Origin of the sequence: Streptomyces monomycini (assembly GCF_022271435.1) — a bacterium.
Classification (GTDB): Bacteria; Actinomycetota; Actinomycetes; order Streptomycetales; family Streptomycetaceae; genus Streptomyces; species Streptomyces monomycini.
The window spans coordinates 56191-113861 of sequence record NZ_JAFIQY010000008.1 but is presented as its reverse complement, the minus strand read 5'-3'; the positions used below and the strand labels follow the sequence as shown (position 1 = coordinate 113861).

Here is a 57671-nt window from a genome sequence, read left to right as displayed (position 1 = left end):
GACCCACAGATAGCGCGCGTACCAGCCGCTTCGTGCGCGCGCGGCTCTCTCCATCGCGGCGGCGCGGTCCAAGGCCCCCATGCTGTCACTGACTCCGTGCACGCTTCCCCCATCTCCGTCACGCACTACGAGCCCGGACTCGCCGCCCGCGCCCGCCCGCTCACTTACCGCACGACCAAGTACTTTCCATTACGGCAAGTGCAAGAACGACACTTCCCTCCGCCCGCCCGGAAGAACAGACGTATTTCAGTCGTCCTCGGGCGACGGCAGCGGCAGTTCGGTCCATACGGTCTTGCCGTCGCGGGTGTGCCGGGCACCCCAGCGGTCCGTGAGCTGGGCGACCAGGAGGAGGCCGCGTCCGCCCTCGTCCGTGCTGTGCGCGCGCCGGAGGTGCGGGGCGGTGCTGCTGGGGTCGGAGACCTCGCAGATCAGCGAACGGTCGCGGATGAGCCGCAGGGTGATCGGCGTACCGCCGTACCGGTAGGCGTTGGTGACCAGTTCGCTCACCACCAGCTCGGCGGTGAACGCCAGTTCCTCCAGGCCCCACTCGGTCAGCTTGGCGGCCGTCAGTTCACGCGCCTCCGCCGCGGCGGTCGGCTCGGCGGGCAGATCCCACGAGGCGACGCTCTCCGGAGGCAGCGCACGCGTACGGGCGATGAGCAGCGCGACGTCGTCCCGGGGATGTTCGGGCAGCAGCGCGTCGACCGCCGCCTTGCAGCAGTCCTCCAAGCCGCGCGCAGGCCGCTCCAGCGCTTCGCGGAGCAGTGTCAGTCCCTCGTCGAGGTCCCGCCCGCGTACCTCCAGCAGCCCGTCGGTGTAGAGGGCCAGCAGGCTGCCCTCGGCGAGTTCGAGTTCGACGGACTCGAACGGCAGGCCGCCCAGTCCGAGTGGCGGTCCCGCGGGCAGGTCGGGCAGGCTCATCTGGCCGTCGGGGCCGACCACGGCGGGCGGTACGTGACCCGCGCGGGCGATGTTGCAGCGGCGGGAGACCGGGTCGTACACCGCGTACAGGCAGGTCGCGCCGATGACCTGTGGGCTCTGTGGGCCGCCGTCGGCCGACTCCTGCTCCTCGGCCAGCCGGTTGACGAGATCGTCCAGGTGGGAGAGCACTTCGTCGGGCGCGAGGTCGAGGTTGGCCAGGGTGTGCACCGCCGTACGGAGCCGGCCCATCGTCGCCGCGGCGTGCAGCCCGTGCCCGACGACGTCGCCGACGACCAGGGCGACCCGGGCGCTGGAGACCGGGATGACGTCGAACCAGTCGCCGCCGACACCCGCCGCGGGGTCGGCGGGCAGGTAGCGGTGGGCGACCTCGACGGCCAGCTGTTCGGGCAGTTCACGCGGCAGCAGGCTGCGCTGGAGGGTCAGCGCCCCGTAGTGCTCCTGGGTGTAGCGGCGGGCGTTGTCGATGCAGATGGCGGCGCGGGAGACGAATTCCTGGGCCAGGACGAGGTCGTCCTGCTCGAACGCCTGCGGCCGTTCCGCCCGCCACAGGCTCACCAGGCCCAGCACCAGGCCGCGGGCGGCCAGCGGCACCACGATCAGCGAGTGGGCGCCCAGGCTCAGGGCCCGCTCCGAGCGTTCGGGGTCCTGGATGTACCAGCCGGGGCCGGCGGCCAGTTCCGGTTCGAGGATCGGCTGCCGCGCGGCCAGGCACCGGGCCTGCGGCGTCCCCGGGGCGAAGCGGAACACCTCGCCCACCGGGTACATCACGTCCAGCCCTTCCGGCACCACGGACCGTACGGCCGTACGGTGCACCGGCACGTACGTCCCCCGGGTGGGGTCCTGGCCGCGGGTGACCGGCTCCAGCAGGTCCACGGAGACCGCGTCGGCGAGGTCGGGGACCGCGACCTCGGCGAGTTCCCGGGCGGTCTGGGAGATGTCCAGGGTGGTCCCGATGCGGGCGCTCGCCCGGTTGAGCACCGCGAGCCGGTGCTGGGCCCGGTGCCGGTCGGTGACGTCTTCCACCATTTGGGTGACGCCGAGCACCGCGCCGGACGCGTCGCGCATCCGGAACGCGGACACGGACACCACCCGTTCGTGTCCGGGGTCGGCCCGCAGGCGGCACGACTGCTCGGTGAAGATCAGCGGCTCGCCCGTCTCCAGCACCCTGCGCAGCCGCTCCTCGATGGTGGCCACGTCCGGGCCGATCAGGAAGTCCTCCATGCGCAGGCCCCGGTGCGCCACGGCCGGGCGCCGGCTGATGCCCGCGATGGCCCGGTTGATGCGGATGATGCTCAGGTCGGGGGCGTGCACGGCCAGACCGATCGGTGAGCGCCGGAACAGGCCGTCCAGGACCGAGCGGTCGATCTCCCACTGGGCGACCTCAGCGGCGGGCGCGGCGACGACGAACCATTCGTGTCCGCGGTCCCGGACGACGGGGCGGACCCGCAGGCCCAGCTCGACGCGCTGCCCGCCGCGGTGCAGCACCGGCAGGATGCCGGACCAGCCCGCCTCGCGCCGGGCCGTCGCGACGGCTTCCGCGGCGGCCGCCCGGCCGTCCGCGGGGAGCAGGAACGTGTCCGCCCGCTGCCCGAGCGCCTCGCGCGCCGGATGGCCGAGCAGGGCCTCGGCGCGCGCGCTCCAGCCCACGACGGTGCCCTCGTCGTCGACCACCGCCGAAGCAGCCCGGCTCAGCGCGAACGGGTCCTCCGGCCGCTCGGTGAACTCCGGCACCGGTGCGTCCATCGCTTCGCCCCTTCGACTCGCCGACCGGGCCCTGTGCCGTCGTCCCTGCGGCGACTCCCCAGGGTGACCCCGAGATCATGGATTGAGCAGCTGAGCCCAGTATCGTTTCGGGCCGCCCACGCCGCGCCCCGGGCGGAGGGCGGGACGCCGGACGGCTCGGCCGAGTGGGTGGGGCGGCGGGGCAGCCGCACGGCACCCGACACGTACTCCGGCGGGGTGCACGCAGCCGACGACACACCGGGGCCCCGCCGTTCGACGGCGGGGCCCCGGTGTGTCGGGTGCCGGTGGCGCGCACGGCGGGCGTTCCGGCCCGGCGGCCGGTCCCGCGCTGCGCGCCCGTAGGCCGGTCACGCGGCGGGGAGCACTGCCCCGCCGCCGGTGGCGAGGGGAGCCACCGCGCCTCCCGGGACCGGTGCTTCGGAGAGCACGGAGTCGTCCTCCACCCGGGCTCCCGGCAGCCGGTGCCGGGCCGCGATCAGGGCCGTGTCGACGTCGCGGGTCCCGGTGGAGACGCACAGGGTGTAGGCGACGTCGTCCATCCGCTGCCGGACCTCCGGGCTCCCGTCCGCCGCGTTCAGTACGCGCAGCGTCTCGTACTGCTCGACCAGGTCACGCAGTACAGCAGGGTGAGCCAGCAACATCAGGGGCCTCCTCGTTCGCCACCGTCCAGGATCAACTGCGGTCCGTGTACCCGGCCGCTCCGCCCGTACGCCCCTCACTTTTCTCCGCAGGCGCAGACGCCTCCGGGACCCCCGCCTCACCCCGCGAACTCGGGCTGTGCCGTCCCCTGTCCGGCGTCCGGCACCACCAGCAGCGAGCCGCCGAGCGGTGACCGGCCCGGCCCGCCGCGCGCCGTGGTGACGTACAGGTCGGTGCACGCCGCGCCGCCGAACGCGCAGGCCGTGGGGCGGCCGACCGGCATCGGTACGACCCGCTCCAGTACGCCGTCGGCGCTGTAGTGCCGCACCTGCGCGCCCTTGAACATCGCCACCCACACACCGCCGTCGGCGTCCACCGTCAGCCCGTCCGGGTAACCCGCCGGGTCCGCCGGGTCCTCGATCTCCACGAACGGACGACGGCCGATCACGTGCCCGTCGTCCGTGACGTCGAAGACGTCGACGCGCCGGGTCGGGGTGTCGATGTAGTACATCAGGCGGCCGTCCGGGCTCCAGCCGGTGCCGTTGCTCACCGTGACGTCCGACAGGACCCGGGTGGCGTGGCCGTCCGGCGCGATCCGGGTCAGCGTGCCGCGGCCCGGCGCCTCGTCGTACGCCATGGTGCCCGCCCACAGCGCGCCGTCGGGCGCCACGGCCGCGTCGTTGCCCCGGCACCCCGGTACGGGGTCGCGGTACAGCCAGGTGAAAGCGCCCGCCGCGTCGTACGCGCCCACGCCGTCCCGCAGGTTGACCACCAGTCCGCCCCCGGTGCGGGGTTTGGCCGCGCCGACGTGCTGCTCGGTGGCCAGCACGGTGCGGCGCCCGGTGGCCGGGTCGAAGGTGTGGACGCGGGCGGAGAGGATGTCCACCCAGATCAGCCGCCCGGCGCGGGTGTCCCACGTGGGCCCTTCGCCGAGCCGGGCCGGCGCGGCGACGGCCACCTCCCAGGCCCTGGTCACGGCTGCTCCATGCGCTCATGCCCTTCGTTCGTCCGGACCGCCCGGCCCCACCGGCGGTTCGGCACACCGGTCACTTACCGAATATCACGGACGGGGCCCGGGCAACAGCCGCAGTTCCGGCAACAGGGCAACGCAACGGCATCGGCATCGGCATCGGCATCGGCATCGGCATCGGCATCGGCATCAGGACAACACCACCCGCGACGCGTCTGCCGACGCCCGCCGTTCCCGCGCCCGCATCTCCCCCACCCCAGAAAGGGTCCAGACAACATGTAGACCCCTTGCAGAACGGCTCCTGCAAACTGGCTGCGCGTTCCGGCCGGACACGACAGCTTCATATTCCGGCGGGGACGCGACCACAAAGCCACTAGGGAGGTCCAGAATGCCGTCCGCTCTTTTCGGGGTCCCTGACGAGTACGACGTGATCGTCATCGGTGGGGGGCCGGCCGGGGCGACCACCGCCGGACTTCTCGCCCAGCGTGGCCGGCGGGTGCTCGTGCTGGACCGGGAGCGCTTTCCCCGATATCACGTCGGGGAATCCCTCATCCCGGCTTTCATGCGGCCCATGCAGGAAATGGGCATCACCGAGCGCATGGACGCACGGGGATTCGAGCGGAAGTACGGCGGCACGCTGGTCTGGGGAAACAAACAGGTGCCGTGGAATTTCTCGTTCATCGAGGGCGGCGGGCACGAGTACGCCTTCCACACCCGCCGCGCCGACCTGGACTCGCTGATCCTGGACCGGGCCAGGGAGCTGGGGGCGGTCGTGATCGAGGACGCCACCGTCAAGGAGCCCGTCCTGGTGGACGGCCGGGTCAGCGGGGTGCGTTTCTCGCTGCGCGGCCTGGACGGGCTGCACGAGGTGCGGGCGCAGCTGGTCGTCGACGCCTCGGGGCAGGCGCGGGTGCTCGGGCGCCGGCTCACCGAGGTGGAGTGGCACGACGAGCTGCGCAACGTCGCGGTGTGGACGTACTTCGACAACTGCGAGCGGCTGCCCGGCGACGAGTACACCAACATCCTCATCGAGGGCCTGGACGGCGGCTGGTTCTGGGCCATCCCCATCGACAAGGGCACGATCAGCGTCGGCTACGTGACGCGCTCGGCCACCGCCGGTGAGAACGGCCAGTCGCTGGAGGACCTGTTCCACGCCGAGCGGCAGCGCACCACGAAGCTGGCGAAGATGCTGGCCGGCGCCCAGCAGTCGGCCGGATTCCGTACGGCGCGCGACTGGTCGTACCACAGCAACCGCTTCTACGGCGACGGCTGGGTGCTGGTCGGGGACTCGGCGGCCTTCGTGGACCCGCTGTTCTCCACCGGGGTCGCGCTCGCCACGCTCGCCGGCAGCACCCTGGCCAAGATCGTGGACCGGATCGTGGAGCACCCTGGGATCGAGGAGAAGGCGCTGGACCGGTACGCCACCGCGTACTCCGGGTTCTTCGACGAGATCCGGACCTTCGTGGAGCGCTTCTACGACCAGTCGAAGTACAAGGAGTTCTACTACAGCCTCGCCCAGGAGATGGTCGACCCCGAGCGCAAGAACGAACCGTCGGCGGACTTCGTGACCCTGATCTCCGGGCTCAGCGGCCGGCACCCGCTGTTCCGGATCAGCCTCGACGACCTGATAGCCGACGCCACGGCGCCCGGCGCCACCGGCGTCTGAGCAGCGGCCGCGGGCGACGGTGAGTGGGGGAGACCGAAGGTGACCAGCCATCAGGTGCAACTGCTGTTCGTGGGCCTCGCGCTGATCCTGCTGCTGGCCCGCGGCCTCGGCTGGCTCCTTGCCCGGGTGGGCCAGCCGCCGGTGGTCGGCGAGATCCTCGCGGGCATCCTGCTCGGCCCCACGCTGTTCGACGGCGCGGTCTCCGGAACCCTGTTCCCCGCCGACGTCCGCGCTCCGCTGACCGGTCTGGCGGACGTGGGTGTCGCCCTCTTCATGTTCATCGTGGGGCTGGAGATCGACACCTCGTCCCTGCGGGGACGGGGGCGGGTCACGGCGGTGTCGGCCTTCGGGTCCACGGCCGTGCCCTTTCTCCTGGGCACCGCGCTGGCCGTGTGGCTGCTGCACGAGCATCCGAGCGAAGCACCGATGGCGTTCATCGTGTTCATCGGGCTGTCGCTGTCGGTGACCGCGTTCCCCGTGCTCGCCCGCATCCTGGCCGACCGGGGGCTGACCACCACGGAACTGGGCGGGATAGCGCTGGCCACGGCCGCCGTCGTGGACGTGGTGGCCTGGGCCGCGCTGGCCGCGGTGCAGGCGACCGTCGGCGGTGGTGGCAGCCACTGGCTGGTGGCGCTGGTCCTGCCGTACGCGGTGCTGATGTTCACGGTGGTGCGGCCCGTGCTGAGCCGGGTGCTGCTGCGCGGCGGGACGGCCGTCCGGCTGACCACTCCGGCTGCCGCGGTGGTGCTGGTCGGGGCGCTGCTGTCGGCGACGGCGACCGAGGCGATGGGGATGCACTTCATCTTCGGTGCCTTCCTGTTCGGCCTGCTGATCCCCCGGCACGGCGCCGCCGAGCTGCGTGCCGACCTGCTCGACCACACGGGGCGGATCACGTCCCTGCTGCTGCCCGTCTATTTCGTGGTGGCCGGGTTGCAGGTGGACCTGGGCCGGCTGCGCGGAGCGGAGCTGTTGCAGCTCGGCGCGATCCTGCTGGTGGCCGTGGCGGGGAAGCTCGGCGGCACCTTCGTCGCCGCCCGCACGCAGGGTCTGCCGGCGCGGCCCGCCACGGCGCTCGGCGCGCTGATGAACACCCGTGGCCTGACGGAGCTGGTGATCCTCGGCATCGGGCTGGAGCTGGGGCTGCTGGACGGCACGCTGTACTCCCTCATGGTCGTGATGGCCGTCCTCACCACCGCCATGACGGGCCCGCTGCTGTCCCGTGTGTACGCCAGACCCGTGGACGTGGGGCGGCCGGCGCGCAGCCGCGAGCCGGACCCCGTACGGGCGAGCTCCGTCTGAGGGACCGCCATCGGGCCGGCCGCGGCGCGCGCCGTCGTCCGTGTCCGGCCCCGGTTCCCGTCCCGGTCCCAGTCCCCCGGCCACCGTCGGCGGGAGAAGCGCAGGACGCGCGCATCGCGCAGGAAGTGAGCCGAGAGGGACATGCGGTTGGTGGAGCGGGCGGCGGAGCTCGCTCAGATGCTGGAGCTGCTCGGGGAGTGCGCGCCGGACCGCGGCGGGGCCGCCGTGATCAGTGGGGGCATCGGCTGCGGCAAGACCGAGCTGCTGTCGGCCGTACGGGACGTGGCGGCGCGGGAAGGCTTCCTGGTCCTGAGCGCGATCGGCTCGTGGGCCGAGCGCGAGTCGCCCGGCAGCGTCATGTTCCAGCTGCTGCGCGGCGCCGAGGGACCGCTGGGCGCCTGCGCGGAACTGGCGGTGCTGCTGGACCGCGTCACCCGCAGGCACGAGCCGCCCGACGCCGTGGACGGCCACGGGGGGTTCGCCCAGCAGACCCTGGACGCGGACACCACGGGCGCCCTGCACCGGCTGTGTCTGGCGGTCATCGGCGCGGCCGCGCGCACGCCGGTGCTGCTGTGCATCGACGACGTGCAGTTCACCGACTCCCTGTCGCTGTACTGGTTGCTGCAACTGCTGCGCCGCGCGCCGTCCGCGCCGATCGTCGTCGTGGTGGCGGAGGGCACGCTGTCCAAGCCCGCCCATCCGCAGTTGCACGCCGCGCTGCTCTCCCGGCCCGGATACCGCCGCGTCCCCCTGGCGCGGCTCACGGTGGCGGGCGTGGCCGAACTGATCACCGACCACCTGGGGGGCCATGCGGGCCGGATGCCGGCCACCGCCTGCCATGCGGTCAGCGGCGGCAACCCGCTGCTCGTGCGGGCCTTGGTGGAGGACTGCCGGCAGGCAGGCGAGCCGACCGCGGGCGCCGTACCGCAGCTCGTGGTCGGCGACGCGTACGCCGAGACCGTGCTGAGCTGCATCCACCGCGGCCGCCCCGTACTGATGCGACTGGCCCAGGCGCTGGCCGTGCTCGACATGGACTCCGAACCCTCCCGGCTGGCCCGCTTGCTGGAGGAGGACGAAGCCACCATGAGCCGGGGTGCCTGTGCCCTCGAAGCCGCCGGGCTGCTGGATTCCGGACGGCTGCACCCGGTCGCGCGTACGGCCGTACTGGAGAGCCTGGCGCCGCAGCAGCGGTCCGCGCTGCACGCGCGCGCGGCCGTACTGCTGTATCAGGACGGCGCGCCGGCGACGACGGTGGCCCGGCTGCTGATCGCTTCGGAGGACCGGGGGCAGCCATGGGCGATGGACGTACTGTGCGAGGCGGCCGAACGGCATCTGGCAGGCAACCGTGTATCGGACGCGCACCCCTGTCTGGAGGCGGCACTGCGGGTGTGCCAGGACGACGGGGCCAGGGTGGGCATCAAGGCGTTGTTCGCCGGTACGGCGTGGATGCTCAACCCGTCCATCAGCGCCCGCCACTTAGGCGAACTGGCCACCGCGCTGCACGATGGGCGGCTGCCGGACCGGCATGCGCTCACGCTGGCCAAGTTCCTGCTGTGGCACGGCCGCTTCGACGAGGCGCTGGAGGCGGTGGACCGCATCGGCGAGGGGCAGCCGGGGTGCGACCCGGCGGCCGCCGCGGAGATCCGGGCGACGCGGGAGCTGCTGGCGACCACCTATCCGGGCTCGGTGCGCCGGCCGCCCGGCCCGCCGGGTGGCCGGCGGTGGGCGGCCGGGCGGGCGCAGGACGACCCGCGGGTACTGGGTGCGGCAGCCCTGGCGCACGTCCTGGCGCACGGGCCGGACGACGAGGCGGTCGCCGACGCGGAGGCTGCGATGCGGGCGATGCGGCTGAGCAAGAGCACCCAGGAATGGATCGTGTGCGCCACCTCGGTGCTGGAGTTCGCCGACCGGCTGGAGGCGGTCGCCAACTGGTGCGACCACTGGCTGGAGCAGGCCCGTACCCGGCGGGTGCCGCTGTGGGAGGCGGAGTTCGCGTCCCTGCGGGCGCGGGTCGCGCTGCGGCAAGGTGACCCGTTACAGGCACGCCGGCTGGCGCAGGCCGCACTGGCACAGGTGCCGGCCGAGAGCTGGGGCGTGTGCATCGGCGGGCCGCTGTCCAACCTGGTGCAGGCGGCCACCCGTACCGGGGACTACGACGCCGCGTCCGAGTACCTGGAGGTCCCGGTGCCCGCGGGGCTGTTCCGCAGTCGCTTCGGCCTGTACTTCCTGCACGCGCGGGGCCGCTACCACCTGGAGACCGGGCGCCCGTACGCGGCGCTCGACGACTTCGCCACCTGCGGAGCGCTGATGCAGGCCTGGCGGTTCGACCAGCCGACGCTGGTTCCCTGGCGCTCGGAGGCGGCCCGCGCGCACCTGGCCGTGGGCGACCGGCAGCGGGCGTACGACTTGGCCCGGCAGGAGCTGGACCTGGCGGGGGAACGGCCGTCGCGGGCGCGCGGGATCGCGCTGCGTACGGTGGCCGCCTGCGGGCCGGACGACGGGCGCCTGGAGCCGCTCACCGAGGCGGTGGAGCTGCTGCGCGGCTGCGGTGACCGGCTCGAACTGGCCGGCGCCCTGGGCGAACTGGCGCACGCACTCACCGCGGCCGGGCTCACCGGGCAGGCCCGGCACGAGCTGCGCACCGCGCTGCGGCTGGCCGAGGCGGCCGGGGCGCTGCCCCTGGCGCGGGCGCTGACCGCCCAGGCCGAGGGGGTGCCGCGCGGCGGCTCCGCGGCCCGCGCGCACCCGGCGGACCTGTACCTGCTCAGCGGGGCCGAGCGCCGGGTCGCGGTGCTCGCAGCCCTGGGGCAGACCAACCGGGAGATCGCCCGCCGGCTGGCCGTGACCCCGAGCACGGTCGAGCAGCACCTGACCCGGGTGTTCCGCAAGCTCGGGGTGCGTACCCGGCAGGAGCTGCCGACCCACGGCATTCCGGTGGAGGGGGCGGACTGACCGGCCGCCCCCACTCATCGGTTCATCGACCGGCCCCTTCTCATCGGTTCATCGATCGGTTCATCGATCGGCTCATTCATCGGCACGGACTCATCGGCACAGCAGAAAGGCGAGGGCCATGCAGAACAGTCACGGCGCGCGGGGACGCGCGGACACCTACGACGTGGCGATACTCGGCGCCGGCATGGCCGGCGGCATGTTGGGCGCGGTGCTGGCCCGCAACGGTGTCCGCGTGCTGCTGCTGGACGCCGGCACCCATCCGCGGTTCGCGGTGGGCGAGTCGACCATCCCGTACACCTCGGGGATGACCCGGCTCATCGCGGACCGCTACCGGGTCCCCGAACTCAAGCCGCTCTCCAGCCACAAGGGCATCAGCCGGCAGGTGTCGCGCTACTGCGGCCAGAAGCAGAACTTCGGCTTCGTGTACCACCGCGAGGGCAGCGCGCAGCACCCGCAGGAGATCAACCAGCTGGTGGTCCCCCAGGCCATCCGCACCGAGACCCATCTCTTCCGGCAGGACGTCGACGCGTACCTGTTCCACACGGCGGTCAAGTACGGTGCCGAGCCGCTGCTGACCACCCGGGTCACGGACGTGGACATCGACCCGGAGTCGGGGGCGGTGCTGCGCACCGAGCACGGCCGGGAGTTCCGGGCGAGCTACATCGTGGACGGCAGCGGGTTCCGGTCGCCGCTGGCGGAGAAGTTCGCGCTGCGCGAGACACCGACCCGGGCCCGTACGCACTCCCGGTCCCTGTTCACCCACATGATCGGGGTACGGCCCTTCGACCGGGCGCCGGCCGCGGCCCGCCACGACCAGCCCAACCCCTGGCACCACGGCACCCTGCACCACGTCTTCGACGGCGGCTGGCTGTGGGTCATCCCGTTCGACAACCACGCCGATTCCCTCAACCCGCTGTGCAGTGTGGGGCTCACCCTGGACCCGCGGGTCTTCCCCAAGGACGACACGCCCCCGCAGGCCGAGTTCGACGCGTTCCTGCGCCGGTTCCCGGAGATCGCCTGGCAGTTCCAGGACGCCCGCACGGTACGGCCCTGGGTGTCCACCGGGCGGTTGCAGTACTCGGCCAAGCAGGTGGTCGGCGACCGGTTCTGCCTCACCTCGCACGCGGCCGGGTTCATCGACGCGCTGTACTCCCGCGGCCTGACCAACACCATGGAGATCGTCAACGCGCTGGCCTGGCGTCTGATCGCGGCCTCCCGTGACGGCGACTGGTCGACCGAGCGCTTCGCCTATCTGGAGACCCTGCAACAGGGCCTGTTCGACTTCCACGACGATCTCGTCTTCAGCTCGTTCGTCGGCTTCCGCGACTACGAGCTGTGGAACGCGGTGAACCGCACCTGGATGCTCGGCACGATGCTGGGCAACGTCATGCTGGAGGACGCCTATTACCGCTTCACGCGCAGCGGTGACCGGGGCGTCTTCCGCGACCTGGAGGACTCGGCGCACCCCGGGTCCCCGCTCCCGGTGAGCCCGGGTTTCAACGCGATGAGCGCGCTCACCCGTGATCTGTGCGTCCAGGTCGACGAGGGCTCGCTCGCCCCCAGGGAAGCGGCCCGGCGCATTCTGGAGTGCGTCCGGGAGGCGGACTTCATCGCCCCGTCGTTCCGGCTCGGACTGCGCGACACCCGGTGTTTCAACATGTCCCCCGGGAAAATGGCGAAGAACGCGGTGTGGTGCCGCAGGGACGCCCCCGAGGAAATCGGCGGGCGAATGATCAATGCGAGCAAGGGGCTGGTCCGGATGCGGCTCATGGGTGGGTAGAAATAGCCGCGGGGGGTGCCCGCAGCACCTTGGCCGCATTTTCGCCGCGCCCTGGCTGCATTGTGGCCGGCACCCCCCTACTGTCCCCCTAGGGGTTTGCGGTGCGGCTCGGAGAAGAAAAAAGGGGGCTGTGTCGGGTGGTCGAGGTCGCCTAGGTTTCCGACGGTGCGGCAGGAAGTTCCGGACTTCAGGAAGTGACTCGGACCATGACTGCGAACATCTCTCGGAATCCCTCCGGCTCCCGGGATTTCTCCGGCTCCCGAAATCCCTCCGGCTCCCGGAACCCTTCCGACTCCCGGGACCCCTCCGACCTCATCGCCGTCGTCGGAATGGCAGGGCGCTTCCCCGGCGCCGCCGACACGGCGGGTCTGTGGCGGCTGCTCCGGTCCGGCGGCCAGGCGATCGGCCCCGTCCCGGCGGACCGCTGGGACGCCGGCGAGCAGCTCGACCCGGAGCGGCGGATCCAGGGGGTCGGCGGGTTCCTGGACGGGGTGGACCGGTTCGACGCCGCCTTCTTCGGCATCTCGCCGCGCGAGGCGGCCGCCATCGACCCGCAGCAGCGCCTGCTGCTGGAGGTCGGTTGGCGGGCCCTGGAGGACGCGGGGCAGCGCGCCTCGCTCCTGGTCGGCTCCCGTACGGGCGTGTACGTCGGGGCTTCCTGGCACGACTACGAGCTGCTGCGCGCGGACCGGGGTGCCCGCCCCACCCCGCACAGCCTGGTGGGCAACGCCCTCGACGTCATCGCCGCCCGCTTCTCCTACGTCTTCGGCCTGCGCGGGCCCAGCATGGCGGTGGAGACCGGCTGCTCGTCCTCGCTCGTCGCGCTGCACCTGGCCGCGCAGGCCCTGCGGCAGGGCGAGATCGACGCCGCCGTGGTCGGGGCGGCCAACCTGATGCTGGACCCGCACGTGACGGTGGGGCTGACCCACTTCGGGGCCCTGTCCCCGGACGGCCGCTGCAAGGCCTTCTCCGCTTCGGCCGACGGCTTCGTACGCGGGGAGACGGTCGCCGCGCTGTACGTGAAGACGCTGCGGCGGGCGCTGGCCGACGGCGACCGCGTGCACGGCGTCGTGCTCCGTACGGTCGTCAACAACGACGGGGGCGGCGACAGCCTGGTGACGCCGAGCCCCGAGGGGCAGGAGGACCTGCTGCGCCAGGCGTACGGCGACGGACTGCTCCCGCCGGGGGCGCCGACGTACGTCGAGGCGCACGGGACCGGCACCGGCCGCGGCGACCCCGTCGAGGTGGGCGCGCTCGGCCGGGTCCTGGGCCGCGACCGGGGCGACCGGCCGCTGCTGGTGGGGTCCGTCAAGACCAACATCGGTCACCTGGAGGCGGGGGCCGGCATGGCCGGGCTGGTGAAGCTGCTGCTGGCCATGCGCCACCGCACTCTGCCGCCGAGCCTGCACGCCGAGCAGCTCAATCCGGAGATCCCCTTCGAGGAGCTGGGGGTGCGGGTGGTGCGTGAGCCGGTCGCGCTCCCGGCCTCGGGACCGCTCTACATGGGCGTCAACTCCTTCGGCTGGGGCGGCACCAACGCCCACGTCGTGGTGGCGAGCCCGCCCGAGGAGCGGCCCGCCGGCGCGGTGGCCGTGCCCCGGGGGCGCCCTGCCTCGCGAGACGAACCTGCCGCAATCGACACGCAGTTGGTGGGCGCGGCGTCGGAGAGCGCGGAACTCCCGGTGTTCGTCCCGCTGTCGGCCAAGGACCGCACGGCACTGGCCGAGCGGTCCCGGCAGCTGACCGACTGCGTCCCGGAGACCTCCGGCGACGTCGGTGACCTGGCCGGGACGCTCGCCTGGCGCCGCGACCACTTCCCGCTGCGTGCCGCGCTGACGGCCACCGAGCCGGAGCGGCTGCGCACCGCCCTGGACGCCGTCGCCGCGGCGGCCGACGGCGGCGACCTCACCGACAAGCCTGCCGGGATACCGGACGCCGTCCTGGGGCGGGCCCGCCCGCACGGCCGTACCGCCTTCGTCTTCCCCGGGCAGGGCTCGCAGTGGAAAGGCATGGGCCGCGAACTCTTCCTGGACGTCCCGCTGTTCGCCGACGTGATCCGGCGCTGCGGCAAGGCCCTGGCACCGCACGTCGACTGGGACCTCACCGCCGTCTTCGAGGACGGCACCGACGACACCTGGACCACCCGCATCGACATGCTCCAGCCCACGCTGTGGGCGATGTCCCTGGGGCTGGCCGAGCTGTGGCGGGCCGCCGGCGTCGAGCCCGACGTCGTCCTCGGCCACAGCCAGGGCGAGATCACCGCCGCCACGCTGGCCGGAATCCTGTCGTACGAGGACGCCGCGCTCGTGATGGCCCGCCGCAGCGCGATCGCGCGGCGCACCTCCGGCCGGGGCCGGATGCTCGCGGTCGACCTGGACCGGGAGGCCGCGCTGGCGGCGCTGGAGGGCTTCGAGGACAGTGTGGCCCTCGCCGTGCACAACGGTCCCCGGGCCTGTGTGCTCTCCGGGGACGAGGACTCGGTGCTCATGCTCAAGGAGCTGCTGGAGGCCGAGGACACGTACTGCCGCCTCGTCAACGTCGACTACGCCTCGCACAGTCCGCAGATGGACGAGCTGCGCGCCGACCTGCTGGCGGCCCTCGAACCCGCCCGGCCGCGCACCGGCACCGTCGCCCTGATGTCGACGGTGCGCGGCCGTCTGCTGGACGGTCCTGAGCTGGACGCCGCCTACTGGGTGGAGAACCTGCGCCGTCCGGTCCTGTTCGCCGACGCCATGGGTGCCCTGCTCGACGACGGCGTCACCCACGTCGTGGAGATCAGCCCGCACCCGGTGCTGGCCCCGGCCGTCGAACAGCTCGCCGCCCTGCGCCCCGAGCCCGCGGCGGTGCTGACCACGATCCGCCGCCACCAGGGCGACCGGGCGGCCGTCGCGTCGGCCCTCGCCCACGGTTACGTCGCCGGACTGGAGCCGTTCGGCGCGCTGCCCCGGCACGCGGACGTGCCCGTACCGGGCTACCCGCTGCGGCCGGAGAGCCACTGGGTGCCGCGCCGCCCCCGCGGATCCGGCGCCACCCGCGGCTTCGCCGCGCGTCTGTCCCCGGCGCCGGGCGCGGCGGGCACCTGGCACGGTCCGCTGGAGCTGTCGGTGACGGACCAGGCCTGGCTGGGCGACCACCGGGTGTACGGCACGGCGGTGCTGCCGGGCACGGCGATGCTGGCCATCGCCGTCAACACGGCGCGCGCCCGCTGCGGTACGGGACCGCTGCGGCTGACGGACGTCGCCTTCGTGAAGGAGGTCGCGCTGTCCGAGCAGCCCGCCCGGCTCACCGCCGAGTGGCACGCGGACCTCGCCGACGGCGGACGCTTCCGGCTGCTGGCGCTGCCCGAGGGCGGCGGCCCGTGGCAGGTCACCGCCGAGGCACGGGCGTACGGGTGGGACGACGAGGCCGGTGCGCCCCTGTTCCCCGAGTGGGGGCCGGAGACGGCGGAAGGGCCGGAGGGCGGATTCCCGGAGGCCGAGGAGTTCTACCGCCGGTGGAGCGCCCGCGGCCTCGATTACGGCCCCGCCTTCCAGGGCGTACGACAGCTGTTGCCCGGCCCCGAGGGGCAGGTTCTGGGCGAGGTCGTGCTGGCCGACGCGCTGCGGGAGACCAGCCGGCCGGGCGAACTGCACCCGGCCCTGTGGGACGGCGCGCTCCAGGTGGCCCTCACCCTGTGCGAGGGCATCGGCGGGAAGGGCGCGCTGGTGCCCACGGCGGTGCGTCGCGTGCGCCTGCTACGGGAGCCGGACGCGCCGGTGGCGGCGCTGTGGTCGCACGCGGTGCGCCGCGCGGACGGCAGGGTGGACGTGCGTCTCTTCGACGCCGCCCGGGTGCCCCTGATGGTGCTCGACGGACTGCGTCTCGAACCGCTGCCGGGCGCCGACGACACGGACGATGCCGCCGGCCGGCTGCACCACCTCGCGTGGCTGGAACTGGCCGGTGCCACCGAAGGCTCGGCCGACTCCGGAGAGCCCGGCGACCGTGGACCGGTGGCGGCACGGTGGCTGGTGTGCGGTGCCGTCGCGGAGGCGCGGGAACTGGCCGGCGCGCTCTCGGCGGCGGGGACCGAGGCCACCGTCGGCGACGGTGCCGGGGCGCTCGACGGGGCGCAGGCTCCCGGCGGGGTCGTCTTCCTGGCCCCGCGCGCCACGGCCGGACCGCAGGAGCAGGAGCGCGCGCTGCACCGGCTCGCCGCCCTCGTGCGGGCCTGCGCCGAGCTGGGCGTACCGCCCCGGCTGGCCGTCGTGACCGCGGGCGCCCAGGCGGTGTCCGACGGCGACCTGCCCGACCCCGGCGCCGCCCTGTTCTGGGGCTGGTCCCGGGTCCTGCGGCGCGAACACGGCGAACTGACGCCCCGGGTGATCGACATCGCCGCCGACGACACCGGCTGGGCGAAGCAGTGCGCCGAGGAGCTGCTCACCGACGACGGCGAGGACCAGGTGGCCCTGCGCCACGGGCAGCGCTTCGGCGCGCGGCTGGCGCGCGGTGCCGCGCCGGAGGAACACCTCGCCGCCCTGCCCGCGCAGCGCACCGGGAAGCAGCCGTTCCGCCTCGGCGGCACCGGGGCGGACGGATTCGCCCGGTACGTGCCGTTGACGAGGCGCGCCCCGGGAACCGGCGAGGTGGAGATCGAGGTGACCGCCGCCGCGGTGGAACCCGGTGAGGCCGCGGCCGTCGCCCTGGGGCGCGCCACCGGCGTCCCTCTGCTCGGCCACGCGTGCGCGGGCCGGGTCGTGGCCGTCGGCCCGGACGTCGCGCGTCCCGTGCCGGGGGACCGCGTGGCCGCCGTGGGGGCCGGGACGGCGGCGACCCACGTCACCGTACGGGCCGACCTCACCCGGCCGGTACCGGCCGGGTGGGCGGACGCGGACGCCGCGGCCCTGCCGATGGCCCTGGTCACCGCCTGGTACGGGCTGTCCCACGTGGCTCGCCTCGACGCCGCGGAGACGGTGCTGATCCGGGGCGCGGGCGGAACGTTCGGATCGGTCGCCGCGCAGGTGGCCCGTGCACTGGGTGCGCGGGTGCTGGCCACCGTACGGGACGCGGACGAGCGGGCGGCCCTGCGCGAACTGGGTGTGGACGAGGTGTACGACGCGCGGGACCTGTCGTGGATCGACGCCGTGCGGGCGGCCACCGGAGGCCGGGGCGTGGACGTCGTCCTGAGTCCGGCGGACGGGCCCGGTCTGGGACACGGGCTCGCGGCGCTGGCCGAGGACGGACGGCTGATCGCGGCGGGAACACCGGCGGCCGGGGGTCACGGTGCGGCCGCCGACGGCCGGTTCGACGCGGATGCTCTCGCCCGTGGCGTCACCGTCGCCGGGGTGGATGTGGCCGGATTGCTCGGCCGCGCGCCCGACCGCGTGGCCCGGGCGCTGCGCTCGGCCTGGTGCCTGCTGGACACCGGCCTGGACACCGGCGGACTGCGGCCCGTCCCGACCCGTACGGCCGATTTCGCCGGAGCCGGGGAGGCGCTGCGGGAAGCGGCCGCGGGCCGCAACGCATCGACCTGCGTCCTGACCGGTCCGGAGAGCGTCGAGCGGGTGGAGCCGCTGGTACTGCCGGACGGCGCCCTGCGCGGTGACGGCACCTACCTGGTCAGCGGCGGTCTGGGCGCGCTCGGGCTGTCGTTGGCGGAGTTCCTCGCCGCGCACGGAGCCGGCGCGCTGATCCTGCTGGGCCGCTCGGCACCGGGCCCCGAGGCCGCGGACCGGCTGGCGGCACTGCGCGCCGCGGGCACCGTCGTGGAGACCGCGCGCTGCGACGTGGCCGACCTGACCGCACTGCGCGCCGCCCTGGACACGCTCCCCTCCGGCCTGCCTCCGGTCCGCGGCGTCTTCCACGCGGCCGGTGTACTTGACGACGCCACGATCCGCACCGTGACACCCGAACAGATCGCGGCCGTCGTACGGCCCAAGGCGGCCGGTGCCCGCAACCTGGAGGCCGTCACGGCGGACGCACCGCTGGACTGCTTCGTCCTGTTCTCCTCGGCCGCTGCCCTGTTCGGCAACGCCGGGCAGGCGGCGTACGCGGCGGCCAACGCGGGCCTCGACGCCTTCGCCGAGTCCCGGCGGCTGCGCGGACTGCCCGCCCTGAGCGTCCAGTGGGGGCCGTTCACCGACACCGGTCTCGCCGCCCAGGACGCCCGGCGCGGCGCGCGCCTGGCGGAGCGCGGCATGGGCGGCTTCACCACCGCGGAGGCCTGGCCCGCGCTGTTGCGGATGCTCCAGCGGGGCGACGTGGTGACCGGGTACGTACCGCTCGATCTCCGGCAGTGGTTCGACGCGTATCCCGAGACGGCGGCGTGCGGCAGCTGGCAGTGGTTGCGGGAGGCGGCTCAGCAGGGCGACGGGGCGGGCGCGCACGCCGCGGAGTTCCGTGACCTGCTGGCGCGCGTGCCCGCGGCGGAACGGCCCCGGCTCGTCGAGAACCGTGTCCGCGAACTGGCGGGCCGGGTGCTGCGCCTGGAGCCGGACGCCATCGGCCACGAGACACCGTTCAAGACCCTCGGACTCGACTCCCTGATGAGCCTCGAACTGCGCAACCGCCTGGAGGGGGTCTTCGGCCTCCGGCTCTCCCCCACCCTGCTGTGGGCCTACGGCACCCCCAAGGCGCTGGCCGCGGCCCTGACCGAGCACCTGTCCACGACCGCCGGGGAGGCGGCCTGAGCCGGACCGGCCGGCCCTCGACCCCACTCCAGCCGCCCAGCCCCTGACCCCACTCCATCGGATCCGACCGCAAGGAAACCGGTTCATGGCCCAGAACACCAGCACCAGCGCCTCCGGCGAGCCGGCCGAGCCCGGCAGCGGACAGCAGACGCCCCTCACCCGCGCCCTGGGCACCATCAGGACGCTGCGCAGGCGGCTCGCGGAGCAGGAGGGCCGCCAGCCGGTCGCCGTGGTCGGCGTCGGGCTGCGCCTCCCGGGCGGCATCGACACCCTCGACGGCTACTGGGAGGCGCTGGCGGCCGGCCGCGACCTCGTCGGCCCGCTGCCCGAGGACCGCAAGGGCCCGTTCGCCGACGCCTGGAAAGGCCTGCCGCAGCGCGGCGGCTTCCTCGACGGCGACGTACTCGGCTTCGACGCCGGGTTCTTCGGCATCAGTCCGCGCGAAGCCCGCCATCTCGACCCCCAGCAGCGGCTGTTGCTGGAGGTGACCTGGGAGGCCATCGAGAACGCGGGGATCCCCGCGACCGCGCTCGGCGGCACCTCGGCCGGGGTGTACCTCGGCATCATGTGGCAGGACTACCGGGAGTGGCTGGAGGCGGCACCCGACGCGTACGCCACCACCGGCAACGGCCACAACTTCGCGGCCGGCCGGATCGCCTACGCCCTCGGCCTCCAGGGCCCCGCCGTCGCGGTGGACACGGCCTGCTCCTCCTCGCTGGTCGCGGTGCACCTCGCGGCGCAGGCGCTGCGCCGCGGCGAGTGCGAGATCGCCTTCGCCGCGGGCGCCAACCTCATCATGTCCGCGCGGTCGATGCGCCTGGTGCACGAGACCCGTTCGCTCTCCCCCGACGGGCTGTGCCGGACCTTCGACGCCCGCGCCAACGGGTTCGTCCGGGGCGAGGGGTGCGGCACCCTCGTCCTCAAACGTCTGGACCACGCCCTGCGGGACGGCGACCGGGTGCATGCCGTCCTGCACGGCACCGCCGTCAACCAGGACGGCCGCTCCGGCGGGTTCACCGCCCCCAACGTGCTGTCGCAGGTCTCGCTGATCGACACCGCGCTCGAACGGTCGGGGCTGGAGCCGCGGGACATCGGCTACGTGGAGGCGCACGGCACCGGCACCTCGCTGGGCGACCCGATCGAGATGGAGGCGCTGGCCACCGCGCTGGGCCGCCGGAACGGCGGCGCTCCGCTGCCCGTCGGCGCGGTCAAGACCAACTTCGGGCACCTGGAGAGCGCCGCCGGGGTGGCGGGCCTGGTGAAGGCCGTACTGTGCCTGCGCCACCGGCAGGTGCCGCCGCTGGTCCACTTCCGTACCCTCAATCCGCGGATCGACCTGTCGGGGACCGGGATCACGCTGCCCGCGCGGCTGCTGGACTGGCCGGAGCGGGCCGGCCGGTATGCGGCCGTCAGCTCGTTCGGGATGAGCGGCACCAACGCCCAGGTGGTGCTGGGCCCGGCGCCGGAGCCGGAAGCGGCCGCGAACACCCCGGTCACCGGCTTCGACGTCTCGGCCCGGAACACCGCCGCGCTGCGCGAGCTGGCCGCCCGGTACGCCGGCCACCTCGCGTCCGACGGCCGGTCCACCGGACCGGACTCGTACGCGGCGTTCGCCCGCACGGCCACGTACGGGCGGGCCCGACTCCCCGTGCAGGCCCGGATCACGGCGGCGGACGCGGACGCCGCGCAGGGCGCCTTGCGGGCCCTTGCTGCCGGGGAGCCGCATCCGGGTGTGGAGCTCGGCGAAGCCGGTGCGCAGGCCATGGAGGCGGAGGGCGGTGCGCAGCCCGTGGAGGCGGAGGGCGGTGCGCCGGACGCCGCCGATGCGGCGGTCGCCGCGCCCTCCCGCCAGGTGGTGGACCTGCCGACGTACCCCTGGCAGCGCGAGCGGTACGCACCGGAACAGGTGGCCCTGGTGGCTGACGCCCCGGCCGCCGACGGCCAGGCGGAATCCGGGCTGCCCGTGACGCACGAGGTCGTGTGGGAGACGGCCGGGCCGGTGGATCCGGCGGATGCGCACCACGGGGCCGGGATCGTGGTGGCGGGCGACGACGAAGAGCTGCGGAGCCTGCTGGTGGCGGAGGCCGCCGTACGCGGGATGCGGGGCACGGTCCTGGCACCGGCGCCGGTGGCCGTACCGGAGGGCTGGACCTCCGCACTGCTGCCCGAGGATGCCGAGGGGTGGGCCAAGTTCTGGACGACGACGGCGGCGGGCCCGGCGCCCGTCTTCCTGCTCCTGGTCCCGGCCGCCCCCGCCGTACCGAGGACCCTTGCCGAGGCCATCGACGCGCCCGACCCCGTCGCCGCGGCGGCGCGGCTGTGCGCCTGGGTGACCGGTGCGGTCGGCGCGCTCGCGAGGGCCGCCGGGGCGCACCGCGCCTACGCCCTGACCCGAGGGGTGCTGCGCGTCGAGGAGACGGACCGAACGGCGCTGACCGGTCACGGTCCGCTGCACGGCCTCGCGCCGGTCCTCGGCCTGGAACTGGGCGCCGCCTGGGGTGGCGTTGTCGACCTCCCGGCCGGTCCCGCTCCGCAGGACGCACGGGCGCTGCTGGACTTCGCCACGGCACAGGCCCGTTCGGCGGCGCTCGGCGGCGCGGTCGTCGAGGACACGGCGGCGGTGCGCGCGGGTACGGTACGCGTGGCACGGCTGCGCACCGTACCCGACCGCCGCGCACAGCTGCCGGTCCGCGGCGACGCCACCTACCTCGTCACCGGCGGACTCGGCGCGGTGGGAAGGGAGTTGACCGCCGAACTGGCCGACCGCGGCGCACGTCACCTGCTGCTCGTCGGCAGACGGGCGGAGGCCGAACTCCCGGCGGAGGCGTCTTCGCTGCTGGCCGCGTTGCGCGGTGGCGGTGTCGAGGTCGTCTACCGGGGCGGTGGCTGCGACACGCCCGAGGCGGTGGCAGCGATCGACGCGGCCCTCACCGCGCTGCCGCCGGTGGCGGGCGTCGTGCACACCGCCGGCACCCTGCGCAAGAGTCCGGCCGCCGAAACGACGGCCGAGGACTTCACCGCCGCGTTGAGCGCGAAGGCCGGAGCCGCCTGGTGGCTGCACCACGCCTTCGCGGGCCGCCCGTTGGACTTCTTCGTCCTGGTCTCGTCGGTGTCGGCGCTGTGGGGTACCGAGAACTGCGCGGCCTACTCCGCGGCCAACGGGGCCCTCGACGCGCTCGCGGCCCACCGCGCCGGGCTCGGTCTGCCCGCGGTGAGCCTGGCGTACGGCCCCTGGGCGCTGACCGGGACGGGGATGGCCGACACCGCCTCGCTGGAACGTTTCGCCCGGATGGGCGTCGGAGCGCTCACGCCCACGGCCGGCCGGACCGCACTGACCGGGACGGCGACGGGCTCGCCCGCCGGGCACGTCGTGGCGTGCCCGCTCGACCTGCCCCGGCTGGCCGGGGTGCTGTCGGGGCTGCGGCGTCGGGGACTGTTCACCGGGGCGCGGGCGACAGGCGACACGGCGCGGGGGCCCGGGAGCGGCGCGATCCAGGAGGCCGGGAGCGGCCCGGCACGGGAGGCCGCACCCGAGAGCGAGCTGTCCGTCGCGGCCGAGCTGGCGGCGCTGCCGCCCAAGGCCCTGCCGGACGCCGTGCGCTCCCACGTACTGCGGCTGCTCGCCGACCAGTTGGGCCACGCCGACCCCGGCGCGCTCCGCACCGACGTCGGCTTCCTGGATCTCGGGCTGGACTCGATCATGGCTGTGGACCTGGCCGTCCGGCTCTCCGCCGCCTTCGGCACCCAGGTGCTGGCGGCGGACGTCTTCGACCACCCGACGGTGGCCGAACTGTCCGGGCTCCTTCTGGAGCACTGCCTGCGGGAACGTTCTGCCGGTCCGGGGACAGCGTCTCCCGTACCTTCCGCCGGACCGGGGACCGCGCATCCTGCGCCTGACGACACCGCGCCGCGATCGACCGCCCTCGCCCCGGTCTCCGCCACCCCGGTCCCGGCCCCGCCCCTCATCACCACACCCCCGGCCGCCACCCCCCAGCCCATCGCCATCGTCGGCATGGCGGGCCGCTTCCCGCAGGCCGACTCGGTGGAGGAACTGTGGGACCTGCTGAGCGAGGGCCGCGACGGCGTCGGTACGGTCCCCGAGGGCCGCTGGGACCGCGCGGTCTTCCCTACGGGGAACGCGATCGACGCAGCCGACGCGACCGGCGACCCGGCGGCGGGCAGCGCGCGGATCACCACGGACCAGGGCGGTTTCCTGCGGGACGTCGACCGGTTCGACGCCTCGTTCTTCGACATCCCGGCCCGCGAGGCGGAGCACCTCGATCCCCAGCAACGGCTGCTGCTGGAAGCGGCCTGGCACGCGCTGGAGGACGCCCGGATCGACCCCCGGGGCCTCAAGGGCTCCCGCACCGGTGTCTTCGTCGGCATCAGTTACGCCGACTACGCCCGCCTGCTGGCGCGCGGCGGGCCCGAACGGATCGACGCGTACTACAGCACGGGGACCGCGCTCAACGCGGCCGCCGGACGCATCGCGTTCACGCTGGGGCTGCGCGGCCCGGCGATGGCGGTGGACACCGCCTGCTCCTCCTCCCTGGTGGCGCTGCACCTGGCGGTCCGCTCGCTGCGCGCGGGCGAGTCCGACGCCGTACTCGCCGGAGGGGTCAACCTCCTGCTCGACCCGGTCTCGTCGGTGGCGGTCAGCCGCGCCCACATGCTCTCGCCGGACGGCCGCTGCCGTACCTTCGCCGCGGGCGCGAACGGATTCGTCCGCTCGGAGGCCTGCGGGATGCTGGTGCTGAAGCGGCTGGACGACGCCCGCCGCGACGGGGACCGCGTCCTGGCGCTGATCCGGGGCACCGCCGTCAACCAGGACGGCATGTCCTCAGGGCTGACCGCGCCCAACGGCCGCGCCCAGGAGGACATGCTCGCTGCCGCCCTGGCCGACGCGGGGGTCGCCGGGGCGCGCGTGTCCTACCTGGAGGCGCACGGCACCGGCACGGCATTGGGCGACCCCATCGAACTGCGCGCCGCCTGGCGGGTTCTGGGGCCTGGGCGCCGCCCCGGGGAGCCGTTGCACGTGGGGTCGGTCAAGTCCAACGTCGGCCACTGCGAGTCGGCGGCGGGCGTCGTCGGTGTCGTCAAGACGGTGCAGGCGCTGCGGCACGGCGTCCTGCCGGCCAACCTGCACTTCGACGCGCCGAACCCGCAGGTGCCCTGGGCCGACATGAACGTACGGGTGGTGGACGCGCCTCTGGCCTGGCGGGCCGGCGACGGGCCCCGGATCGCCGGTGTCTCCGGCTTCGGCTTCACCGGGACCAACGCCCACATCGTCCTCTCCGAGGCGCCCGCGGACGACCGGCCGGTCCCGGCCGCGCCCTCGGACGGCCGTCCCGAGCCGCTGCTGATACCGCTGTCCGCACCGGACGCGGCGGGGCTGGAACGCCTCGCCGCCTCCTGGGAACGGTGGCTCACCCAGGCGCCACCGGACACCCCGGCCCCGGCTCCGGCCCCGGCCCCGGCCCCGGCCCCCGACACGCAAGCCCCGATCCCCGACATGGCCGCCACCGCGGCCACCGCCGGTACCGGCCGCGCCCACTTCCCGTACCGGCGCGTCCTGTTCGGACGCGACCGCGAGCAGCTGCTGACCGCGCTGCGCGGCGAACAGCCCCCGGCGCGGGCGGTGCGCGCGCCCCGGATCGCCTTCCTCTTCTCCGGCCAGGGCAGCCAGTACTACGGCATGGGCCGTGAGCTGTACGAGACCGAGCCGGTCTTCCGGGACGTCTTCGACGCCTGCGACCGGGACCTGGCCCCGGCGCTCGGCGCCTCGCTGACGGATTTGACGCTGTACGGCGGGGACCGTGCGGCGATCGGCGAGACCCGGGTGACCCAGCCCGCCCTGGTGACCCTCGGGCTCGCGCTCACCGCCCTGTGGGAGTCCTGGGGCGTGACACCGGCGGTGGTCATGGGCCACAGCGTCGGCGAGATCACCGCCGCCGTGTGCGCCGGGGTGATGGACCGGGCGACCGGGCTGCGCCTGATCGCCCACCGCGCCGGTCTGATGCAGGACACCGAGCGTGGCGCCATGCTCGCCGTGGCCGCGCCCGAGGGGCGGGTACGGGAGTGGACCGAGGGCCGGGACCTGGATATCGCCGCGGTCAACGGCCCGGAGGCGACCGTGGTGTCGGGCCCGCCCGAGCCGGTCTCGGCGCTCGCCGCCGCGCTGAAGGCGCAGGGTGTGCGGGTGCGCGCGCTGGCGGTGTCCCACGCGTTCCACTCCCGGCTGCTGGACCCGGTGCTCCCCGTGCTCGAAGAGCGGGTGCATGCCCTGCGGTTCGGCCCGCCGCAGCTGCCGATCGTGTCCAACGTGACGGGCCGGCTCGCCGACGTGGACACGTACGGCGCCGAGTACTGGTCCCGGCACGCCCGCGACGCGGTGCGTTTCCACGACGGCGTACGGGAGATGGCCGGGCTCGGCGTGGACCTCTGCCTGGAGATCGGGCCGGACCGCACCCTGGTCAATCTCGTCCGGGCGGGCGGCCTGCTGCCGGACGACCGGCTCACGTCCTCGCTGCGGCGCGGCGCGGCCGACCGCGCGTCCCTCCTGACCGCCGCCAAGGCCTTGTACGAGCACGGCCAGGACCTGGCCTGGGAGCGGGTGTACCCGCGCGCCACCCGGCCGCGCGGTGACGCGCCGCGCTACCCCTTCGCCCGGACCCGTCACTGGACACCGCTTGCGGCGGCCCCGGAGGGGCCCGTGCAGGCGTCCACGGCCGTACCGGCGCCCAGGGGCCCCGCCTGGGGCACCGAGCTGCGCTCCCCCGCCCTGCGGGGCCGCGTGTTCAGCACCGAACGCAGCACGGTGTACCCGCCGCACCTGACCGACCACCGGCTCTTCGGTACGGTCTCGGTGCCCGGCGCTTCCCAGACCGCCACCGTCCTGTCCGCGCTGGGCGCCGGAGGTGTTCCGGTCGCGCTGGAGGATCTGCACTTCCCGCGCGCGCTGGTGCTGCACGACGGTGAGCGTTACGAACTCCAGATCATCGAGGCCCAGGAGCCGCACGGACCCCGCACGGTGACCGTCCAGAGCCTGGTCGACCTCGAACACGGGCACTGGCAGGAGCACTTGGCGGCCCGGGTCGTACCTGGTGTTCAGGGCGGGCGACGGCCGGCACCCGACCGCGACGCGTTCACCACGTCCGCCGAACGGCGGCTGACCGGCACCGGGTTCTACGCTCATCTGCGAGCCCTCGGCTACCACCTGGGCCCGTCCTTCCGCTGGATCGCGGAGGCCTGGATCCAAGGCGACGAGGCCCTGGTCCGCTTCGCCGAACCGGCGGAGATGAACGAGGACCCCGCCGGTTACGAGATCCACCCCGGGCTGCTGGACTCCTGTCTGCAGAGCACGGTGGTCTTCGCCGTCGGCGGGGACGCGGCGGAGGCCGGGCAGCTGTCCATCCCGTTCGCCGCCGCGCGGCTGGACTTCCCCGGGCGGCCCGGGAGGGCCGGGCAGTTGTGGGGGCACGTGCGCGCGGTACGGCGGCGGCGTACCGGTGACTTCCAGCAGGTGGAGTCCGCTGACCTGCACCTGTTCGACGCGGCCGGTACGACCGTGCTGGCCGTGGACGGATTCCGCTTCCGCTCCGCGCCTCGCACCCTGCTGGAGCGCTCCCTGCGCCAGGGGGTCCGGCACGCCTACGAACTCACCTGGGCGGCGGAGGAGGCCGCTCCGGAGGAGGCCGCAGCACGGCTCACGGTGGGCGTGCTCGGCGCCGAGTCAGGCGTCGGAGGCGCGCTGTGCGCTGCGCTCTCCGAACTGGGGCACCACGTGGTGGCGGTGACCGGCCAGGAACCCGCCACGCCGGGCACCGGCCTCCTGGTCGACGCCCGCTTCTGCGCCCCGCCGGACGCGGCCGACAGCTCCGTGGCGCTCGCCGAGACCGCCCTGGCGGCGTCCTGGCGGCTGGCCGCCTCGCTGCGGTCCGCGCCCGCCGATGTCCCGTACGCGGTGCTCGGCACGGAGACCCGGGAGACCACCGAGCCCTCGGAGGGCACCGTCAGTTCCGGGACGGGCGCTCCGGACGCGGACGGCGCTCCCGTCCGAGACGCACTGTTCGGGCTGGTCGCCTCGCTCGCGGCCGAGCAGCCCGGCCGCCCGCTGCTGCGGATCACCCTCGCCGACGGCTGGACCGCCCCGGAACTGGCCCGCGCCCTCACCCGCGCGACGGCCTCCGGGACGTCCGGCGCCGTACTGCGCGTCGGCGCCGGCACCGTGCACCTCGCCCGGCTCGTGCCCTGCCGGGCCGACGACGGTACCGCCGGGCCCGACGGCGCGGCGGACGGGCAGGCAGACGGCCGGGCGGGCGACGCGGCGGACGGCGCGGCGCTGATCACCGGTGGGCTCGGCGCGCTCGGCCTGAGCTGCGCCGTCTTCCTGGCCCGTCGCGGCGTACGGGTGATCACGCTCCTGGGCCGGTCGGCGCCCGACGCCGCAGCGCAGGCCGTCATCGACGAGCTGACCTCGGGCGGCACCCTCGTCGAGGTGGTCAGCGGCGACGTCACCGACCCCGGCGCCTGCCGGGCGGCGGTGGCGGCCGCGTCCCGGCACCTCCCCCTGCGTACCGTGCTGCATCTCGCGGGAACCAACGACGACCACGCTTTCGAACGGCAGACCCCCGCGTCCTTCGAGGCGGTGTTCGCGGCGAAGGCGCGGGGCGCGACGGCGCTGTACCGGGCGCTGCGCGATCACCGGCTGGACGCCTTCCTGCTCGGCTCGTCGGCGTCGGCCGTGCTGGGCTCGGCGGGTCAGGCCAACTACGCGGCGGCCAACGGCTTCCTCGCCGGGCTGGCCGAGTGGCTGCGCGCCCGCGGGGTGCCCGCGACCAGCGTCGACTGGGGCCCGTGGGCACCACGCGCGAAGGGCGGTCTCGCCGCCACCGAAGCGACCGCGCGGGCCATCGACCGGCTGGGCATCCGCCCGCTGTCCGAAGCGGAGGCCGAGGAGTTGCTCGGCCTGGCCCTGAGCGGGCGGCGCTCGCGGCTCGTCGCGGTCGCGGTCGCCCCGGACGCCGGTGCCGCCGCGCCTGCGGGCCACCCCATGGCGGCGCTGCTCGCCGCACCGGCCCGGCAGCGGACAGCGACGGCGGAGGAGGAGAAGGGCTCCCGGCGGCGGGGGTGGCTGCGGGAAGCGCTCGACGCCCTCGCAGCCGGGGACCGGGAGACGCATCTCCTGCGCACGCTGCGGTCGATGACCGGCGAAGTGCTCGGCGACGCCACCCAGGTGGACGACGACTCGGGCTTCGGCGACATGGGCGTCGACTCGATCATGGCCATCGACCTCAGAGGGCGGCTGGCGGCGGCCCTGGACCACGAGCTGCCCGCCACGGTCGCCTTCGACCACCCCAGCATCACCCGGCTCGCCGCCCACGTCCTGGGCCTGCTCCATCCGGAACCCGCGAACGCCCCGGAACCGGAAACGGAACCGGAACCGGAACCTGGCCAGGGCCCGGAACCTGGCCAGGGCCCGGAACCTGGCCAGGGCCCGGAACCTGGCCAGGGCCCGGAACCTGGCCAGGGCCCGGGCTCTGGCCCTGCCCCCGCCCCGAACCCGGCTGCGGAATCGGCCCCGGCCCCACAGCCGCACCCGAGGCCCGCTGTCCCCGAGCCCGACGACGCACGGGAAGAGCTGTCGTTCGACGAGCTCCTGGCCGCGGTCCAGGCGGACGTCGCGTCCGTGGACCAGGACATCACCGGCGTCCGGACGGACCTGCCGGCAGACGCAGCAGCAGAGAAATGAGGCCGGACCCCATGGACCCCGCACAGATACGCGCACTGATGGAGGACCAGCTCAAGCTGTCCCGTCAACTGCGCGCCCGTATCAGCGCACTGGAGGAGGAACGGCACGCGCCGGTCGCCGTGGTCGGCATGGGCCTGCGGCTGCCGTCCGGCAGGGCCGACGGCGACCTCGACTCGCCCGCGGCCTACTGGGACTTCCTGAAGTCCGAGGGCACGGCCCTGTCCGGGCTGCCCGAGGAGCGGCCGGGGCTGCGTGCCGTGTACGACCCGACGCCGGGCAGGCCGGGCCGCTCGTACGTCGCCCGGGCCGGGTTCCTGTCGGACATCGCCGGTTTCGACGCCGAGTTCTTCGGCATCTCCACCCGGGAGGCGCGGCTGCTGGACCCGCAGCAACGCCTGTTGCTGGAGACGTCCTGGGAGGCGCTGGAGCGCGCGGGCATCGCGGTACGCCGCTCCGACCGTCTGAACGTCGGCGTGTACCTCGGGATGATGGCGTCCGAGTACACCGAACGCATGGAGGACCGCGCGGACACCACGCGCATCGATCCGTACTACACGACCGGCGGCGGCCTGTGCTTCGGAGCCGGCCGGATCGCGTTCGTGATGGGCTTCTCGGGGCCCGTCGTCAGCATGGACACGGCCTGTTCCTCCTCCCTGTCCGCCCTGCACCTGGCGGTGCGCGGGCTGCGCGCCGGTGAGTGCCGGTACGCCCTGGCGTGCGGCTCCAACCTGCTGCTGTCGGCCAACCTGATGGTGTCGCTGTGCCAGACGCGGGCCTTGTCTCCCGAGGGCCGCTCCAAGTCGTTCCTGGCCTCGGCCGACGGTTACGGGCGCGGTGAGGGGGTGGGCGCGATCGCCCTGATGCGGCTGGACGACGCGCTGCGCGAGCGGCGGCCGGTACTGGCCGTGATCCGCGGTACGGCCGTCAACCACGACGGTGCCGCGTCCGCGCTGACGGCGCCCAACGGCAGTGCGCAGCAGGAGGTGATCCGCGCCGCGCTGGAGGACGCCCGGACCGGCCCGGGGGAGCTGGGCTGGGTCGAGGCGCACGGCACCGGGACCGTACTGGGCGACCCGATCGAGATCGGGGCACTGGCCGGTGTTCTGGGCGAGGCGGTACGCGAGCGGGGCGTCCCGCTCGGACTGGGCAGCGTCAAGTCCCGGCTGGGACACCTGGAGGCCGCCTCGGGGATCGCCGCGGTCATCAAGACGGTCCTCATGCTGCACCACGGGGAGATCCCGGCCGCGCGCGACGCGTCCGACGGCGAGCTGAACCCCCACATCCCGTGGCAGGACCTGCCGTTGCGGGTGCCGTCGCGCGGCGCCCCGTGGCCCGCGGAGCTGCCCCGCAGGGTGGCGGGGGTCAACTCGTTCGGCATGAGCGGCACCAACGTGCACGTGGTGATCGAGGCGCACGACCGCCGGGCGGCCGACGAGGCCGGTCCCGCCGTACCGCCGGGCGGCGGGGCCGAGCTGCTGACCGTGTCGGCCCGGGACGAGCGGGCGCTGACCGTACTCGCCGAGCGGCTGCGGAACCGTCTGCGGCACACACCGGAGGCGGAACTGCCCTCCCTGTGCCACACGCTGCGCAGCGGACGCGTCGCCTTCGCCCGGCGCCTGGCGGTGGTCGGCACGAGCGCGGCCGAACTCGCCGGGGCGCTCGAACGGGCGGAGCGCGCCGTCCCGGAGCCGGTCGGGGCGGGCGACACGATCCGCTCGGTCACGGTGCGGGTGGCGGACGACGCCGAGGGCCTGGCCCGGGCGCTCACCGCGCTCACCGCCGCCTTCCCGCAGCTGGCCGACGGCGCGGAACAGACGGCGGCGGAGCGGGCGGCGGCGGAGCGGGCGACTGACGCCCCCGCGGCACTGCTGTGCCGGCTGCTCGCCCTGCTCGGGCTGCGCGGTTCCCCGGCGCCCGGCCTGCCCGCCGCCGGCGCCCTGGCCTCGGTGCACTGGGACGCCGAGGGCGCCGCGTCGTACCCGCTGCTCGGCTCCGACGCGGCCGAGGTCCCCACCCGGTTCCTCCAGGCACTGTCCGCCCTCTTCACCGCGGGCGCCGATCTGCGCTTCGACGCCCTGGCCGGGCCGTCGGCGCGACTGCTCGGCGATCTCCCCACCTACCCCTTCCAGCACCGGCGGTACTGGGTGGACGAACCGCCGACGGGCGTCCGCGGCGAGGCCCCGGGGGACGGCTCCACCGGCTCCCCCGACTCGACCGGCTCCCGCGGCTCCCGCGCCGGCCTGCCGGAACCGCACGACCGGGCCGCCGTCCACACGTACCTCCAGACCCTGCTCACCGACGTCCTCCAGTCTCCGGACCCGTCGGACACCGGCACGTCCTTCCTGGACGCCGGCGGGGACTCCTTCACGGCGACGGTGTTCATCAGCCAGGTCGAGGAGAACTACCGGGTCGGCCTGTCGCCCGCCGACCTGCCGCTCGACCTGCCGCTCGCCGAGCTGTGCGGCCGGCTCGCCGACGACATCGCCGCATCCGCCGACGACATCGCCGCGACCGCCGACGTCACCGCCGCGACCGCGGACGGCCCGGTGCAGGTGATCGGCGCATGACCCCCTTCCTCCGCCCCCGGCGTCCGGACGAACCCGCCGTACGGCTGGCCGTGTTCCACCACGCCGGAGGTTCGGCCGCCGCGTACTTCCCGCTCGGCCGGAAACTCCCGGCGGACTGGGACGTCCTGCTCGCCGACCTCCCGGAGCGGGCGACCGGCGAGGCCGCGCCCCTGCCGTGGGACCTGCCCGGGGCCGTCAAGGAGCTGGCGGAAGACCTGCTGCCGTGGGCCGACGGCACGCCGCTCGCGCTGTTCGGCCACAGCCTGGGCGCGGTGGTGGCCTTCGAGACCGCCCACGCCCTGCGGGAGCGGGGCGTCCCGGTCGCCTGGGTCGGCGTGTCGGGACGCGTCGCGCCGGGCCTCCGGGTGCCGGTGTCCTGGCTCGACCCCGGCAGCACGGACGAGGAACTGCGCCGCGCCCTGGCCCGGCTGGGCGGCCTGCCGGAGCGGCTGGACGCGTACCCCGCCGTCCGCCGCCGATTCCTGCGGCTCATCCGCAACGACCTGTGGGCTCTGGACGGCTACCGCACCGACACGTCCCGGAAGCCCCTGGCCGCGCCGCTGACCGCCTTCGGCGGGGCGGCCGACCCGCTCGCTCCCCCGGCGGCCCTCGCCGCCTGGGCACGGCAGACCACCGGCCGGTTCGGGCAGCGCGCGCTGACCGGCGGTCACTTCGAGCTGTTCGCCGACGGGTTCGAGGAGTTCGCCCCCCTGCTGGCCGACGCGGTGCGCACGCACGTACTGACGCCACCGTCCGCCGCCCCGGCAGCCGCCGTCACCTACGCGTACGAGAGGGCATGACATGACGACCGAACCGGCCGGCCTCACGGGCGACCACGGCCCGCCCGCCGACCTGCGCACCCTCATGGCGGCCTTCCCCACCGGGGTCTCCATCATCACCACGTCGGCCCGCGACGGCGCCGGCTGGGGCATGACCTGCACGTCGCTGTGCAGCGTCTCGCTCGACCCGCCGGTACTGCTGATCTGCCTCCGGTGCGGCAGCCCCACGCTGGAGGCCGTGAGCGACAGCGGCCAGTTCGCCGTGAACCTGCTGCACGCGCAGGCCCGTCCGACGGCCGAGCTGTTCGCCTCCGGCGCCCCGGACCGCTTCGAGCGGGTGGCCTGGCGGGCCCCGGCCGGCGCGGCCGGGCCCCATCTGACGTACGCGTCGCACACCATCGCCGACTGCTCCGTGCTCAGCACCCAGGTGGTCGGCGACCACACGGTGGTGCTCGGCAAGGTCGACGTGGTCACGCCGATCCGGCTCCAGCGCCCGCTGCTGTACGGGCTGCGCGCCTACGCCTCCTGGCCGGAGCCCGCGCCGGTGCCGTCCTCGGTGCGCTCCTCGGTGGCGTCCCCGATGGCCTCCCCGGTGGCATCCCCGGTGCCGTCAAGAATTTCGCCAGAGCGTCCGGCGAAGCTGAGCTCGGCCCCGAACCCGAGGAAGCACAGTGACCGCTGATCAGATGGTGGCCGAACGCGGCCTTGCGACAACCGTCCGGCCGCAGCCGGGCACCACGGTGCCCCGGACCGCCGGCCGGACGACCCTGGACAGTGCTTTCGCCGTGACCGCGCTGCGCCGGCCCGGCGCGGTCGCCGTGCAGGACGCGCACGGCCCGCTCACCTACGGGCGGGCCGACGCCCAGGCGGCGCTGCTCGGTTCCCTGCTGGTGCGCGGCGGCGTGCAGCTCGGGGACCCGGTGATCGTGCATTGCGACGACCACCGGCAGTCCCTGGTGGCGCAGCTCGGCGTGCTCAAGGCGGGCGGCGTGTGCGTACCCGTGCCGCCCGGTTCCGACGAGCACCGGCTCGCGGCGGTGGCCGCGCTCACCGGCGCGTCGGCCGTCGTGTGCAGCGCGTCCACCCGGGACCGGTGGCGTTACCGGCCGGTCCTGGTCCTCGACGACCCACGGACCCTGCGGCTGACGGCGGCCCGCCGCCCGGACCGGGCCTTGCCCCGCTCCGCGCCGCACGAGGCCGCCCATCTCCTGGTGTCCGGCACCGGCCGCTCCGTCGCCGGACAGCTGGCGGACCACGTCGCCTGGCAGCTGGCCCTCACCGGGCGGAGCCGCGCGGCCGGTGTGCCGGTGCGTCAGGTGTCCGTGAGCGGGCCGCCGGGCACACCGCACGCGCTGTCCGCCCTGTGGTGGGCGCTCTCCTGCGGCGGCACGCTGCACGTTCTGCCCGCCTCCGGGGCGCCGGTGCCCGTCGCCGCACGGACGGGCGTCGTGGTGTCGAGCCCCGAGGAGTACGCCGAGCGGGTGGCGGGTCTGCGCGTCCGGCCCCGGCTCGTGCACCTCCTGGGCGGCACCGTGCCCGGCGGGCTGGCCGCCCGGCACTTCGCGGCGCTGCCCGCGACGCCGTTGCGGGCGGAGTTCGCCCCGGAAGGCGGGGCCTTCCCCTGGACCGTACGGGTCCTCATGTCCCAGGAGGACGCTCTGGACGAGCGGGTGATCGGCCGACCGGCGCCGGACGTACGCATTCGCGTGCTGGACCGGAACCACCGTGCGCTGCCTGCCCGGCGCGCGGGTGAGTTGTGCGCCAAGGGACCGGCGTTGCCCTTCGACACGATCCACCGGGCCGGCCGTGCGGCGGCACCCACGGGCCACCCGGGGCTGCCGGGCCATCCGGCGCTGCTGCGGTCCGGGACTCCGGTACGGCGGCGCGCGGACGGCCTGCTGGAGCTGGCCGACACGGCCGACCTGGCCGGCATCGCCGACCGGACCACCCCGCCCCGCTGACCCGCGCATCCCCGCGCCCCATGCCCCCGCGCCACCCGAGCCCTTCGCGATCCACGCACCGTCCCAGAGAGGAGACCGGCATGCCGACACGGCCCGGCCGGGGTTCAGACACAGTCGGTCAGCACGGCCTCGTCCTCGGCGGCGGATTCGCCGGCATGCTGACGGCACAGGTGCTGGCCCAGTACATGGACTCCGTGACCGTCGTGGAGCGCGACGTCCCGCCCGACGGCCCCGAACCCCGCAAGGGGCTGCCCCAGGCGCGCCAGTCGCACCTGTTGATGGGAGCCGGCGCCCGCGCCGTCGAAGAGCTGCTGCCCGGCACCCTGACGGCCTGGGCCGAGGCGGGCGCCCATCTGCTGAGCGCCCCCGGTGACGTGGCCTTCCTGACGAAGTTCGGCTGGCTGCCCCGGGTCTGGCACGAGGAGTTCGTGGTGTCCTGCGGGCGCGATCTGCTCGACTGGGTGGTGCGCCGCCAGGTCCTGCGGAACCCGCGGGTCCGCCTGCTGCCGCACACCGAGGTGGAGGGCCTGCTCGGCGACGCGGCACGGGTGACCGGCGCCCGGGTGCGCGACCGCGGCACGGGCCGGTCCGCCACGGTCGAGGCGAGCCTCGTGGTGGCAGCCACCGGCCGCTCCTCGCACGTCGAGACCTGGCTGGAGGGGATCGGGCTGCCGGAGGTTCCGGAGGAGGTGGTCGACGCCGGCACCGCCTACGCCACACGGCTGTTCCGCCCGGCCCCCGGGCAGCACCGCCGTATCCCCGGCATCGTCATGATCGCCAACGTCACCGGGGAGGCCACCGGCGGCGTGCTGCTGCCGGTGGAGGACGGCCGGTGGTCGGCGACCGTGATCGGTATGCGCGGCTCCGAACCTCCCGCGGACGACGACGCGTTCCTCGACTTCGCCAAGCGGCTGCCCCACCCGGCCCTGGCCGAGCTGCTGGCCGACGCGGCCCCGCTGGGGCCGAGCCGCGGCTTCCGCCGCCTGGTCAACCGGCGGCTGCGCTTCGACCGCCTCCCCCGGCACCCGGACGGGTTCGTGGCGCTGGGCGACGCCGCCTGCGTCCTGAACCCCTCGCACGCGCACGGCTTGACGGTGGCGGCGTTCGGCGTGGCGGCACTGCGGGACCTGCTGCGCGGGTACGGCAACATCCCCGGCGTCGCCGGACGCGTCCAGCACGCGGTCACCCGGGCCGCCGGGACGGCCTGGCAGCTCTCCGTCGGCGACGACCTGCGCCACCCCTCCGTGATCGGCCCCCGTCCCTCGGCGGCGACCCGCGCGCAGAACGCCTACGCCGACCTCGTGACGCGTGCCGCCACCACCGACCCGGCCGTGGCGCGCTCACTGGTCGACGTGATCGCTCTGGCCCGGCCGGCGACATCGCTGGCCGCACCTCGGGTGCTGGTCCCGGCGCTGATCGGGCGGGGCCTCCGGACCACGGGCCGCCCCGACCGCACCGACCCGCTGGCGCCTCGCGACGCGTGACCGCCCACCTGCGGAAACGACCCGGCGCCGCCCGGCGCCGGCGGCACACCCCACCCCCTGGAAGGGAGCGGCATGCCCCAGCACCGCACGGTCGAAGTCAACGGTCTCCGGCTGCATCTGGCCGAGGAGGGAGAAGGCCCCCTCGTCCTGCTGCTGCACGGCTTTCCGGAGTTCTGGTACGCCTGGCGCCATCAGCTGCGTCCCCTGGCCGAGGCCGGGTACCGGGTCGTCGCGCCCGACCAGCGCGGCTACGGCGACAGTGACCGCCCGGCGGCTCCGGAGGCGTACTCCGTCCTGCATCTGGCCGGTGACGTGGTCGGGCTGATCAAAGCGCTGGGCGAGGAGCGGGCGGTCGTGGCCGGGCACGACTGGGGAGCCCTGGTCGCCTGGCAGAGCGCGCTGCTGCGGCCGGACGTGGTGCGCGCGGTGGCCGGACTGAGCATCCTGCCGATGCCCCGTGGGCCGGTCCCTCCGCTGCGCAGCACGCGGGAGAAGACCGGCGGCCGGTTCTACTGGAACTACTTCGAGGAACCGGGCGTCGCGGAGGCGGAGTTCGGCAAGGACCTGGACCGCACCTTCCGGCGCCTGCTCTACGGTGCCTCCGGCGACCGTCCCGAGCCGCCGGTTCCGCCCCTGGTGCCGCCGGGCGGCGGTTTCCTGGACCTCGCGGCCGACCCCGACCGGCTGCCCGGCTGGCTGACCGAGGAGGACATCGCCGCGTACGTGGCCGCCTTCGGCCGCTCCGGCTTCACCGGGGGCCTCAACTGGTATCGCAACCTCGACCGCAACTGGGAACTCACCGCCGCGTGGGAGGGCGCCCGTATCGAGGTACCGGCCCTGTACGTGGTGGGCGACCGTGACCGGGCCTTCCCCGGCGACGACGGGATCGTGCCCGTGCTGTCCGGCGCGGCCCCGCGCCACCGCGACCCGGTGGTCGTCCGCGGGGCGGGCCACTGGGTCCAGCAGGAGCGCCCCGAAGCCGTGAACACCGCGCTGCTCGACTTCCTCCGCTCCCTCGCCTGACCCCGGACCTTCCTCGCCTCATCCCAGGCCTCCGCCACCTGGCCCCAGGCACCCCTGCCGCCCGGCCTCCATCACCCCCTGCCGTCCGGCCGCAGGCCCCTACCGAGGAGACACCTTGGCCACTCAAGCCCCGCTCGACCTCGCCGCACTCGGCGACGACTTCGCCCGGGATCCGTACCCGACCTACGCACGGCTGCGGGCCCAGGGCCCGGTGCACCGGGTGTGGATGCCCGAGGGCGCCGAGGTCTGGCTCGTCGTGGGCCACGCCGAGGCCCGTGCCGCGCTCACCGACCCCCGGCTGTCCAAGCAGTGGAAGAACGCCGCGGCGGACTTCCCGATCAGCAGCCCGTCGGGCAGCCACATGATGAACTCCGACCCGCCGCAGCACACCCGGCTGCGCAAGCTGGTGGCGCGGGAGTTCACCCCGCGGCGGATCGAGGCGCTGCGCCCCCGCGTCCAGGAGATCACGGACGAGTTGCTGGACAAGATGCTCGCCGCGCCGGACGGCCGGGCCGACCTGGTGGACTCGTTCTCGTTCCCGCTGCCCATCTCGGTCATCTGCGAGCTGATGGGCGTGCCGTTCCTGGACCAGGCGGAGGTGCGCCGCTGGGCCGACGCGGCGATCTCCGCCCCGGACCCGGCGGTACGGCGCGCGGCGGCCGCCGACGCCGCGCGGTTCATCGCCGCCCTGGTCGAGGAGAAGCGCAGCCGTCCCGGCGCGGACCTGCTGAGCGCCCTCATCCGCACCGTGGACGAGGAGGGCGACCGCCTCTCGCTGGACGAGCTGATGGGTACGGTCTTCCTGGTGATCGTGGCCGGGCACGAGACCACCACCAACCTCATCGGCAACGGTGTCTGCGCGCTGCTGGAAAATCCTGGTCAACTGGCCGCGCTACGGGCCGACTTCTCGTTGCTGGAAGGTGCGGTGGAGGAGATGCTGCGCTACGACGGCGCGGTCGAGAGCGCGACGTTCCGCTTCGCCGTCGAACCCGTCGAGATGGGGGGCCACCGCATCGAGCGCGGCGAGGCGGTGATGGTGGACCTCAACGCCGCCAACCGGGACGGGGCGCGTTTCGCCGAACCGGACCGCTTCGACATCCGCCGCCCTACCGCCGGCCACGTCGCCTTCGGCCACGGTGTCCACCACTGCCTGGGCGCCCCGCTGGCCCGGATGGAGGCCCGGATCGCGATCCGCAGCCTCCTGGAGCGCTGCCCGCGGCTGGAGCTGGACGCCGACCCGCACCAGGTGCCGTGGCGGCACGGCATCCTGGTCAGGGGGCCGCACCACCTGCCGGTCCGCTTCGCCGCCGCCTGACACCCCGCCGGCCCGGGCCGCGGGCGTCCGGACCAGGGAGTCGGGGCCAGGGTCGTCGGGGCCAGGGTCGTCGGGGCCAGGAACGTCCGGACCGGGTTCGGCCAGGGCCGCGGGGAGCGCTCCCCGCGGCGCTGCCGGGCCCCGGTCACGGGTCACGCGGGCGTGGCGTCGGCCCAGGCGGTGCCGCGGCCGGCGGCCGACTCCGTCCGGGGCCCCGGCACCCACTGCTCCGCCTCCAGCACCCGGGTGAGGGCCGCCTCGCGCAACGGCTGCGACTCCCGTTCGGCGCACTCCGCGGCGAAGATGCGGATCAGGTCGTGGAACCGGTACGTCTGCCGGTGCACCTCCTCCAGCAGGTGGCCGTCGACCAGCAGGTCGAGCAGCCGACGGGCGGCGTCCCGGCCGGTGCCGGCGAGCGCCGCCGCGCAGCCGACCGTGATCGTGCCGCCGCGGTACAGGCCCAGGTAGCGGAACATGCGCGCCGCTTCGGCGGGCAGCGCCAGGTACGACGTCTCGAAGACGGTGCGCACGCTGGCGGCGGCGTCGTCCTCCACGGCGAGGCGGTCGAGCCGGCCACGCTCGGCGCCGTACTGCTCGGCCAGCGAGGCCGGTGACACGTCGGGGCTCGCGGCCAGCTGTTCGGCGGCGATGCGCAGGGCCAGCGGCAGCCCGCCGCACAGCCGCACCAGCCGCAGGGCGACCGGGTCGTGGCCGTGCAGCCGGCCGCCGCTGAGGTCGGCCAGCAGCCGCACCGCGGCTGTTTCGTCCAGCGCCCGGAGCCGGACCAGGTGCGCGCCCTCGCGCACCGCCAGGCCGGTCAGCCGTTGCCGGCTCGTCGCCAGCAGGCAGGACGGGCCGCGGGGGATGAGCGGGCGCAGCTGGTCGGCGTTCAGGACGTCGTCGAGCACCACCAGCATGCGCCTGCCGTGCAGCAGGCTGCGGTACAGGGAGGCCCGGCCGGCCAGGTCGGCGGGGATCCGGCCGCTGTCGACGCCGAGGCCGCGCAGCATCTGTTCCAGGGCGTCCGCGGCGCTCAGCGGCCGGGCGCGCAGGCTGGTGCCGCACAGGTCGACGTAGAGCTGGCCGTCGGGGAAACGATCCAGCAGCCGGTGTGCCAGCCGCAGGACGAACGCCGTCTTGCCGACGCCGGCCGCCCCGTCCGCGACGACCACGGGGGTGGTGGCGCCCTGCTGGTCACACGTCTCGTCCAGCAGGTGCTCCATCCGGGCCAGTTCCGTGGTGCGGCCGACGAATCCCCGGGCCAGTGCGGGCAGCTGGGCGGGCCGGGGAGGCGCCGTCACGGCCGCCTCGGGGTCGGCGGGCGGCGCCTCGGGGGCCGGGCGGCCCTCGGCGGGCGCCGTCCGCCCGGTGAGGATCTGCTGGTGCAGACTGCGCAGCTCGGGGCTGGGTTCGATGCCGAGTTCCCGGTTGAGCAGCCGCCGGGTCTCGGTGTACACCGACAGCGCGTGGGCCTGCCGGTCGCTGCGGTACAGGGCGAGCATCAGCAGCCAGCGCAGCCGTTCCCGCAGCGGTTCCTCGGCCACGGCGGCGGACAGCTCGGCGACCGCCTCCGCGTACCGCCCGCCGGCCAGCATGCCCGCGGCCCACTCCTCGACGGCCGTGAGCCGGAGGTCGTGCAGGCGGGTGCGTTCCATGGCGGCGAACGGTCCGGGGACCCCGGAGTAGGCGGCGCCGCGCCACCGGGCCAGGGCGTCCGCGTACAGCGCCAGGGCTCTCGCCGTGTCGCCTTCGGCGTCCGCCCTGCGGGCTGCGGTGTGACATCGGGTGAAGAGCGTGGCGTCCACGTCCTCGGCCGCCACGCTCAGGCAGTAGCCGCCGGCGGCCGAGGTCAGCACCGAGCTGGTTCCCCTCCTGCCCCGTCCCGGGTCGAGGACGCGGCGCAGGCCGGCCACGTAGGTGTGCACGCCGTTGGCGGCGCTCTGCGGGGTGTCGGTGCCCCACACGGCGTCGATGATGTGCTCCACACACACGACTTCGCCCGCGCGGCTGGCCAACAGGCCCAGCACGGCGCGCTGTTTGGGCGGTCCGGTGTGCAGCTCCCTGCCGTGTCGCCAGGCCCTTATCGGTCCCAGGAGCTGGATTCGCAGGGTCTCCCCCGTGGTCGACATGGGTCAGTCGCCTCCAGAAGTTGCGTGTTGCCTGTCTCTGCCGCCAAGGCCGTTCAGCAGTGCGACCGTCCATCCGCCGCGGCAGCCATCCGAAGCGGCTCCGCAGGGCTCTCCGCGCGCGCCACGAGCGTGTGGGCCACGCACCGCAGCTTCTCCCTGGTCTCCTCCAGTTCGCGCTCCGGGAGGGAGTGCTCGACGACTCCCGCGCCGGCCCGCAGCCAGGTCCGGCCCCCTTGCGCATAGACGCTGCGCAGGACGAGGGCGGCGTCCATGCCGCCGTCCTGCGTCACTCTCATGACGGTGCCCGCGTACGGCCCGCGCGGCTCCGGCTCGTACTGCCGAATGGCCTCGTACGCGGGACGCTTGGGTACGCCGGAGGCGGTGACGGCGGGGAAGACGGCGGTGAACGCGTCCCAGGGACCGGCCCCCTCGGGCATCCGGCCCGTCACCCGGGAGGCCAGGTGCTGGACCGAGCCCCGTTCCTTCACCGTCATGTACTCCTCGACCACCACGGTGTCGGGCTTGCAGGGCCCGGCGAGTTCGTCCACCGCCACCTTCACCGAGATGGCGTGCTCGTGCAGTTCCTTGGGGTCGGCGAGCAGGTCGGCGCGCAGCCGGCGGTCGGCGTCGGCGTCCCCGGTCAGCGCACGGGTGCCGGCCAGCGGCTGGCTGGCGACGCGGCCCGTGGCGTCCACCTCCACCACCATCTCCGGGCTGAAGCCGAGGCACTGCAGGTCCCCCATGCGCAGCAGGAAGGACCGGGCCGGGGTGTTGGCCCGCCGGCCGGCCGCGTAGCTCGCCGGGAAGTCCAGCTCGGCGTCGACGGGAACCACGCGGGAGAGCACCGCCTTGTGCAGGGCGCCCGCGCGGATGTCGGACACGACGGAGGTCACGGCGCCGCGGTAGGCGCAGGCGTTCGCGTCGAGATCGACGTCGACGGTCCGCGGGGCGGGGCCGGCCGGGGCCTGGACGCGGTCGATGACGTTCTCGACGGCGGACAGGGTGCCGCTGTGGGTGCTGCGCACCAGGGCGCGGCCACCGTCGAGCACGACTTCGGTCTCGGGCACCACCAGGTGCAGCAGGACACCGCCGGCCAGCGGCATGCCCGAGACGGCGTAGGCGAGTTCGAAGGCGCACCAGCCGTACGCGGCCCAGCCGGCGACCGGCAACGTGTCCAGGAACTGCTGCACCCTGGCGAGCGGGTCGCCGTACCAGGGCTCCTCGGTCGTGCTGCCCTGCCACGTACATCGGACGCTGTCGGCGGTGACGACGACCTCCGCGACCACGCCCCCGGCGACGCACCACCCGCCGGGGTTCTCGTAGACCACGTAGGTGCCGAACAGACCGGATTGCGCCAGGGCCACGGCGGTGTCCAGCGGGGCGTGGCCGGTTTCCCGCACAGCGGTTCGGTAATGGATCATTTTCCTCATCCCTCTGAGGCAGGGGCGACCGCATAGGACGGCAACCCATGAGTTTCGGCCGTTTTCGCTTGATCGAAAAAGCGGATGCCAGCCGAGGAGAAACGCTGCCGAGAATGCCGCGGACGGCAGCACCGAACCGCGGACAGCAGGCGTAGAACTACGCGATCACACCTGCAGAAAAGCGCGCACAGCAAAGGAATGACGCGGAGGCCACCTACTGGCTGATGCGCGGCACAAAGAGGGCGACACAGGGAGACGACACCCTGCGAGAAAGCAGCCGAAGGCTGCCGACAATAGGCATCAGTAATCCGGAATACGCAATTCCGGTAAAGCCCTCAAAGAACGGGCCATCACACGGACACCTGCCACGACCGACCGTCTGACCTGGGGCCGGGCATCCCTCGTGGTGCACGCTCTGGCAACATCGCAAACCTCGGATTTGAAGATGCGCGTATCGGCCTGAATTGTCAGGCCGAGTGACCGAGGCTCAATCTACCCAGTGAATGTGACGGCAGCAACAAGTACAGGAGAAGGCTTCGAAAGAATTGCCGTGAGTAAAGTTTCCCTCACTCTCCGTCCTGGCGCGCACGCCGCACGGAAACGTTTGACGTTAATCAATCGGCCGAGAATCCACGCAACCGTTCTTGCGTACTGTCGGCGGCGTCCTGAAAAGTCTTCCGGCCAACTCGGCACACGGCCGAAAACTCAGGGCCTGCCGGATGAACGCGCGGTGGCGGAGGCCGCACGGGGGATTCGAACCCCCGCCACCGCGTCCATCGGCTCCGGTGCGCCGGGCGCTTCCCGGAGCCGACATCGGGTCACCCCTTCGGGGCGATGTCGCCGGCGGCGACGTCCGGAGCCGGGGCGTCGGCGCCACCGGCCGCGGCCGGAGTCCGGACACCGGGGCCCTGCGCGTCCACGGCCGGGGCGGCAGCCGGCGCGGCGGCCGGCCGGGGGCGGCGCGGGAGCACGAAGAGCGCCACCAGGACGGCCAGCACCAGGAAGCAGCCCGCCAGCACGAAGCCGAGGGAGTACCCGTCGACCGCCGCCTCGTCCGGAGAGACACCGGCGGCCAGCCGGCTGTCGGTGCGCGTGGTCGCCGCGGTCACCAGCACCGCGAGGCCGAGCGCGCTGCCCACCTGACGCGAGGCGTTCAGCAAGGCCGAGGCCGTACCGGCCTCCTGCGGGGGCAGCCCGACGGTGGCCGCGGCCGTCAGCGGGACGAAGGCGATGCCCACCCCGAGACCGGCCAGCAGGGACGGCAGCAGTACGTCGCCCAGGTAGCTGCCCGAGGGGTCGGCCATGCCGCTCCAGGCGAACCCGGCGGCGGCGATCAGACCGGCCGGCACCAACAGGGTCTTGATTCCGGCCAGTTGCCGGCGCAGGACGCGGGTGGTGACCTGGATCGCGACCATCGCGGTCACGCACAGGGGCAGGAAGGCGGCACCCGCCTCGGCCGGACCCAGCTTCAGGATGCGCTGGAGATACAGCGACAGGAAGTAGAACACCGCGAGCTGTCCGGCCGCCAGCAGGGCCATGTAGAGGTTGGCACCGGCGACGTTGCGCTTGGCCAGCAGACCGAGCCGGATCAGCGGGTCGGTCATCGGGCCGTACTTCTCCCACAGTACGAAGGCGACGAGCAGGACGACGGCGGCCGCCAGCGTGACGATGGTGGTGGGCGACGCCCACGACAGCTCCTCGGTGCGCACCATGCCGAGGATCAGCAGGCCGACGCCGCCGGTGGCGAGGATGGCGCCGAGCACGTCGAGCTTGCCCCGACGGTTGCCGAAGGTGCCGGCCGGGACGCTGCGCAGCGCCAGCAGGACGACCGCGAGCGCCATCGGCAGGTTCACCAGCATCACCCAGCGCCAGCCGGCGTACTCGGTGAGCAGACCGCCGACCAGCACGCCGGCGCCGCCGCCGACCGCGGCGACGGCCGCGTACACGCCGAGCGCCCGGGTGCGCTCCTCGCCCTCGCGCTGGGTGAGGGTGAGGACGGCCAGCGCGGCCGGTGCCATCACCGCGGCGCCCACGCCCTGCACCGCGCGGGCGGCGATCATGTGCCACGGCTCCTGGGCCAGACCGCCGGCGAGCGAGGCGACGGCGAAGGACCACGTCCCCCACAGCAGGACGCGCCGCTGACCGAACAGGTCCGCCGCCCGGCCCCCCAGGAGGAGGAAGCCGCCGAAGAACAGGGCGTAGATGTTGACCACCCAGGGCAGTTGGGCCGGGTCGAAGCCCAGACCGACGCCCATGTCGGGTAACGCCACGTTCACGACCGTCATGTCGAGGGTCACCATGAACTGGGCGAGGGCGACGGCCACCAACGCCTGTCCCCTGTTCAAGGCCGTTTCGGACATCCGCCCCTCCAGAGTTTTCTTACTTGTATTCAATACGCGTAAGATAACTCTAGCCGGGACCCGCTGGGTTGTCACCCGGTACTGGTCGCAGGCGCTGTGCCCCGGCCGCAGGACACGCACGGAAGGCGGGGACCGATGCAGTCGGACGAACCGGCCACCACGGGCCGGAAGAAGGTCGGACGCCCCTCCCGGCTCTCCCAGCCGGCGATCGTCGAGGCGGCCCAGCGGATCGTGGACACCGAGGGCGACGGCAGCCTCTCGATGCGGCGGCTGGCGCGGGAGCTGTCCATCACGCCGATGGCGCTCTACCACCACGTACGCGACCGCGACCAGTTGCTGCGGCTGCTGCTGGAGACCAAGGCCCGGCACCAGCCACGGCCCGCACTGCCCGACGATCCCCGCGAACGGCTGACGGCCGCGGCCCAGCTGCTCTACGACGTTCTGGCCGAATGCCCGTTCCTCGGCGAGATCCTGACCTCCGAGGAGTTGCTGAACGCCTCCAGCCGGTGGGTCACCGAGGCGGTTCTGGAGGCGGCGCTCGGCTGCGGCTTCACCCTTGAAGAGGCCGTCGCCCTCTACCGCGCCGTCGCCCACTACACCGGCGGCGAACTGCTGATCCGCCTCTCCCGGGAGCGGCACCTCGCCCACCTCGACCACCCGCCCTACCGGTCGCACGCCATGGCCGCGCTCCAGCCGCAGGCCCACCCCCGGCTGTCCGCCCTCGCCGGCCGCTGGCCCGCGCTCACCGCACGCGACACGCACCAGGCCGGCCTCGAAGCGCTGCTCGACGGGTTCTTCCGCACCGTCGGCCGGAGCGGGCCGCAGACCCCCGCGCCCTCCTGACGCGGCCGCCGACGCCTCCCGTACCGGCCCGGAAGGCGTCCAGAAACCGCCCAGACGGGTACGGGACAGTGAACGGGCCGGACGGGACGACCGCGCGGCCGGTGCGCCGGGCGCCGCGGTGTCCCCGCGTGCGCGGCACGGAGCCCCGTACGCGCGGACCCGGACGTGACGGAAGATGGACGGATGCAGCACCGAACCCGACGTGCCGGCAGGACCGGCCGCCCGCCCCGGCTGGCGCGCGAAGCGATCCTGTCCGCCGCCCAGCGCATCCTGGACGAGGAGGGCGCGGAGAACCTCTCCATGCGCCGTCTCGCCAAGGAGATGTCCAGCACGCCCATGGCCCTGTACCACTACGTACGGGACAAGGACGAGCTGCTGCTGCTCCTCCTGGAGGAGCACGCCGCGAAGTTTCCCCGGCCCGAGCTGCCGGCCGAGCCGCGCGCCCGGCTCCTCGCCGCCGCCCAGGTCCTGCACGACATCCTGGTGGACTGCCCGTGGATCGTCGAAGTCCTCGCCTCCGACGACCTCTTCGCCGTCTCGGCGATGTGGATCGTCGAGAACATCCTGGACGCCGCCATCGAGTGCGGGATGACCCCCGAGGACGCCGTCTACGCCTACCGCGTCATCTGGTACTACACCGCCGGTGAGCTGACCGTCCGCTTCAACCGCGAACGCCGCCTGGCACACCTGGACCGGCCGCCGCACCGCGACCAGATCACCGGCCTGGACCCCGGGGAGTTCCCCCTCATCACCTCGCTGGGCCCGCGGTGGAACGAGCTGACCGTCCGGGACACCCACCGCCGGGGACTGGAAGCGGTCGTCGAGGGACTGCTGGCCCAGGCGACCTGACGCCCCGCCCCGTCCCCGTAGGCCCACCCGACATCCCCGTACGCACCCACGAAAAGGGCCCGGAGCGGACGCCTCGGGCCCTTCGCGCCGTACGGACCTCAGCCCGCCAGACCGTCCCGCAGCGCCCTCTTGTCGATCTTGCCGACGCCGGTGAGCGGCATCCGCGGCAGGACGACGAGACGGTCCGGCAGCTTGTACGCGGCGGCCCCGCGCTCCCGCAGCGCGGCCTGAACCTGACGCAGCGTCAGCTCCGGCCCGGTGTCGCCGACCACCACACAGGCGCAGGTCTGCTCACCCATGAACGGATGCGGCAGCGCCACGACCGCGGCGGAGACGATCCGCGGATCCGCCAGCAGATGCTCCTCCACCTCCTGGCAGGGCACCTTCTCCCCGCCGCGGTTGACCACGTCGTTCGTCCGGCCCACCACCTCGAAGTTTCCGGCGGCCGTACGGCGCACGAGGTCACCGCTGCGGTAGTAGCCCTCCTCGGTGAACCGTGCCCGGTTCAGCCCGGCGGCCCGGTAGTAGCCGCGCAGCGTGTACGGGCCCCGGGTGTACAGCTCCCCCACCTCGCCGGGCGCTGCGTCCGTGCCGTCCTCCCGGACCACCCGTACCTCGTCCGCGGGCGACAGCGGACGCCCCTGGGTGTGCAGCACCGCCTCCTCCGGGTCGCCGGGCCGGGTGAAGTTGAGCAGGCCCTCGGCCATGCCGTACACCTGCTGGAGGGCGCACCCGAGCCCGTCCGCCACCCGCTCGGCGGTGACCGGATCGAGCCGCGAGCCGCCGACCTGGAGGAGCGCGAGGGAGGACAGGTCGCTGTCGGTCCACTCGGCCGCGTCCAGCCACAGCGGCACCAGCGGCGGCACGAGCGAGGTGACGGTCACCCCGGCGCGCTCGACGAGCGGGAAGCACTCCTCCGGAGTGGGCGCCGGTGCCAGTACCGCCGTGCCGCCGGCCCGCAGCGTGCCGAGCACACCGGGGCAGGCCAGGGCGAAGTTGTGGCCCATGGGCAGCGCGCACAGGTAGCGGCTGTGCGGGCCGACCCCGCACAGGGCCGCGCTGGCCCGCAGCTGATAGGAGTAGTCGGCGTGCGTGCGCGGGATCAGCTTGGGCGGCCCCGAGGTTCCCCCGGAGAGCAGGAACAGCGCCACGTCCTCCGGGTCGGGCAGCGGCAGCCGCACCGGGTCCGCGTCGGCCTCCGCCAGCGCGGTGAACGGGCCGGGGTCCCCGGCCACCAGGACGTGCTTGAGGGAGCCGGTGCGGGCCAGGACCTGCCGGGCCAACTCCCGGTGGTCGCAGTCCAGGTCCCGGTCCGCGCAGATGTAGGCCACCGCCTCGGAGGACTCCACGAGATGGGTGATCTCCGCGGCGCGGTGCGCGGGCAGCGCGAAGACGGGCAGCGCCCCGAGCCGGAACAGGGCCAGGCACACCACGACCAGCTCGGCGCCGTTGGGCAGCTGGACGACGATCCGGTCCCGTGGCGCGATGCCGAGGGCGCTCAGCCCCGCGGCCATCCGGTCGGCGGCCAGGTCGAGCCGGCCGTACGTCAGGGTGCGGTCCGGGGTGACGAGCGCGGTCCGGGCGGCCCGGGCCGCGTCGTCGGACCGGCGGCCCAGCAGTTCGCCGGTCCAGTACCCCTCGGCCCGGTACCGCGCCGCAAGGGTTTCGGGCCAGGGCGTACAGCCGTCGAGCATGGGAGGACCCCCGATTCTGTGCGGTTCTCTGAAGCGGACGGTGGGACGGACGGTGTTCTTGGAAGCGGGCGGTGGGACGGACGTGTTCTCTGAAGCGGCCGGCGCAGCGGGCGGCAGGCGGTAGGCGGCGGGATCAGGGCAGCGACGGCCAGGCCGCGCCCGCGGCGGGCAGCGCCGCGCGGACGCGGGCCACGACGCGGGCGAGGACGGCCTCCCGCTGCTGTTCCAGGTAGAAGTGACCGCCGGTGAACACACCGACGTCGCAGGGCCCGCCGGTGACCTCGCGCCAGGCCTGCGCCTCGGCGGCGTCGACCTCGGGGTCGTCGTCGGCGTAGAGGACGGTCACCGGCGCGTCGAGGCGGCGGCCGGGCCGCGGGCGGTAGGTCTCGATGAGCCGGTAGTCGCTCCGGATCGTCGGCAGCAGCGCCCGCAGCAGGGCGTCGTGACCCAGCACACCGGCCGACGTGCCGCCCAGCCTCCGTACGTCAGCCAGCAGTTCGGTGTCGCCCGCGCGGTGCAGGGCGCCGCCGCGCGTACGGTGCGGTGCGGGCTGGCCCGAGACGACGAGGGCGGCCGGCGGATGCCCGGCCGCGGTCAGCCGACGGGCCGTCTCGTAGGCCACGGAGGCCCCCATGCTGTGGCCGAACAGGACGGTGACGCGTTCGGGGCGGGCCGTCGCCTCGCGGACCAGGTCGGTGCCGATCGCGTCGGCCAGCTCGCTCATGACGGACACCGGCGGTTCCGCGTACCGGTCCTCGCGCCCCGGGTACTGCACCGCGGCGACCTCGACGTCCCAGGGAGCGTCGAAGCCCCACAGCCGGTAGGCGCCGGCCCCGCCGCCCGCGTGCGGGAAGCACACCAGCCGGGCCCGGGACTGCGCCCGTACGGCGAAGGTCCGCAGGCTGGACCGGGGAGCGTCGGCGCCGTGTCCGGCGGCGGAGTGCACGGCGCTCACAGCGCACCTTCCTCGTAGTCCTCGGAGCATCCCCCGGACGCCCGGCCGTCGGCGCCCGGTACCCCGGCCCCCGGACGCAGCCGCTCGATCAGTGCGCCCATGGCGGCCACCGTCGGCGCCCGCAGCACCTGACGCATCGGCAGTTCGACACCCAGCCGACGGCGGACGCCGGTGACCAGGCGCGTCGCCAGGACGCTGTCCCCGCCCTGTACGAAGAAGTTGGCGTCGCGTCCGGCGGCGGGCACGCCCAGCACCCCGGCCCAGAGTTCCGCCACGGTCTCCTCGACGGCGCCGCGCGGCGGGTCGCAGCTCGCGCCGGGCTGCTCGGCGCCGGACGCGAGCAGTTCCTGCACCCGGCGCCGGTCGACCTTGCCGTTGGCGTTCAGCGACAGCTCGGGCAGGGCCATCAGCGTGCCGGGGATCATGTGCGCGGGAAGCCGCTCGGCGAGCTGTTCGCGCAGGGTGGCGGCGTTCAGGCGGGGCGCGTCCGGAGAGCGCCGGGCGGTGAGCAGCACGGCGCCGTCCGGCTCGGTGTGCGCCCGGCGGACGCCGGTCAGGCCCTCGCGGGTCAGCACGTCCGCCCACTGTCCGGCGTCGAGGCGGTCGCCGGTACGGCCCGCGGGGAGGCCGAGCGGGGAGACGGCGGCGCGGGCGACCAGGAAGAGGTGTCCGCCCGGGGCCAGCAGCAGCGGTAGTACGGCCGCGACCGCGTACGGGTCGGGCAGGCCGTGCAGCGCGTCGTTGACGGCCACCGCGTCGAACCGGTGCAGGCGCGCCTCGGGGATGCCCGGCGTGGACCGGAGCGCGGTCCGTACCGGATGCCCCGCCGCGGACAGCCGCGCGTCGGCCGCCGTACGCCGGGAGGCCGAGTCCGTCAGCAGGAGGTAGTCGACGGTGCCGGGCTTGAAGGCGTCGAGCAGGCGTACGGCGGTGCGGCCGCTGCCGGTGCCCCATTCGGCGACGGCGAGCGGTTCGGGACGCCCCTGGGCGAGTTCTTGCAGCGCCTGGGCGGTCCGCTCCAGACAGCGGCGGGCTCCGGGCAGGGCGTCGGCCAGGGATTCCGGGGACAGTTCCGGGTCGTCGAGCAGTACGGTGGCGGACGTTTCACCGCGCAGTACCGAGAGCAGTACCGGCATGGCCCGGGCCCAGGCGTCGGCCACGCTCTCCAGGCGGCCACCGCTGATCTGTGCGCGCAGCCCGGCCGCGCGGTCTCCGTCGCGGACCTCGGCCCAGCGCCGGCCGGGTGCGCAGGTGCCTGCCGTGCGCACCAGGACGTCGCGCTCGGCCAGTTCGCCGGCCATCGCTTCCAGCAGCCGCCGGTTCGGCTCGGGCAGGCCCGACGCGTCCCGGGTGCCGGGGAGGCCGGTCTGCCCGGTGGTACCGTCGGACAGCCCTGGGTCCAGGGCTGCGAGGAGCGCGGCGAGCACGGTCTCGGTGAGGGCGCGTTCGCACTCCACCTCGGCGGGCGCCGGCTCCGACGTGTGGCGGCCGATCCCGTCAGGGCGGGCCGGGCCCGGCTCCTCCCCGGCTCCCGGCCGGGCCGGTACGACAGCGGCGGCGAGTTCCTTGCGCTGCTCGCCCACCACCGCGGCGACCGCGTGGGCCACGGCGGGGTGGCTCTGCAACGCCGCCTCGACCTCGCCGAGTTCCACCCGGAAGCCGTTGATCTTCACCTGCTGGTCGGCGCGCCCGAGGAATTCCAGCGTGCCGTCGGGCCAGTAGCGGCCGAGGTCCCCGGTGCGGTACCAGCGCTCGCCCACCACCGTGGGGAAACGTTCCGCCGTGAGCGCGGGATCACCGCGGTAGCCGAGCGCGACCCCCGTACCGCCGATCCACAGCTCGCCGGGCACCCAGTCGGGGCAGTCCCGGCCCTGCGGGTCGACGGTACGGAACTTCTGGTTGCCCAGCGGGGTGCCGTACGGGATGGACCGCCAGTGCGGCGGTACGTCGCCGACCTCGTGGACGTTGGACCAGATCGACGCCTCGGTGGCACCGCCGAGAGCGACGAACCGGCACCGTCCGGCCCCTGCCCGGGCCAGCCGCCCCGGCAGGTCCAGGCCGATCCAGTCGCCCGAGAGCAGCGCGAGGCCCAAGGAATCCGGAAGCGGCTCGGGCTCGGCCGCGGTCAGCAGCATGTCGAGGAGGGCCGGCACCGAGTTCCAGACCGTCACGGCATGCCGGCGGCACAGGTCGAGCCAGCGGTGCGCGTCGCGCCGGTCCTCCTCGGCCACCAGCACGAGCGCGCCGCCCGCGCCGAGCAGCCCGAAGATGTCCCACACGGACAGGTCGAAGTCCAGTGCGGACACGGCCAGTACGCGGTCCGCCGGGCCGATGCCGAAGCGTGCGCCGACGTCCTCGACGGTGTTCACCGCGGCCCGGTGGCTGATCTCGACCCCCTTCGGGATGCCGGTGGACCCCGAGGTGAAGATCGTGTACGCCGGATCGCCCGGGCCCACGGGCACCGGCGCGGCCAGGGGGCGGAACCGTAACGCCTCGGCCAGCGGCAGCACTTCGGCCGGGGATTCGGCCGGAGCGGGCGTCCCGCTGCCGTCCAGGACGAGCCGGGCCCCGCTGACCGCGAGAATCCGCGCGCGTCGCTCGGCGGGCTGGTCGACGCCGACGGGTACGTAACTCCCGCCCGCCGCCAGCACACCCAGGACAGCGGCGATCTGGTCGGGGCCCTTGGGCGCCGTGACGAGTACGGGGGCACCGTCGCGGACACCCCGGTCGGCGAGAGCACCTGCGATGCGCAGCGCTCGCTCCGCCAGTTCGCCGTGCGTGAGAACGCCGTCCACGCCCCACAGCAGCGCCGGAGCGTCCGCCCGTGTCTCTGCGCGGGTGAAGAACTCCTCGTGCAGCGCCCGGCCGCTCTCCGGGCGGTGCGTGGAGTTCACCTCGTGCCGCCGCCGCAGTTGCCCCGCGGGCAGCGGGATTTCCGGTACCGCGGTCCAGTCGGCCGTGACGAGGTGGTCCAGCAGGGCGGCGCAGGCGGCGGCCAGGTCGTCCAGCAGGCCGCCCGGGAACAGTTCCTCCACCGCGTCCCAGGCGAGCAGCAGGCCGCCGTCGCGGGTGCGGTAGATCTGGTGGTCCAGCCAGACCTGCGGTGTCTGGGACACCATCCAGGACAGTTCGCCGAAACGGTCGGCGAAGGCGTCGGGGACGAGCGGGGCGTCGATGTTGCAGGCGAAGACCACCGGTGCGGTGCGCGGGTGGTCCGCGTCGGCGCGCGCCATGTCGCGCAGGACGTCGACGCCGGTGTAGGCGGCGTGGCCCACGTCGTCGTGCAGGCGCTGCTGTACGGCCCGGGCGCGCCCGGCGAAGCCCGTGCCCCGGCCGAGGTCGATCTCCAGCAGGACGAGGCTGGTGAAGTCGGCGACGATCCGGTCCAGGTCGGGGTGGGCGTCGTGCTCGCGGTCGAACAGCGGCACGTTGAGCAGGAAGTGCCGCTCACCGCTGAACCGGGCGAGCACCTCGGCGAAGGCGGTGGCGAGCAGCACGGAGGGTGTGACGCCGTGCTCACCTGCCCGCGCGCGCAGCCGCTCCCAAGTGTCCGGGGCCAGTGTGTGCGTACGGCGCACGAAGCGCGGCCGGACGACGTCCTCGGGGTCGGTGGCCAGCGGCAGCCGAGGGCCGCCGGGGAGGCCGCCCAGACGGTCGGTCCAGTACTCCTTGGCGCGCTCCCGCTCGTCCGCGCGTGCCGTGGCCCGTGCGGCGAGGTGGCTCGGGAAGTCGTAGGCCAGCTCCCCGAGTACGTCGGGGTCGTCGTACAGCTCCGCGAGGTCGGCGAGGAGCAGCCGGATGCTGTGCACGTCGGCGACGAGCAGGTCGACGCCGAGGTGGATGCGGTCGGCGCGGCGGGAGTCCGCGCCGGCCGGCAGGCGGCTCAGCTGGACATCGAAGACCTCGCCCTCGCCCACCCGTAATCTGCGGTGGGACAGGCGCTCGCGCAGGCCCGCGACCGCCGCGTCGGCCTCGGCCCGCGTCCCGGCCGTGTGGTCGTGGACGGTCAGGCCCGGCCAGGGCGAGGCGTCCAGGACGCGCTGGGTGCCGTCGTCGTCGATACGGGCCCGCAGCATCGGGTGCCGCCGGGTCAGGGCTCGTACGGCTTGTTCGAGGCGGCCGGGGTGCACTTCCGCCGCGTCGATCTCCAGGTAGGCGTGGCAGCCGACGCCGCCCAGCGGCCGGTCGTCACCCCGGCCGATCCAGTAGGCCTGCTGGACCGGGGTGAGCGCGAACGGTTCCCGCCCTGGGGCGGCGGGCGGCGGCACGTCGGCGGACGGCCGCACGTCGGCGGTCGGCGCCTCGGCAGGCGGGCGCGCCGGCCCGGAAGGCACGCCGGCCGCCCCCGTACGGCTGCTCAGCAGCCGGTACCAGGAGCCGACCCGTGGGTCCCTGGCCAGTTCCGTGAACCCGGCCCGCCCGCCCGCGCGGTTGAGCCGGTTGGTGAACTGCATCAGCTGGAGCGACTGCAACCCCAGGGCGAACAGGTCGCCGTCGTCGTCCACCTCGGCCGGTTCGGCGCCGAGCAGCGCGGCGACCTCGGCGCGGAGTGCTTCCAGGGTCCATGCGGGAGCGGCCGTACCGGTACAGCCGGACGGGTCCGTCGACGTGCCCTTGCGTGCCATCCCTACCTCGGTTCCTCTCAGGCCGGCTGGTGTGCGGCGATCTTCCAGAACGCGGCGTACTTCCCGTCGCGTTCGAGGAGTTCCTGGTGGGTGCCGGACTCGACGATGCGGCCGTCCTCCAGGAAGGCGATGGTGTCGGCGTCCCGGACGGTGTGCAGCCGGTGCGCGACCATGACGACGGTGCGGCCGCTCATCAGCCGGTCCAGACCCTCCTGGACGGCCTGCTCGCTCTCCGGGTCCAGGGCGGAGGTGGCCTCGTCGAGCAGCAGTACGGGGGCGTCCTTGAGCAGGGCGCGGGCGATCGACACCCGCTGGCGCTCACCGCCGGACAGGGCCGCGCCGCCCTCGCCGACCTCGGTGTCCCAGCTCTGCGGCAGCCGGGCGACCACCTCGTCCAGGCGGGCCGCGGCGGCCGCCCGGCGCACTTCGTCCTTGGTGGCGCCGGGGCGGCCGAGCCGTACGTTCTCCTCGATGGTGCCCTCGAACAGGTAGACGTCCTGGAAGACGATGGACAGCCGGGACATCAGCTCGTCGCCGTCGATGTCGCGTACGTCCACCCCGCCGAGCCGCACCGCGCCGGCGTCCACGTCGTGGAACCGCGCGGCGAGCTGGAGCAGCGTGGTCTTGCCGGCCCCGGAGGAGCCGACGAGCGCCAGCCGCCGGCCGTCCTCCGCCTTCAGGCTCAGCCCGTCCAGTACGGTGCGGCCGCCGCGGCGGAAGGTGGCCCCGTCCAGTTCGAGGCTGTTGCCGGCAGGCTTCTTCGGCTGCTCGGGCAGGGGCAGCGGCTTCTCCCGCAGCACCGCGTCGATGCGTTCCAGCTCGCCGCGCGAGGCCCGCATGACGCCGCCCAGGTCCGCCAGCGACAGCAGCGGGTCGACGCAGCGCGCGCTCAGCACGAGCAGGGCGAGTACGGACGCCGCGTCGGCGGAGCCGTCGAGGGCGAGGTAAGCGCCCAGCGCGAGGACCAGCGTGAACACGGCCTGCACCGTGAGACTCAGGCCGAGGACACCGGGCAGCCCCTTCACGGCGGCGCGCCGCTCACTGCGCCACTGCGCGTGCAGCGCCTCGTCCAGCTGCTGGAAGCGCTCGCCGGTACGGCCGCCGGCACGCAGCACCGGCTGGGCGCGGACGTACTCCACCACCCGGGCGGAGGCGTCGTCGCTGCGCCGCGCGCGCTCGGCGTCCTCGCGTGCGGTGGCCCGCCCGGTGGCGTACTGCACCGCGGCGATCAGGGGTGCCGCGAGCAGCGCCGCCAGCGCCAGCCGCCAGTCGAAGAAGAACATGACCGCGACGATCGTCAGGGGGACGAAGGTGGCGTCGACGAGCGGGCCGAGCCGGTGCGCGGGCACCGACATCACTTCCATCACGCTGCGGCTGGTCAGCCCGGAGACGTCCCCGATGCGCGAGGACGTGAACCAGCCCAGGGGCAGCCCGGCGAGCTGGTCGCCGAGGCGGTGGTGCAGTCCCCGGGACAGCTCACCGCCCGTACGGAACCCCGTCAGGACACTGCGGTAGCCGAGGACGGCGCACAGCAGGAACGCGGCGGCGAAGGCGCCCAGCCAGGGCCAGGCATCGGCGGGCCGCGGCCCCAGCAGGGCCCGCAGCAGCGGTACGAGCAGCGCGTAGGACAGGCCCTCCACGACGGCCCGTGCCGACATCAGGACGAGCGTGCGGCGTACGGGGCGGCCGTGTGTCTCGCCCATGACCCGCAGGAGCAGTCGGATCATCGGTCGGTCCCTTCCCGCGAGCTGTTGCCGTGGCGGTGCTGGGCCCGCCACATCTGGGCGAGCTTCCCGCCCGTGCCCATGAGTTCCTGGTACGTTCCGCTCTCCACGATGCGGCCGCCCTCCATGACGACGATGCGGTCGGCGCGGGTGACGGTCTCCAGCCGGTGCGCGATGACGAGCTGGGTGCGTCCCGCGCGCAGCACGTCCAGGGCGCGCCGGAGTTCCGCCTGGGTCTTGGCGTCGGCGAAGGACATGGCCTCGTCGAGGACGAGCACCGGGGCGTCGATGAGCAGCGCGCGGGCGATGCCGAGCCGCTGTGCCTCACCGCCGGACAGGCCGATGTCCTCGCCGAGCACGGAGTCGTACCCGTGCGGAAGGGCTGTGACGCGTTCGTGCAGGCCTGCCGCGCGGGCGGCGGCGACGACCGCGGAGCGATCGGCGTCCGGCACCGCCAGCGCGATGTTCTCGGCGACCGTGGCACGCAGCACCCGGACGTCCTGGAAGATGAACGCCACCCGCTGGTAGAGCTGTTCGTCGCCGATGTCGCGAACGTCGACCCCGCCGAGCAGGACCGCGCCGCGCGTCGGGTCGAAGAAGCGGGGCAGCATCTGGGCGAGGGTGGACTTGCCCGCGCCGGAGGGGCCGACGAGGGCGGTGGTCGTGCCGGGCTCCAGGACGAGGTCGATGTCGTGCAGCACCGGGTGGCCGTCGTCGTAGGCGAAGCCGACACCGCGGTACTCCACGCGGTCCCCCTGCGGGAGGGCCGGCCGGTCCGGGGCCGGCAGCGGCCGGACGCTGAGCATCTCGTGGATGCGGTCGGCGGACCGCTCGGCGGCGTGGATGTTGTCCATGCCGTGGCCCAGCGCCGCGACCGGCGCCGTCAGCGCCACGGACAGCAGCAGGAAGGGCAGCAGTTCGGCGGGCGGCATGGCGCCCTGGGTGATCAGCAGCGTGCCGCCCGTCAGGATGAGCAGCAGCACGAACGGCGGTGCCAGGACGAGGGCGGACAGCGACGCCAGGCCCGCGCTGCCGGCGACGTAGCCGAGGAAGAAGTCGGCGAAGTCGTCGGCGGCGCGCCGGTAACGCTGGTGGACCCGGCCCGCGCCGCCGAAGGTCTTCACGACGGAGATGCCCTGGACGAACTCCACGGACGACGCCCCGATACGGCCCATGGCCTGGCCCACTGCCATGCCCTGGCGGCGCCGTTCCTCGGTCGACAGCAGGCGGTGCACCGCCACGCCGAACAGGACCGGGACGAGTGCGACGAGCGTCAGCCGCCAGTCCACCCAGGCCAGGTAGGCCAGCGAGGCGGCGGGGACGACGACGGCGGAGGTGAACTCGCCCGGCGTATGGGCGATCAGGTGGTGCAGCGTGTCGACGTCGCCCTGCACCACGCCGTTCACCTCGCCCGAGCTGCGGCGTGCGAACCAGCCCAGGGGCACCCGCCCCAGGCGCTGGGCCAGTGACCTGCGCAGCGACAGGTGCAGGTCCCCGTCGACGAGGTGGCCGCATCCGCCGGCGGCCGCGGTGAACAGGACCCGTACCAGCAGGCCCGCGGCACCGAGGACGACGGCGGTCCACACGGCGGTGCGGTCGGCCGGCCCGGGGGCGAGCAGTTCCCGGCCGATCTCGGCCAGGGCGAGCAGCGGGGCGAGGCCGGCCAGGGCGCCCACCGTCTGCAGTACCAGGACGGCGAGGAGCCGCCCCCGGTACGGGCGTAACAGCCGGACGAGCATCCGGCGTCCTTGCGGGGCCTGTTCCCCCGGGCCGCCGCGCGCCGCGCCGGGCGGCTCACCCGCCGCGGTGGGGTCGTCGGCCGCGCGGCCGCCGGTTCCGTCGGTGAGCGTGCTCACCTGTTCTGTCGTGGCCATAGAAAAGTCCCGCCCTCCAAGGCCGGGTCGGCGGCTCGCGCGGCGTACGGCCGCGTCGTCAACCGCTCATGACTGGGCTCCACCCAGAAACTATACGCGTATAAGAACTAGGGTGGCAACCCGCCCCGGGACCAGCGGCGGCGCCGGGCCCCCGGCGCGCGGCCGCAGTCGGAATCCCGGCCCGGAACCGCCCGTCACAGCGGATCGAGGCACAGCTCCCGGCCTTCGGGAGCCGGTTCGATCCCGACCGAACGCAACTGGTCCAGCTGGGTCCGCATGGCGTGCGCCCCCTCGTCCGGATCGGTGAAGTCACGCGGCGTCATGGCCAGCAGCTCCAGACTCTTCTCGACCGCGAGGTTGGTCTTGCGGTCGTGCTGCGGCAGCAGCCAGTGCTGGTAGTTGTGCTGCCAGAACTTCAGCACCGCGCGGTCGTTGGTCCGCCGCACCTTGTCCAGGGTCTCGGTGAGCAACTGGCCCGCCCGGTCACTGTCCATGCCGATGTGCGACCACGGCGAACCGGGATCGTTGGGATCCTCCGCCTCGATCCGGAACTTCTCCCGGTCCTGCCACATCGGCATGTTCTCGTCCGTGATGGTGAAACGCGCCATGGAGAAGTGGCCGATGTACTCCTCCATCAGGAAGTCCTGGGTGTCCTGGAACGTCTCGGGGCTCTCCCCCGGATAGCCGACGATGAACAGGCCGTAGGTGTTGATCTCGCTGCGGCTGAGCAGTTCGTGGGCCGTGAGGTTCTGCTTCACCGACACCCGCTTGCTCATGTTCTTCAGCGTCTGGTCGTTCATCGACTCGAAGCCCACATGGATCTGGAAACAGTGCGCCGCTTCCAGACCCGCCACCACCGCCTCGGAGTTCAGCGTGTTGGCCCGGCTGAACCCTTCCCAGACCGGTATGCCGGACCCCGGCAGAATTTCCAGCAGCTTACGGAAACGGACCGGCGGAATGGTGAACGTGGAGTCCATCGCGTACATCATCTCGGTGCCGTTGTCCGCGGCGTACCCGGCCCAGTCGTCCCGGATCTTCTCCGCCGACTTGTAGCGCCATTTCGGCGAAGCCGCGGGAAAGGAACAGAACTTGCAGTCGAAGGGACAGCCCCGCATCGACTCGTACGGCACCACCGCGGCCCGCCCGGAGACGCTGGGCGAGGGGAACCCGTCGAGGTCCACGTACTCCACCGGGTTGATCCGGATCCGGTCCCCGTCGCGCCAGACGACGTTGGGGACCGACTCCAGGCTCTTGCCCGCGGCGAGCGTGTCCAGCGTCATGGGCAGCGAGACCTCCCCGTCGCCGCGCACGACCGCGACGATCTCCGGGTGGTCGCGCAGGGCCATCATGAACTTGAGGTTGGTGAACTGCCCGCCGGCCACGATGCCGGTGCCGGGCAGGTTCTCCCGGATCCAGGCGACCGCCTGCCGGAGGATCGGCTCGTTCCAGATGTACGTCGTCGACAGCAGCACCACGTCGAAGTCCCCGGCCGGCACCTGCGCCGCACCGGTCCACACGTCCGCCAGGTCCACCCGGGCGAAGTCGTAGTCACCGGTCTCCAGGATCGAATGCAGCGTCACCGTGGTCAGATGCGGCCCGGCCGCCGCACGCGGGCGCAGCAGGGCGTAAGGGCGGCCCGACGACGCGAAAGCCAGCCGGTC

General features: G+C 74.2%; 28 protein-coding genes (2 of these 28 only partly in view). 15 read left to right on the top strand and 13 right to left on the bottom strand.

Annotation, left to right across the window (positions count from 1 at the left end; genetic code table 11):
- The 4 genes from JXZ78_RS12840 to JXZ78_RS12825 form a co-directional block, all read right to left on the bottom strand.
- Nucleotides 1–81 carry the 5' portion of a hypothetical protein gene (locus JXZ78_RS12840; protein ID WP_050502093.1) on the bottom strand. The gene continues 318 nt to the left of window position 1, outside the view, so only the first 81 of its 399 coding nucleotides appear in the window; the start codon lies at nucleotides 79–81; the stop codon falls past the left edge of the window.
- Nucleotides 82–246: 165 nt separating this feature from the next.
- Nucleotides 247–2685 (bottom strand): SpoIIE family protein phosphatase, encoded by a 2439-nt coding sequence (locus tag JXZ78_RS12835; RefSeq protein WP_030018208.1) that lies wholly within the window; start codon nucleotides 2683–2685, stop codon nucleotides 247–249.
- A 347-nt stretch (nucleotides 2686–3032) separates the two neighbouring features.
- The gene (locus JXZ78_RS12830; RefSeq protein WP_050502094.1) at nucleotides 3033–3326 is read right to left on the bottom strand and encodes a DUF5133 domain-containing protein; all 294 of its coding nucleotides are present in this window, start codon (nucleotides 3324–3326) and stop codon (nucleotides 3033–3035) included.
- Nucleotides 3327–3442: 116 nt separating this feature from the next.
- Nucleotides 3443–4300, bottom strand: a complete 858-nt coding sequence (locus JXZ78_RS12825; protein ID WP_030018210.1) for an SMP-30/gluconolactonase/LRE family protein — start codon at nucleotides 4298–4300, stop codon at nucleotides 3443–3445.
- Between the two features lie 382 nt (nucleotides 4301–4682).
- On the opposite strand from JXZ78_RS12825, the gene JXZ78_RS12820 reads away from it, so the two are divergent.
- From JXZ78_RS12820 to JXZ78_RS12755, 13 genes are all read left to right on the top strand, one after another.
- Nucleotides 4683–5960: an NAD(P)/FAD-dependent oxidoreductase gene (locus tag JXZ78_RS12820; protein WP_030018211.1), complete on the top strand. Its 1278-nt coding sequence runs from the start codon at nucleotides 4683–4685 to the stop codon at nucleotides 5958–5960.
- A gap of 39 nt (nucleotides 5961–5999) precedes the next feature.
- Nucleotides 6000–7259 carry a cation:proton antiporter domain-containing protein gene (locus JXZ78_RS12815; protein ID WP_030018212.1) on the top strand — a complete coding sequence of 420 codons (1260 nt, stop codon included), beginning with the start codon at nucleotides 6000–6002 and terminating at the stop codon, nucleotides 7257–7259.
- A gap of 141 nt (nucleotides 7260–7400) precedes the next feature.
- Entirely contained in the window at nucleotides 7401–10211 is a 2811-nt protein-coding gene (locus JXZ78_RS40230) for an AAA family ATPase (protein WP_050502095.1), read from the top strand.
- Between the two features lie 118 nt (nucleotides 10212–10329).
- Nucleotides 10330–11991, top strand: a complete 1662-nt coding sequence (locus tag JXZ78_RS12800) for an NAD(P)/FAD-dependent oxidoreductase (RefSeq protein ID WP_033037138.1) — start codon at nucleotides 10330–10332, stop codon at nucleotides 11989–11991.
- Nucleotides 11992–12305: 314 nt separating this feature from the next.
- Complete coding sequence (locus tag JXZ78_RS12795) at nucleotides 12306–18656, top strand: type I polyketide synthase (protein ID WP_308281016.1); 6351 nt, start codon at nucleotides 12306–12308, stop codon at nucleotides 18654–18656.
- An 85-nt stretch (nucleotides 18657–18741) separates the two neighbouring features.
- On the top strand, nucleotides 18742–28407 hold the full coding sequence (locus JXZ78_RS12790) for a type I polyketide synthase (protein WP_238783071.1): 9666 nt from the start codon (nucleotides 18742–18744) through the stop codon (nucleotides 28405–28407).
- An 11-nt stretch (nucleotides 28408–28418) separates the two neighbouring features.
- Nucleotides 28419–30974, top strand: a complete 2556-nt coding sequence (locus JXZ78_RS12785) for a beta-ketoacyl synthase N-terminal-like domain-containing protein (RefSeq protein ID WP_063726083.1) — start codon at nucleotides 28419–28421, stop codon at nucleotides 30972–30974.
- Complete coding sequence (locus JXZ78_RS12780) at nucleotides 30971–31774, top strand: thioesterase II family protein (protein ID WP_050502472.1); 804 nt, start codon at nucleotides 30971–30973, stop codon at nucleotides 31772–31774. Before JXZ78_RS12785 ends, JXZ78_RS12780 begins: the two co-directional genes overlap by 4 nt.
- A gap of 1 nt (nucleotide 31775) precedes the next feature.
- Nucleotides 31776–32435 carry a flavin reductase family protein gene (locus tag JXZ78_RS12775; RefSeq protein ID WP_063726084.1) on the top strand — a complete coding sequence of 220 codons (660 nt, stop codon included), beginning with the start codon at nucleotides 31776–31778 and terminating at the stop codon, nucleotides 32433–32435.
- Complete coding sequence (locus JXZ78_RS12770; protein WP_030020146.1) at nucleotides 32425–33714, top strand: AMP-binding protein; 1290 nt, start codon at nucleotides 32425–32427, stop codon at nucleotides 33712–33714. Before JXZ78_RS12775 ends, JXZ78_RS12770 begins: the two co-directional genes overlap by 11 nt.
- A gap of 80 nt (nucleotides 33715–33794) precedes the next feature.
- Nucleotides 33795–35198 (top strand): NAD(P)/FAD-dependent oxidoreductase, encoded by a 1404-nt coding sequence (locus JXZ78_RS12765; protein WP_050502473.1) that lies wholly within the window; start codon nucleotides 33795–33797, stop codon nucleotides 35196–35198.
- 72 nt (nucleotides 35199–35270) lie between these two features.
- Nucleotides 35271–36221 carry an alpha/beta fold hydrolase gene (locus tag JXZ78_RS12760; RefSeq protein WP_030020148.1) on the top strand — a complete coding sequence of 317 codons (951 nt, stop codon included), beginning with the start codon at nucleotides 35271–35273 and terminating at the stop codon, nucleotides 36219–36221.
- 115 nt (nucleotides 36222–36336) lie between these two features.
- Nucleotides 36337–37536, top strand: a complete 1200-nt coding sequence (locus JXZ78_RS12755) for a cytochrome P450 family protein (protein WP_030020149.1) — start codon at nucleotides 36337–36339, stop codon at nucleotides 37534–37536.
- Between the two features lie 152 nt (nucleotides 37537–37688).
- On the opposite strand, the gene JXZ78_RS12750 is transcribed toward JXZ78_RS12755, so the two are convergent.
- The 3 genes from JXZ78_RS12750 to JXZ78_RS12740 all read right to left on the bottom strand — a co-directional run bounded on the left by JXZ78_RS12750 (nucleotide 37689) and on the right by JXZ78_RS12740 (nucleotide 43446).
- Nucleotides 37689–39665: an AfsR/SARP family transcriptional regulator gene (locus JXZ78_RS12750; RefSeq protein WP_078624259.1), complete on the bottom strand. Its 1977-nt coding sequence runs from the start codon at nucleotides 39663–39665 to the stop codon at nucleotides 37689–37691.
- 53 nt (nucleotides 39666–39718) lie between these two features.
- A complete protein-coding gene (locus JXZ78_RS12745; protein ID WP_033037741.1) occupies nucleotides 39719–41086 on the bottom strand; it encodes a salicylate synthase in 1368 nt (455 codons plus the stop codon).
- A gap of 818 nt (nucleotides 41087–41904) precedes the next feature.
- Nucleotides 41905–43446, bottom strand: a complete 1542-nt coding sequence (locus tag JXZ78_RS12740) for an MFS transporter (protein WP_078624260.1) — start codon at nucleotides 43444–43446, stop codon at nucleotides 41905–41907.
- Between the two features lie 135 nt (nucleotides 43447–43581).
- On the opposite strand from JXZ78_RS12740, the gene JXZ78_RS12735 reads away from it, so the two are divergent.
- Complete coding sequence (locus tag JXZ78_RS12735; protein WP_050502474.1) at nucleotides 43582–44289, top strand: TetR/AcrR family transcriptional regulator; 708 nt, start codon at nucleotides 43582–43584, stop codon at nucleotides 44287–44289.
- Nucleotides 44290–44472: 183 nt separating this feature from the next.
- Complete coding sequence (locus tag JXZ78_RS12730; RefSeq protein WP_030020154.1) at nucleotides 44473–45138, top strand: TetR/AcrR family transcriptional regulator; 666 nt, start codon at nucleotides 44473–44475, stop codon at nucleotides 45136–45138.
- 98 nt (nucleotides 45139–45236) lie between these two features.
- Here JXZ78_RS12730 and JXZ78_RS12725 read toward each other — a convergent pair whose 3' ends face one another.
- The 6 genes from JXZ78_RS12725 to JXZ78_RS12700 all read right to left on the bottom strand — a co-directional run.
- Nucleotides 45237–46832: a (2,3-dihydroxybenzoyl)adenylate synthase gene (locus JXZ78_RS12725; protein WP_030020155.1), complete on the bottom strand. Its 1596-nt coding sequence runs from the start codon at nucleotides 46830–46832 to the stop codon at nucleotides 45237–45239.
- Nucleotides 46833–46965: 133 nt separating this feature from the next.
- A complete protein-coding gene (locus JXZ78_RS12720; protein WP_279634512.1) occupies nucleotides 46966–47787 on the bottom strand; it encodes a thioesterase II family protein in 822 nt (273 codons plus the stop codon).
- Nucleotides 47784–52412: a non-ribosomal peptide synthetase gene (locus JXZ78_RS12715; RefSeq protein WP_078624262.1), complete on the bottom strand. Its 4629-nt coding sequence runs from the start codon at nucleotides 52410–52412 to the stop codon at nucleotides 47784–47786. Before JXZ78_RS12715 ends, JXZ78_RS12720 begins: the two co-directional genes overlap by 4 nt.
- 17 nt (nucleotides 52413–52429) lie before the next feature.
- Nucleotides 52430–54139, bottom strand: coding sequence for an ABC transporter ATP-binding protein (locus tag JXZ78_RS12710; protein ID WP_030020158.1), 1710 nt, complete (start codon nucleotides 54137–54139; stop codon nucleotides 52430–52432).
- A complete protein-coding gene (locus JXZ78_RS12705) occupies nucleotides 54136–56010 on the bottom strand; it encodes an ABC transporter ATP-binding protein (protein WP_078624263.1) in 1875 nt (624 codons plus the stop codon). Before JXZ78_RS12705 ends, JXZ78_RS12710 begins: the two co-directional genes overlap by 4 nt.
- Nucleotides 56011–56204: 194 nt before the next feature.
- Nucleotides 56205–57671, bottom strand: the 3' portion of a protein-coding gene (locus JXZ78_RS12700) for a B12-binding domain-containing radical SAM protein (protein ID WP_063726087.1). 153 nt of this gene lie beyond the right edge of the window; only the last 1467 of its 1620 coding nucleotides appear in the window; its start codon lies off the right edge, out of view; the stop codon is at nucleotides 56205–56207.

Excerpts from the sequence above, each read along its gene's own strand:
- JXZ78_RS12765 (WP_050502473.1), top strand. The coding sequence starts at position 33,795 with ATGCCGACACGGCCCGGCCGGGGTTCAGACACAGTCGGTCAGCACGGC.
- JXZ78_RS12715 (WP_078624262.1), bottom strand. The coding sequence starts at position 52,412 with ATGGCACGCAAGGGCACGTCGACGGACCCGTCCGGCTGTACCGGTACG.
- JXZ78_RS12745 (WP_033037741.1), bottom strand. The coding sequence starts at position 41,086 with ATGATCCATTACCGAACCGCTGTGCGGGAAACCGGCCACGCCCCGCTG.
- JXZ78_RS12760 (WP_030020148.1), top strand. The coding sequence starts at position 35,271 with ATGCCCCAGCACCGCACGGTCGAAGTCAACGGTCTCCGGCTGCATCTG.
- JXZ78_RS12790 (WP_238783071.1), top strand. The coding sequence starts at position 18,742 with ATGGCCCAGAACACCAGCACCAGCGCCTCCGGCGAGCCGGCCGAGCCC.
- JXZ78_RS12725 (WP_030020155.1), bottom strand. The coding sequence starts at position 46,832 with ATGCTCGACGGCTGTACGCCCTGGCCCGAAACCCTTGCGGCGCGGTAC.
- JXZ78_RS12750 (WP_078624259.1), bottom strand. The coding sequence starts at position 39,665 with ATGTCGACCACGGGGGAGACCCTGCGAATCCAGCTCCTGGGACCGATA.
- JXZ78_RS12705 (WP_078624263.1), bottom strand. The coding sequence starts at position 56,010 with ATGGCCACGACAGAACAGGTGAGCACGCTCACCGACGGAACCGGCGGC.
- JXZ78_RS12730 (WP_030020154.1), top strand. The coding sequence starts at position 44,473 with ATGCAGCACCGAACCCGACGTGCCGGCAGGACCGGCCGCCCGCCCCGG.
- JXZ78_RS12780 (WP_050502472.1), top strand. The coding sequence starts at position 30,971 with ATGACCCCCTTCCTCCGCCCCCGGCGTCCGGACGAACCCGCCGTACGG.
- JXZ78_RS12775 (WP_063726084.1), top strand. The coding sequence starts at position 31,776 with ATGACGACCGAACCGGCCGGCCTCACGGGCGACCACGGCCCGCCCGCC.
- JXZ78_RS12735 (WP_050502474.1), top strand. The coding sequence starts at position 43,582 with ATGCAGTCGGACGAACCGGCCACCACGGGCCGGAAGAAGGTCGGACGC.
- JXZ78_RS12740 (WP_078624260.1), bottom strand. The coding sequence starts at position 43,446 with ATGTCCGAAACGGCCTTGAACAGGGGACAGGCGTTGGTGGCCGTCGCC.
- JXZ78_RS12820 (WP_030018211.1), top strand. The coding sequence starts at position 4,683 with ATGCCGTCCGCTCTTTTCGGGGTCCCTGACGAGTACGACGTGATCGTC.
- JXZ78_RS12830 (WP_050502094.1), bottom strand. The coding sequence starts at position 3,326 with ATGTTGCTGGCTCACCCTGCTGTACTGCGTGACCTGGTCGAGCAGTAC.
- JXZ78_RS40230 (WP_050502095.1), top strand. The coding sequence starts at position 7,401 with ATGCGGTTGGTGGAGCGGGCGGCGGAGCTCGCTCAGATGCTGGAGCTG.
- JXZ78_RS12800 (WP_033037138.1), top strand. The coding sequence starts at position 10,330 with ATGCAGAACAGTCACGGCGCGCGGGGACGCGCGGACACCTACGACGTG.
- JXZ78_RS12785 (WP_063726083.1), top strand. The coding sequence starts at position 28,419 with ATGGACCCCGCACAGATACGCGCACTGATGGAGGACCAGCTCAAGCTG.
- JXZ78_RS12835 (WP_030018208.1), bottom strand. The coding sequence starts at position 2,685 with ATGGACGCACCGGTGCCGGAGTTCACCGAGCGGCCGGAGGACCCGTTC.
- JXZ78_RS12710 (WP_030020158.1), bottom strand. The coding sequence starts at position 54,139 with ATGATCCGACTGCTCCTGCGGGTCATGGGCGAGACACACGGCCGCCCC.